General features: G+C 35.7%; 62 protein-coding genes, 1 other RNA gene, 2 pseudogenes, 1 riboswitch and 1 other annotated feature (1 of these 67 running past the window's edge). Of the genes and pseudogenes, 4 read left to right on the forward strand and 61 right to left on the reverse strand.

The genetic code is table 11. The features are described from left to right. Positions 1 to 171: 171 nt before the first annotated feature. The 4 genes and pseudogenes from EKM79_RS02485 to murI form a co-directional block, all read right to left on the reverse strand. Positions 172 to 504 (reverse strand): YtxH domain-containing protein, encoded by a 333-nt coding sequence (locus tag EKM79_RS02485; RefSeq protein WP_125565565.1) that lies wholly within the window; start codon positions 502 to 504, stop codon positions 172 to 174. Positions 505 to 506: 2 nt separating this feature from the next. Further along, on the reverse strand, positions 507 to 914 hold the full coding sequence (locus tag EKM79_RS02490) for a DUF948 domain-containing protein (protein WP_125565567.1): 408 nt from the start codon (positions 912 to 914) through the stop codon (positions 507 to 509). A gap of 75 nt (positions 915 to 989) precedes the next feature. Further along, positions 990 to 1,586 (reverse strand): annotated as a pseudogene (locus EKM79_RS02495) (XTP/dITP diphosphatase); the annotation flags it as partial. Then, positions 1,586 to 2,398: a glutamate racemase gene (gene murI, locus EKM79_RS02500; protein ID WP_125565572.1), complete on the reverse strand. Its 813-nt coding sequence runs from the start codon at positions 2,396 to 2,398 to the stop codon at positions 1,586 to 1,588. The pseudogene EKM79_RS02495 and the gene murI, both read right to left, overlap by 1 nt. Positions 2,399 to 2,523: 125 nt before the next feature. On the opposite strand from murI, the gene EKM79_RS02505 reads away from it, so the two are divergent. Continuing rightward, positions 2,524 to 3,021 (forward strand): DUF2507 domain-containing protein, encoded by a 498-nt coding sequence (locus EKM79_RS02505; RefSeq protein ID WP_125565574.1) that lies wholly within the window; start codon positions 2,524 to 2,526, stop codon positions 3,019 to 3,021. A gap of 74 nt (positions 3,022 to 3,095) precedes the next feature. Here EKM79_RS02505 and trxA read toward each other — a convergent pair whose 3' ends face one another. The 23 genes and pseudogenes from trxA to groES all read right to left on the reverse strand — a co-directional run bounded on the left by trxA (position 3,096) and on the right by groES (position 29,533). Continuing rightward, positions 3,096 to 3,407 carry a thioredoxin gene (gene trxA / locus EKM79_RS02510; RefSeq protein ID WP_125565576.1) on the reverse strand — a complete coding sequence of 104 codons (312 nt, stop codon included), beginning with the start codon at positions 3,405 to 3,407 and terminating at the stop codon, positions 3,096 to 3,098. A 77-nt stretch (positions 3,408 to 3,484) separates the two neighbouring features. Continuing rightward, positions 3,485 to 5,839: an endonuclease MutS2 gene (locus tag EKM79_RS02515; protein ID WP_125565578.1), complete on the reverse strand. Its 2,355-nt coding sequence runs from the start codon at positions 5,837 to 5,839 to the stop codon at positions 3,485 to 3,487. A gap of 68 nt (positions 5,840 to 5,907) precedes the next feature. Then, entirely contained in the window at positions 5,908 to 6,441 is a 534-nt protein-coding gene (locus tag EKM79_RS02520) for a CvpA family protein (protein WP_125565580.1), read from the reverse strand. Positions 6,442 to 6,511: 70 nt separating this feature from the next. Further along, positions 6,512 to 6,820: a DUF1292 domain-containing protein gene (locus tag EKM79_RS02525; protein WP_125565582.1), complete on the reverse strand. Its 309-nt coding sequence runs from the start codon at positions 6,818 to 6,820 to the stop codon at positions 6,512 to 6,514. A gap of 31 nt (positions 6,821 to 6,851) precedes the next feature. After that, the gene (gene ruvX / locus EKM79_RS02530) at positions 6,852 to 7,286 is read right to left on the reverse strand and encodes a Holliday junction resolvase RuvX (protein ID WP_125565584.1); all 435 of its coding nucleotides are present in this window, start codon (positions 7,284 to 7,286) and stop codon (positions 6,852 to 6,854) included. After that, positions 7,286 to 7,543, reverse strand: coding sequence for an IreB family regulatory phosphoprotein (locus tag EKM79_RS02535; RefSeq protein ID WP_076613517.1), 258 nt, complete (start codon positions 7,541 to 7,543; stop codon positions 7,286 to 7,288). Before EKM79_RS02535 ends, ruvX begins: the two co-directional genes overlap by 1 nt. Positions 7,544 to 7,606: 63 nt before the next feature. Then, entirely contained in the window at positions 7,607 to 10,246 is a 2,640-nt protein-coding gene (gene alaS / locus EKM79_RS02540; RefSeq protein WP_125565586.1) for an alanine--tRNA ligase, read from the reverse strand. 235 nt (positions 10,247 to 10,481) lie between these two features. Next, entirely contained in the window at positions 10,482 to 11,822 is a 1,341-nt protein-coding gene (locus EKM79_RS02545; protein WP_125565588.1) for a DEAD/DEAH box helicase, read from the reverse strand. Continuing rightward, entirely contained in the window at positions 11,823 to 12,779 is a 957-nt protein-coding gene (locus EKM79_RS02550; protein WP_125565590.1) for a DHH family phosphoesterase, read from the reverse strand. It lies immediately after the preceding gene. After that, complete coding sequence (dinB, locus tag EKM79_RS02555; RefSeq protein ID WP_125565591.1) at positions 12,776 to 13,906, reverse strand: DNA polymerase IV; 1,131 nt, start codon at positions 13,904 to 13,906, stop codon at positions 12,776 to 12,778. The genes EKM79_RS02550 and dinB overlap by 4 nt, the downstream gene beginning before the upstream one ends. A gap of 18 nt (positions 13,907 to 13,924) precedes the next feature. Continuing rightward, positions 13,925 to 15,367, reverse strand: coding sequence for a glucose-6-phosphate dehydrogenase (gene zwf, locus EKM79_RS02560; protein WP_125565593.1), 1,443 nt, complete (start codon positions 15,365 to 15,367; stop codon positions 13,925 to 13,927). Between the two features lie 174 nt (positions 15,368 to 15,541). Then, on the reverse strand, positions 15,542 to 16,051 hold the full coding sequence (gene yajC / locus EKM79_RS02565) for a preprotein translocase subunit YajC (RefSeq protein WP_125565595.1): 510 nt from the start codon (positions 16,049 to 16,051) through the stop codon (positions 15,542 to 15,544). Between the two features lie 91 nt (positions 16,052 to 16,142). After that, positions 16,143 to 17,285: a tRNA guanosine(34) transglycosylase Tgt gene (tgt, locus tag EKM79_RS02570; RefSeq protein ID WP_125565597.1), complete on the reverse strand. Its 1,143-nt coding sequence runs from the start codon at positions 17,283 to 17,285 to the stop codon at positions 16,143 to 16,145. A 59-nt stretch (positions 17,286 to 17,344) separates the two neighbouring features. Then, positions 17,345 to 18,379, reverse strand: coding sequence for a tRNA preQ1(34) S-adenosylmethionine ribosyltransferase-isomerase QueA (gene queA / locus EKM79_RS02575; RefSeq protein WP_125565599.1), 1,035 nt, complete (start codon positions 18,377 to 18,379; stop codon positions 17,345 to 17,347). A 127-nt stretch (positions 18,380 to 18,506) separates the two neighbouring features. Then, positions 18,507 to 19,526, reverse strand: a complete 1,020-nt coding sequence (gene ruvB / locus EKM79_RS02580) for a Holliday junction branch migration DNA helicase RuvB (RefSeq protein WP_125565601.1) — start codon at positions 19,524 to 19,526, stop codon at positions 18,507 to 18,509. Positions 19,527 to 19,541: 15 nt separating this feature from the next. Next, on the reverse strand, positions 19,542 to 20,132 hold the full coding sequence (ruvA, locus tag EKM79_RS02585) for a Holliday junction branch migration protein RuvA (protein WP_125565603.1): 591 nt from the start codon (positions 20,130 to 20,132) through the stop codon (positions 19,542 to 19,544). Between the two features lie 2 nt (positions 20,133 to 20,134). Then, entirely contained in the window at positions 20,135 to 22,069 is a 1,935-nt protein-coding gene (gene mutL, locus EKM79_RS02590; protein ID WP_125565752.1) for a DNA mismatch repair endonuclease MutL, read from the reverse strand. Positions 22,070 to 22,084: 15 nt separating this feature from the next. Beyond that, positions 22,085 to 24,721 carry a DNA mismatch repair protein MutS gene (mutS, locus tag EKM79_RS02595; protein ID WP_125565605.1) on the reverse strand — a complete coding sequence of 879 codons (2,637 nt, stop codon included), beginning with the start codon at positions 24,719 to 24,721 and terminating at the stop codon, positions 22,085 to 22,087. A 28-nt stretch (positions 24,722 to 24,749) separates the two neighbouring features. Beyond that, a complete protein-coding gene (locus tag EKM79_RS02600) occupies positions 24,750 to 25,556 on the reverse strand; it encodes a TIGR00282 family metallophosphoesterase (RefSeq protein WP_125565607.1) in 807 nt (268 codons plus the stop codon). 128 nt (positions 25,557 to 25,684) lie between these two features. Next, positions 25,685 to 26,360 (reverse strand): annotated as a pseudogene (locus tag EKM79_RS02605) (DUF554 domain-containing protein). 75 nt (positions 26,361 to 26,435) lie between these two features. After that, positions 26,436 to 27,245: a MerR family transcriptional regulator gene (locus tag EKM79_RS02610; RefSeq protein WP_125565609.1), complete on the reverse strand. Its 810-nt coding sequence runs from the start codon at positions 27,243 to 27,245 to the stop codon at positions 26,436 to 26,438. A 314-nt stretch (positions 27,246 to 27,559) separates the two neighbouring features. Next, positions 27,560 to 29,194, reverse strand: coding sequence for a chaperonin GroEL (groL, locus tag EKM79_RS02615; protein ID WP_125565611.1), 1,635 nt, complete (start codon positions 29,192 to 29,194; stop codon positions 27,560 to 27,562). Positions 29,195 to 29,245: 51 nt separating this feature from the next. Then, a complete protein-coding gene (gene groES / locus EKM79_RS02620; protein ID WP_025023713.1) occupies positions 29,246 to 29,533 on the reverse strand; it encodes a co-chaperone GroES in 288 nt (95 codons plus the stop codon). Positions 29,534 to 29,666: 133 nt separating this feature from the next. On the opposite strand from groES, the gene EKM79_RS02625 reads away from it, so the two are divergent. Beyond that, positions 29,667 to 30,293, forward strand: coding sequence for a CPBP family intramembrane glutamic endopeptidase (locus EKM79_RS02625; protein ID WP_246005602.1), 627 nt, complete (start codon positions 29,667 to 29,669; stop codon positions 30,291 to 30,293). A 51-nt stretch (positions 30,294 to 30,344) separates the two neighbouring features. On the opposite strand, the gene EKM79_RS02630 is transcribed toward EKM79_RS02625, so the two are convergent. The 3 genes from EKM79_RS02630 to EKM79_RS02640 all read right to left on the reverse strand — a co-directional run bounded on the left by EKM79_RS02630 (position 30,345) and on the right by EKM79_RS02640 (position 33,475). Then, positions 30,345 to 31,625 (reverse strand): cation:dicarboxylate symporter family transporter, encoded by a 1,281-nt coding sequence (locus EKM79_RS02630; protein WP_125565613.1) that lies wholly within the window; start codon positions 31,623 to 31,625, stop codon positions 30,345 to 30,347. A 191-nt stretch (positions 31,626 to 31,816) separates the two neighbouring features. Next, positions 31,817 to 32,785: a mannose-6-phosphate isomerase, class I gene (gene manA, locus EKM79_RS02635; RefSeq protein WP_125565615.1), complete on the reverse strand. Its 969-nt coding sequence runs from the start codon at positions 32,783 to 32,785 to the stop codon at positions 31,817 to 31,819. 30 nt (positions 32,786 to 32,815) lie between these two features. Beyond that, positions 32,816 to 33,475, reverse strand: a complete 660-nt coding sequence (locus tag EKM79_RS02640) for a redox-sensing transcriptional repressor Rex (RefSeq protein ID WP_125565617.1) — start codon at positions 33,473 to 33,475, stop codon at positions 32,816 to 32,818. 140 nt (positions 33,476 to 33,615) lie between these two features. On the opposite strand from EKM79_RS02640, the gene EKM79_RS02645 reads away from it, so the two are divergent. After that, complete coding sequence (locus tag EKM79_RS02645) at positions 33,616 to 35,532, forward strand: ABC-F family ATP-binding cassette domain-containing protein (RefSeq protein WP_125565619.1); 1,917 nt, start codon at positions 33,616 to 33,618, stop codon at positions 35,530 to 35,532. Between the two features lie 69 nt (positions 35,533 to 35,601). Then, positions 35,602 to 36,459, forward strand: a complete 858-nt coding sequence (locus tag EKM79_RS02650; RefSeq protein WP_125565621.1) for a DUF368 domain-containing protein — start codon at positions 35,602 to 35,604, stop codon at positions 36,457 to 36,459. A gap of 96 nt (positions 36,460 to 36,555) precedes the next feature. Here EKM79_RS02650 and EKM79_RS02655 read toward each other — a convergent pair whose 3' ends face one another. From EKM79_RS02655 to gltX, 31 genes are all read right to left on the reverse strand, one after another. After that, the gene (locus EKM79_RS02655; protein ID WP_125565623.1) at positions 36,556 to 37,338 is read right to left on the reverse strand and encodes an ABC transporter permease; all 783 of its coding nucleotides are present in this window, start codon (positions 37,336 to 37,338) and stop codon (positions 36,556 to 36,558) included. A gap of 1 nt (position 37,339) precedes the next feature. Continuing rightward, entirely contained in the window at positions 37,340 to 38,248 is a 909-nt protein-coding gene (locus tag EKM79_RS02660; protein ID WP_125565625.1) for an ABC transporter ATP-binding protein, read from the reverse strand. A gap of 371 nt (positions 38,249 to 38,619) precedes the next feature. Next, on the reverse strand, positions 38,620 to 39,636 hold the full coding sequence (tsaD, locus tag EKM79_RS02665; RefSeq protein WP_425454019.1) for a tRNA (adenosine(37)-N6)-threonylcarbamoyltransferase complex transferase subunit TsaD: 1,017 nt from the start codon (positions 39,634 to 39,636) through the stop codon (positions 38,620 to 38,622). A 9-nt stretch (positions 39,637 to 39,645) separates the two neighbouring features. Beyond that, positions 39,646 to 40,197: a ribosomal protein S18-alanine N-acetyltransferase gene (rimI, locus tag EKM79_RS02670; protein ID WP_246005603.1), complete on the reverse strand. Its 552-nt coding sequence runs from the start codon at positions 40,195 to 40,197 to the stop codon at positions 39,646 to 39,648. Beyond that, positions 40,166 to 40,888 (reverse strand): tRNA (adenosine(37)-N6)-threonylcarbamoyltransferase complex dimerization subunit type 1 TsaB, encoded by a 723-nt coding sequence (gene tsaB / locus EKM79_RS02675; RefSeq protein ID WP_125565631.1) that lies wholly within the window; start codon positions 40,886 to 40,888, stop codon positions 40,166 to 40,168. Before tsaB ends, rimI begins: the two co-directional genes overlap by 32 nt. Positions 40,889 to 41,326: 438 nt before the next feature. Next, complete coding sequence (locus tag EKM79_RS02680; protein ID WP_125565633.1) at positions 41,327 to 41,851, reverse strand: folate family ECF transporter S component; 525 nt, start codon at positions 41,849 to 41,851, stop codon at positions 41,327 to 41,329. A gap of 69 nt (positions 41,852 to 41,920) precedes the next feature. Continuing rightward, positions 41,921 to 42,017: riboswitch (THF riboswitch) on the reverse strand. 83 nt (positions 42,018 to 42,100) lie between these two features. Beyond that, positions 42,101 to 42,838 carry an acyl-[acyl-carrier-protein] thioesterase gene (locus EKM79_RS02685; protein ID WP_246005604.1) on the reverse strand — a complete coding sequence of 246 codons (738 nt, stop codon included), beginning with the start codon at positions 42,836 to 42,838 and terminating at the stop codon, positions 42,101 to 42,103. A gap of 1 nt (position 42,839) precedes the next feature. Continuing rightward, the gene (rsmI, locus tag EKM79_RS02690; RefSeq protein WP_125565636.1) at positions 42,840 to 43,712 is read right to left on the reverse strand and encodes a 16S rRNA (cytidine(1402)-2'-O)-methyltransferase; all 873 of its coding nucleotides are present in this window, start codon (positions 43,710 to 43,712) and stop codon (positions 42,840 to 42,842) included. 17 nt (positions 43,713 to 43,729) lie between these two features. Next, a complete protein-coding gene (locus EKM79_RS02695; RefSeq protein WP_125565638.1) occupies positions 43,730 to 44,080 on the reverse strand; it encodes an initiation control protein YabA in 351 nt (116 codons plus the stop codon). Between the two features lie 11 nt (positions 44,081 to 44,091). Then, positions 44,092 to 45,045 (reverse strand): DNA polymerase III subunit delta', encoded by a 954-nt coding sequence (locus tag EKM79_RS02700; RefSeq protein ID WP_125565640.1) that lies wholly within the window; start codon positions 45,043 to 45,045, stop codon positions 44,092 to 44,094. Between the two features lie 2 nt (positions 45,046 to 45,047). After that, positions 45,048 to 45,371, reverse strand: a complete 324-nt coding sequence (locus EKM79_RS02705) for a cyclic-di-AMP receptor (protein ID WP_125565643.1) — start codon at positions 45,369 to 45,371, stop codon at positions 45,048 to 45,050. A gap of 1 nt (position 45,372) precedes the next feature. Then, positions 45,373 to 46,023: a dTMP kinase gene (gene tmk / locus EKM79_RS02710; protein ID WP_125565645.1), complete on the reverse strand. Its 651-nt coding sequence runs from the start codon at positions 46,021 to 46,023 to the stop codon at positions 45,373 to 45,375. Between the two features lie 148 nt (positions 46,024 to 46,171). After that, positions 46,172 to 46,459, reverse strand: a complete 288-nt coding sequence (locus EKM79_RS02715; protein ID WP_125565647.1) for a YaaL family protein — start codon at positions 46,457 to 46,459, stop codon at positions 46,172 to 46,174. A gap of 1 nt (position 46,460) precedes the next feature. Then, positions 46,461 to 47,060: a recombination mediator RecR gene (recR, locus tag EKM79_RS02720; RefSeq protein ID WP_125565649.1), complete on the reverse strand. Its 600-nt coding sequence runs from the start codon at positions 47,058 to 47,060 to the stop codon at positions 46,461 to 46,463. Positions 47,061 to 47,063: 3 nt separating this feature from the next. After that, a complete protein-coding gene (locus tag EKM79_RS02725) occupies positions 47,064 to 47,372 on the reverse strand; it encodes a YbaB/EbfC family nucleoid-associated protein (RefSeq protein WP_342769515.1) in 309 nt (102 codons plus the stop codon). 55 nt (positions 47,373 to 47,427) lie between these two features. Then, positions 47,428 to 49,161: a DNA polymerase III subunit gamma/tau gene (gene dnaX / locus EKM79_RS02730; protein ID WP_125565653.1), complete on the reverse strand. Its 1,734-nt coding sequence runs from the start codon at positions 49,159 to 49,161 to the stop codon at positions 47,428 to 47,430. Positions 49,162 to 49,289: 128 nt separating this feature from the next. After that, an RNA gene (gene ffs, locus EKM79_RS02735) (signal recognition particle sRNA small type) lies at positions 49,290 to 49,372 on the reverse strand. Positions 49,373 to 49,415: 43 nt separating this feature from the next. Next, on the reverse strand, positions 49,416 to 49,892 hold the full coding sequence (locus EKM79_RS02740) for a nucleoside deaminase (RefSeq protein WP_164505983.1): 477 nt from the start codon (positions 49,890 to 49,892) through the stop codon (positions 49,416 to 49,418). A 4-nt stretch (positions 49,893 to 49,896) separates the two neighbouring features. Further along, positions 49,897 to 50,499 (reverse strand): class I SAM-dependent methyltransferase, encoded by a 603-nt coding sequence (locus EKM79_RS02745; protein WP_125565655.1) that lies wholly within the window; start codon positions 50,497 to 50,499, stop codon positions 49,897 to 49,899. 89 nt (positions 50,500 to 50,588) lie between these two features. Beyond that, complete coding sequence (gene rplL, locus EKM79_RS02750; RefSeq protein ID WP_125565657.1) at positions 50,589 to 50,957, reverse strand: 50S ribosomal protein L7/L12; 369 nt, start codon at positions 50,955 to 50,957, stop codon at positions 50,589 to 50,591. Between the two features lie 33 nt (positions 50,958 to 50,990). Then, positions 50,991 to 51,497, reverse strand: a complete 507-nt coding sequence (gene rplJ, locus EKM79_RS02755; RefSeq protein WP_125565659.1) for a 50S ribosomal protein L10 — start codon at positions 51,495 to 51,497, stop codon at positions 50,991 to 50,993. Between the two features lie 46 nt (positions 51,498 to 51,543). Further along, positions 51,544 to 51,661 (reverse strand) — a sequence feature (ribosomal protein L10 leader region). 30 nt (positions 51,662 to 51,691) lie between these two features. Then, positions 51,692 to 52,372 carry a 50S ribosomal protein L1 gene (gene rplA, locus EKM79_RS02760; RefSeq protein ID WP_125565661.1) on the reverse strand — a complete coding sequence of 227 codons (681 nt, stop codon included), beginning with the start codon at positions 52,370 to 52,372 and terminating at the stop codon, positions 51,692 to 51,694. Between the two features lie 90 nt (positions 52,373 to 52,462). After that, positions 52,463 to 52,888 carry a 50S ribosomal protein L11 gene (gene rplK / locus EKM79_RS02765; RefSeq protein WP_125565663.1) on the reverse strand — a complete coding sequence of 142 codons (426 nt, stop codon included), beginning with the start codon at positions 52,886 to 52,888 and terminating at the stop codon, positions 52,463 to 52,465. Positions 52,889 to 53,013: 125 nt separating this feature from the next. Further along, a complete protein-coding gene (gene nusG, locus EKM79_RS02770) occupies positions 53,014 to 53,553 on the reverse strand; it encodes a transcription termination/antitermination protein NusG (RefSeq protein ID WP_125565665.1) in 540 nt (179 codons plus the stop codon). Positions 53,554 to 53,649: 96 nt separating this feature from the next. Continuing rightward, positions 53,650 to 53,838, reverse strand: a complete 189-nt coding sequence (gene secE / locus EKM79_RS02775) for a preprotein translocase subunit SecE (RefSeq protein ID WP_125565667.1) — start codon at positions 53,836 to 53,838, stop codon at positions 53,650 to 53,652. Positions 53,839 to 53,851: 13 nt separating this feature from the next. Then, positions 53,852 to 54,001 carry a 50S ribosomal protein L33 gene (rpmG, locus tag EKM79_RS02780; protein ID WP_076613567.1) on the reverse strand — a complete coding sequence of 50 codons (150 nt, stop codon included), beginning with the start codon at positions 53,999 to 54,001 and terminating at the stop codon, positions 53,852 to 53,854. A gap of 84 nt (positions 54,002 to 54,085) precedes the next feature. After that, positions 54,086 to 54,640 carry a sigma factor gene (locus tag EKM79_RS02785; RefSeq protein ID WP_164505984.1) on the reverse strand — a complete coding sequence of 185 codons (555 nt, stop codon included), beginning with the start codon at positions 54,638 to 54,640 and terminating at the stop codon, positions 54,086 to 54,088. 193 nt (positions 54,641 to 54,833) lie between these two features. Further along, positions 54,834 to 55,622 carry a 23S rRNA (guanosine(2251)-2'-O)-methyltransferase RlmB gene (rlmB, locus tag EKM79_RS02790; RefSeq protein ID WP_125565671.1) on the reverse strand — a complete coding sequence of 263 codons (789 nt, stop codon included), beginning with the start codon at positions 55,620 to 55,622 and terminating at the stop codon, positions 54,834 to 54,836. After that, complete coding sequence (locus EKM79_RS02795) at positions 55,603 to 56,016, reverse strand: Mini-ribonuclease 3 (protein ID WP_125565673.1); 414 nt, start codon at positions 56,014 to 56,016, stop codon at positions 55,603 to 55,605. The genes rlmB and EKM79_RS02795 overlap by 20 nt, the downstream gene beginning before the upstream one ends. After that, entirely contained in the window at positions 56,009 to 57,412 is a 1,404-nt protein-coding gene (gene cysS / locus EKM79_RS02800) for a cysteine--tRNA ligase (RefSeq protein WP_125565675.1), read from the reverse strand. The genes EKM79_RS02795 and cysS overlap by 8 nt, the downstream gene beginning before the upstream one ends. An 81-nt stretch (positions 57,413 to 57,493) precedes the next feature. Next, positions 57,494 to 57,671, reverse strand: partial view of a glutamate--tRNA ligase gene (gene gltX / locus EKM79_RS02805; protein ID WP_125565677.1) — the final stretch only. 1,319 nt of this gene lie beyond the right edge of the window; the window shows 178 of its 1,497 coding nt (coding positions 1,320-1,497); the start codon falls outside the window, past its right edge — the gene reads right to left on this strand; it ends in the stop codon at positions 57,494 to 57,496.

Consider the following 57,671-nt stretch of genomic DNA (forward strand, 5'->3'; position numbering starts at 1 on the left):
AAAACATCCTCTCGCTCTGTTTATTTTGGTTGGTAGCCGATAAACAGTATACCGAAAGGGTGTTTTTTTAGCTAAAGACTTTACTAACCCCCACAAGTAAAACTTGTGGTTTATTTATCACAATAATGTAATAGTAAAAGCCATCAGACGGCTGTCTGATGGCTTTTATTATTACTCATCTGAATCATTATCATCAGTTTTTGATTTAGTCGAATTTGTTTCCAAATCACCTTCGTCAAAAACGATGTCCGAAGAATCTTCATCTTCACGAATTTTATCTGCTGTGGCAAGCATCTGATCTTTTAGTGCATCTGTCTTTTCGGTAAAGTTATTCACCAAATCATTATTACCGGCAAAACCAACACCGCCATTATTAAAATCACCGCGAATGGTTTTAATATTCTCCAATACAGCCTGTCCAGATTCACTAGTTAAGTATTTCGAGGCTGCATAACCTGCGGCACTACCCAAAACTATTCCAAGTAAAAATTGATGATTTTTCATAGTTATCTCTTCTTTCTTGGCATAAACTTGGCAATCGTTTTAACAAGTGTTGCTGCATTACCGACTGTCATAATATTTTGTAATCCAAATCCTGAACTTGGCTTCTCAGCAGTAGCATTTGCTGATTTTTTACCCAAATTCTCAACTGTATCAAATAATGGATTCAACTTGCCAGATTTACTGTTAACATCGTCCATCAAAGTATTAGTTTTATCAACCAATTGATTAGTTTGTTGCATGATATCATCAGTATTCTTTGAAAGCACCGCAACCATCTTAGTTGTTTCCTTAACTGTATCTTGTAACTCATTCAATAGCTTTGCTGTTGAAATAAGTGTTTTAGCTAAATACAATACCAAAACTACAAAAGCCAAAGCAGCTATAAGTCCTGCAATTTGTCCCAATGTCATAATGTAATCCTCCTGTATACGCTCTCTATGATCTCGTACTTTATACTAGCATTATAACAATTTTACGGCAATTAATTACCAATTAATCCAATTTTGCCATTCATTCTCGAGCTTTCTAATAGCACGTCCTCGGTGACTGATTTGATTCTTTTCGTCCATTGAAATTTGTCCCATAGTTTTTTTCATCTCTGGTAAATAAAACAATGGATCATAACCAAATCCATCATCACCTTCTGGTAAAGTTGCAATGAGGCCTTTAACCTCACCTTCAACGACCAAATCTTCATCATTCTTTGGATTAGAAAAAACTAGAGTAGTTACAAACCTTGCGGTTCTTTTTTCTAAGGGAATGCCACCTAATTCTGACAATAGTTTTGCATTATTTGCTGCATCATTGTGGTCTCCAGCATAGCGGGCCGAATATATACCTGGTTGGCCAAACAGTGCATCCACTTCCAACCCAGAATCATCTGCAATTGTAGGTAAATTAAATTTTTCCATAACGGCATGTGCCTTTAGTTTGGCATTCTCTTCAAAAGTTGAGCCAGTTTCTCTGACATCTGGAAAATCAGGAAAATCCAACAAAGTTTTTAATTCAAATTCAGATTCATCAAATATCTTTTTAAATTCTTTTGCTTTATTAGGATTCTTTGTAGCAATGATTATTTCTTTCATTTATTATCTCCCAAATTAACTAAACTTATTTCATCAACGGGTATATTCAACCAATCTTTGGCCAGTCGTTTAAATTCCTTGATCCCACCAGTAGCATGTAATTTGATACTGCCATTTTTATTATTATCAGTTAATAAATAATTAGCTTCCAAATAATCTTTCACATAAGATACAGTTTCAACACCTGAATCAACGAGATTGATTTTGTTTCCCAATACTTCGCGGATCTGAGGTTTCAACATTGGAAAATGTGTACATCCCAACACTAGAGTATCGTACTTTGGATCTTTGTAGGGTGCCAAAGTCTCGGCAATATTTTTTTTGGCATCATCTGAATCTGCTTCATCATTTTCTACAAAAGAAACAAATTTTTGTGCGGCAATGCCTAAAACTTTAATCTCCGGATCATTAGCTTCAATTGCCTTACTGTAACTTTTAGAATTAATAGTAGCCTCTGTGCCAATAACTCCTACATACTTCGTTTTCGTACTCAAACTGGCTGCAACAGCACCCGGTTGAATTACACCAAACATAGGAATGGAGAATTCATTTTTTAATGTCGGCAATGCATTAGCTGTTGCTGTATTACAAGCATAAATGATAACTTTAACATCTTGCGAAATAAGATATTTTACCAATTCACGTGTATATTCAGTAATTTGTTCTTTAGTTTTAACGCCATAAGGCATTCTAGCTTCATCGCCAATGAACACAATATCTTCATTGGGCATTTGTTTGATGACTTCTTTAGTGACCGTTAGACCACCTAATCCTGAGTCTAATAAGCCGATTGGTCTTTTATCACTCATAATGCACCCTCTAATTTTTTTATTTCTTAATTTAATTAAAATTCTTATGCTTGGTGTTATACAATAGCTTAAAAACCTAATAGTCTAATGATATAATAAATTGTCTAGAAAAAGGAGTAAAAATAATGGCCGCAAAAACTAAGAATGCTTCAAAAAATAATGAAGAAGAGTTAACTGACATCCCTGACGTTTTGAAACCTGGAAAAAATGGTGAGAATGCAGATGAGTTAACTGAAAGTTATTTTGCCGTTTCAGTACTCCGCGATTTCGTTCTCCCTGATCTGTTGGACAAAGACACTGTGGAACTACTTTACTGGGCTGGAAAAAATCTAAGTAGACAATTAATTCTTGATATGACAAGCCTACCTGAATTATTCTCAAAAGCTGGTTTGGGAAAATTGGAAATTACTAAGCAAACTAAAAACAGTTACCAATATACTTTGACTGGTCCTGAAGTAGAACAACGTTTTAATCTTAACAATGACAATCCAGAATTCTCACTCGAAACCGGAATAATTACTGAAACTGTCGAAAAGACTATTGAGGCTTTCTGTTTGGGAACATATACCGTTAACAGCAAAGCAAAAAGTGTTTCAATTAAGGTTCAAATTGATCGAAACTAAAGTTTACAACAAAAAAGATGCTTAGGCAAAACCGCCTAAGCATCTTTTTTTATGCAACTTATTTAACTAAAAATTTAATCTGTATAACCATCAAGAATTTTAGCTAATTGAGCTTTGCTATGGAATCCAGTTAACTTCTCAACAACTTCGCCATCTTTTTTGATAACTAATGTTGGAATAGCCATAATTCCGAATGATTCTGGTGTCTTTGGATTAGCATCAACATCCATCTTTGTAAACTTAACAGCGTCATTTTCTTCTGACAATTGTTCAATTACTGGAGATTGCATACGACAAGGACCACACCAAGTTGCCCAAAAGTCTGTAATTACAACGCCATCTTTTGTTTCTTCCTCAAAATCCTTATCTGTTAGTTCATCAACCATAAAATCACTCCTCTTTATACTCTGTCCATAAAATATTAACACTTCCATACATTACAAGGAAATATTTTGTATTGAGATTACAAATCAACGATTGTGGCACCTGAACCACCAGAACTAGCCGGAGCATATCCAAATGATTTAACTCGTGGGTTTCGTTGCAAATATTTTGTAACACCTTTTCTGATAACGCCGGTACCAAATCCATGAACGATTGTAACTTGATTATAACCAGCTAGTAAAGCCGAATCAATATACTGATCTAATTCTGTCATTGCTTCTTCATATCTCTTACCACGAAGATCCAACTTGCTGGATAATCCCGAACTTTTAGTTCTCTTAACCATTGTTGGTTTCTTTTCAGATTCCTCAGGATTAGCATCTGTCTTTTCAAGATCATCACCAGAAAACTTCATCTTTAAAATACCAAGTTGAACTTCATATTGATCATTCTTGTCTTTTCTAACAATCGTACCAATTTGACCATATGTAAGTGCCTTGACCTCATCACCAACTTTAAGAGCTTGCTTACGCTTATTACGTCTAAGAACTTTATTCTTCTTCACTGCTTCATCTTGATGAAGATTCTTAAGTCCAGTTTTAGCTGAAATAATTTGGTCTTCTTTAACTGTCACTCCAGCTTGCTCCAGTTTACGAAGGCGGTCAATAATCTTGTCGGATTCCTTACGAGATTTAGATACAATCTGATTTGCTCTAACTTTAGCAGCTTGAAGCTCTGATTCCTTAGAGTTGTCTAACTCAAGACGCTTCTGCTCATAATCTTCTTCAATTTGCTTATTGTGAGTTAATTGTGAATTCAAATCTTCATTTTTCTTTTCGAACTCTTTACGACGATTTTCGAGATCCTTAATCATATTATTAAGATCCTGACTTTCACCACTCATCAAGCTTTGCCCACGATTGACAACATCCTTATTCATTCCCAATCTGGCAGCAATATTAAACGCATTACTTGAACCGGGAATACCAATCATTAAGCGATAAGTTGGCTTCAATGATTTCTCATCAAATTCCATACTTGCATTGATTGTCTCAGTCGTATTGTATGCATATACTTTCAATTCAGGATAATGAGTCGTTGCCATAATTACACAATGCGATTTAGACAATTTTTCCAAAATAGCAATTGCTATTGCTGCACCTTCTTGAGGATCAGTACCAGCACCTAACTCATCAATCAATACCAAACTACGTTCTGACACCTTATGCATAATATTAATAATGTTATCCATATGAGATGAGAATGTACTTAAATTCTGCTCAATAGATTGTTCATCACCAATATCAACAAATATCTCATCAAATACGGCAATCTGACTTTCCTCATGTGCAGGGATAAATAATCCCGCTTGAGCCATTGCTTGAATCAATCCTAAGGTCTTCATAGTAATAGTTTTACCACCAGTATTTGGACCAGTAATAAGCATGGTTTTGTAATCATCACCAATTATAATATCATTGGCAATAACACGATCAGGATCAATCAGTGGATGCTTTGCCTCTTTCAAATCAACTACATGATTCTCAGAAATAAGTGGTTCAGTACCCTTAATTTGATTTGCATATTTAGCTTTAGCATTAATTAAATCAAATTCTCCAAGAACCTCATTATTTTTAACAATATTATCTATCTCGGGACGTACTAGATCTGATAACTGGTTCAAAACACGAATCTCTTCGAGTTTTTCAGAAGTTTGTGCATCGTGTAAACGATTATTAAGCCCTACAATAGCTTCTGGTTCAATATAAAGAGTTTGTCCACTGGCACTTTGGTCGTGCACTACACCGCCAAATTTAGAACGATACTCAGTTTTTACAGGAACAACAAACCTATCATCACGCAATGTGACAATTGACTCGGTTAGATACTTAGTTCCTTTACCACGAGTATATCGTTCCATGGAACTTCTAATTTCATCATTTAATCGACTTATTTGTTCACGAATATACTTCAAGTCATCAGAAGCTGTATCTAATACTCGACCAGTATCATCAACTGATTTAGTAATTCTAGCCGTTAAACTTGGATTATCAATTAACTTTTCATTTAGATCATATAGTTGACGAAGATCAACTTCATCATCTTTTAATTTTTCAAAGAACTCTTTTAACTCACCAGTATTCTTTAGTACTTCACCAATTGAAGCTAATTCAGTTCCATTTAAATTACCATCTTTTTTTAGCCTATTTGCTTGATCATGCAAATCAGCTAATTTTCTAACTGGAATCTCACCCTTTAACCGAACAATATCCATCCCATCTTTTGTTTGATCAATCAAACGCTGTACGATTGACTCGACAGACATGGGCATAAGTTTTTTTAGAAGAGTATTCCCACGTGATGTAATTAGAAATCTGCCAATTTCAGCTTTGATTTTGTCAAATTCTAATACATTTAATGCTTTATTATTCATATCTACTCCCTTATACGTATAAAAGAAGGCTGAAACAAATTAAATTGTTTCAGCCCAATTATTAATTTTTATATCCATAATTCAGTCAACATTGCAGTTAAGACCGGTGTACTTCGAATCATTGTTGAAGCTACAAATGAGTGTTGTAAAGCATTCTGGATTCCGCTTACTGGAATCATCGCAAACATTAAAAGAATCATAAATACTGCCACATAAGTGACAAGTAACCCTAAGATTCCTCCACTCAATAGATTAACATCATTAAACATTGGATAATAAGTTAGACGTTTAAAATAAAGTCCAGCAAATCTTACAATTATCCATCCAATAAAACACACGAAGATAAAAGCAAAGGCACGATAAAATGCATCATCCAATTCCATTCCTACTTTAGTTGAGAAGAAAGCAAACTCACTTCCCAAACTAGCAGAAGGATAAGGAACAATCATCTCAAATTTTGGTCCTAATGCTTTGAAGGACAACAAAGCGATTCCAAAGAAAATCGCATATCCAACTGTAAAAAATGCTTGCATAGCTAGTCCACGTCGGGCACCAACGTAAAAACCATAGACTAAAAATAAAATAAGTAACAGACTCAGCATTATATCCCCTTAATAAAAAGTTCCAAAAACCATGGATCAATAAATAAATCGATCCATGGTTTTTACTAAACTATTGATCTTGACCGTCATCTGACGTGAAAGTATTCAAAACTTCTTGAACCATGTCCCATTCTTCTGGGTCTTCAATAGGAAGAAGATCACCAGCAGTAACATCACCATTTTCATCTGGCTCAAATGAGTAAGCTTGAAGTTCTACTTCATCAGAATCTTCATCTGCTTTAGGATATAGGAAGACATAAGACTTACCGTAATCCTCTGAATCAAATGTAAAAAGAATCTTATATACTTCTTCATTACCTTGATCGTCACTTAATGTAACTTCATCCAAATCTTTTGGTGATTCTGGATTTTCATTCATAAATATCACCTCAAACAGGTTTATAACCTGACTATTCTTTTGTTAATTTACCTTTTGCATCGAGATAATTTTGTAAAATCATCTCTGCAGCAATTTTATCGATAACTTTCTTTCTTTTACTGCGTGAAACATTTGCTTCATCAACTAACATTCTTTCTGCTTGAACAGTTGTTAGTCGCTCGTCAATAAAATCAATTGGTAAGTTAAATTTATCTACTACCATTTCTCCATATTCACGAGATTTCTCTGCTCTAGGTCCTTCGGTGTTATTCATATTTTTAGGTAATCCTAAGACAACACCAGTTGCCTGTTTTTCCTTAATGATTTCACCTAGTCTATCCAAACCAAATTCTTCTTTGTCTTCATTGATTCGAATAATTTCAACACCTTGGGCAGTCCACCCCAGCAAGTCACTTACGGCTACGCCAACGGTTCTGGAGCCAACGTCTAATCCCAATAAACGCATTATTTATCCTGGTTGAGATAACTCTTAACTAGTTCTTCGATTATCTCATCTCGTTCATGTTTTAAAATCAGGTTTCTAGCGTCATTATGACGTGGAATATAGGCAGGGTCACCAGACAATAGATATCCAACAATTTGGTTAATTGGATTATATCCCTTTTCTTCTAGTGATTGGTAAACACTTTGCAATGTTTCTTTGACGTCCTTGCCTTTGTTTTCATTAAAATCAAAACTCATTGTTTTATCAAGTGAACTCATGGCAAACCTCCATATAGCAAAAATTTAAGTGACCAGAAAGATTCATTACAATTATAGCCCACTTTAATAAGATTTAATAACATCTTTGGCTAATTGTAACGCATTTGTAAGACCAGCAGGATTTTTTCCACCAGCTTGAGCCATATCCGGACGACCGCCACCGCCACCTTGAATCTCTTTAGCAATCTTCTTAATGACGTCCCCAGCTTTAACTCCACGGCTTTGTGCGCCCTTATTTACGGCTACAACAAGACTAGCTTTTTTATCGGCACTACCACCTAATACTAAAATATCAGAACTTTGATCATTCTTCCATTTATCAGCTAATTGTCTTAATGCTGCCATATCTGCTGGAATTACATTAGCAATAACTTTGAAATCATTGATTTCTTCAACATTATTAAAGATTTCAGCTGACTTCTGACTTGTAAGTTTTAACTTCAAGTTTTGGTTATCACGGGTTAATGCTTTATTCTCATCAACTAATTGTGATGCACGTGATGGTACATCTTTTAGTTGATTAACTTTCATGTTTCTGGCTGTTTCTTGTAACAATTGTAGTTGGCTGCTTAGATATTCAAAGGCTTCCTCACCAGTAACAGCTTCAACTCTTCGAATACCTGATCCAATTGCAGATTCTGAAGTAATCTTGAACAATCCTAATTCTGAAGTATTACGTGCATGTGTACCACCACAGAATTCAACTGAATAATCATCAATCTCAACGACACGTACGATATCACCGTACTTCTCGCTAAACATTGCGATTGCTCCCTTTCTCTTCTTAGCCTCTTCAATTGGTAATACTTCTGTCTTAACAGGAATGGCATCCCAAATTTTTTCATTTACAATCTTTTCAAGTTTACTAATTTGATCTGAAGTTAGTGCTTGATTACTATTAAAATCAAATCTTAAGTAACCTGGCTCCACTAATGAACCAGCTTGATGTGTTCTATCTCCAACTACTTCACGCAATGCTTGATCCAATAAATGGGTCGCAGTGTGATTGTGACGAACTTTTTCACGGAATTCCCCGTCAATCTTAAGATCATACTCAGCATTCTTGTTTAATGCACTTGAAACTGTAACAATATGAATATTTTGACCGTTTGGCGCATGTTGGACATCAGTAACTTCAGCAACTTGGTTACCATTCATATCATAGATACCACCAATATCAGCTACTTGTCCACCCATTTCAGCGTAAAATGGCGTCTTGTCAAAAATTAATTGTGCCTGACCTTCACTAACAGATTCCACTTCTGAGTCATTTACAACAATATCCTTCAATGTAGCCTTGATTTCGTTGTTATCATAACCAACAAACTCACTTGGTGTCTTAATTTCCATTAAAGTTTCATCCTGCATACCCATTGATTGTAAAGTTCCACGAGCTGAACGTGCACGTTGCTTTTGCTCTTCCATATTTTCTTTGAAGCCATTTTCATCTACTTCAAGACCTTCGTCATGAGCGTACTCACGTGTCATCTCTAATGGGAAACCATAAGTATCATAAAGTTTAAAGGCATCAGCACCGTCAATTACCTTTTCATTACTCTTACGAAGAGAATCAATTATACCATTTAATAATGATAAACCATCGTTTAATGTTTCAGAAAAACGTTTCTCTTCTAATTCAATCGTCTTAGCAATAAATTCTTTTTGTTGACTAACTTCAGGATAATAACTTTCCATGATTTGACCAACAATTGGAACTAGTTTGTATAGGAATGGTCCGTCAATACCAAGCTTCTTACCGTTTAGAACCGCACGTCTGATTAAACGACGAATAACATATCCTCGACCTTCATTTGAAGGCAATGCTCCGTCACCCACGGCAAATGAAACGGTTCTAGCATGGTCAGCAATAATCTTGAATGAAATGTCATCTTCCTTGCTAGTTCCATATTTACGACCATCACTCAATGTCTCAACATGATCAATGATAGGTTTAAATAAATCTGTTTCAAAGTTAGTCTTAGTACCTTGAAGAATCGAAACTAATCGTTCTAGTCCCATACCCGTATCAATATTCTTATGTGGTTGTTCTACATACTTACCACTTGGTAAATGATTTAATTCTGAGAAAACAATGTTCCATACTTCAAGGTATCTTTCATTTTCTCCACCAGGATAATTTTCTGGATCGTCTTCAGCCAAATTATTGAAACTTTGACCACGATCATAGAATATTTCTGAATCAGGTCCACAAGGTCCTTCACCAATATCCCAGAAGTTATCCTCAATTTTTAAAATGTGATCTTGGGCAATTCCGACTTCTGCCCAAAGTTTTTGAGTTTCAATATCTTTAGGGTAAGTTGTTATATATAGTAAATCCTTATCCATATCCAACCATTCTGGACTTGTTAAGAATTCAAAGGCCCAAGGAATTACTTCCTTCTTGAAGTAATCACCAACTGAAAAGTTACCAAGCATTTCAAAGAATGTTTGATGACGTGCAGTTTTTCCGACATTTTCAATATCGTTCGTACGAATACACTTTTGAGCATTAGTGATACGTGGATTCTTGGGAATCACTGTACCATCAAAATACTTCTTCAATGTAGCAACACCAGAGTTGACCCATAGTAAAGTGGGATCATTAACTGGTACTAGTGATGCACTGGGTTCAATTGTATGACCCTTTGTTTGAAAGAAGTCCAAAAACATCTTTCTAATTTCAGCACTTGATAAATTTTTCATTTTTTCTCCCCTTAAAAAAGAGAAAATCGTTGCATAACCAAGGACGCCACTGCGCGGTACCACCTTGTTTGCAACGATTTTCGTTAGCCTCTCAACAATTAATTATTTACATTTTAATTGGTAGCACCTAACAACCAATAACCTAGGCATTCACACCGGCAGCCTTCTCTGATAGGTTTGGTAGTTAGATATATCCAAAGAAAATATTAACTACCGATTGAAAAAAAGTCAACTACTAACTTCCACGACGCTTGTCTCTTTGCGCCTTCATAGCCTGACGATTCTTAATTCGGTTCTTTTGACGTTTATCAGTTGATATAGCTTGTCTAATCTTCTTTTTGTATCCAGGTTTCCTCTTTGTTTTTTGTTTTTTAACGAATCCAACTAATTTTGGATCAAGTTTTTCTTGTGTAGCATGACGTTGAGTTCTACGATCTCTGTCATATGCTTCAACAATTTCACCATTCTTCAAATCTTTTGGTAAAAACTTGATACCCATGTGTTCCAATTCAGCAATCTTATTCTCTTCACCAGGATTATACAAAGTAATGGCAATTCCTGACATCTTGTTACGGCCAGTCCTACCTACACGATGAATAAAGAAATCTAAATCATCAGGTATCTCGGCGTTGATAACATGAGATACACCATTAATATCAATTCCACGTGCTGCCAAATCAGTAGCAACGACAAATTGAAATTCCATATTTTCAACTTGCTTCATTACACGTTTTCTTTCACGTGGAGTTAAGCCACCATGAATTCTAGCAACTTTTAATCCCTTAGATTTTAAATAGTTATATATTTCATCAACTGACTTTTTAGTATTAGCAAATATAAGTGCTAGATAAGGTGAACCCAAGGTCATTAATTGATAAATCATTTCTTTTTTATCACGACCATGCGCAAACATTAACCAGTTCTCAACGTTCTTTGCAATAACATTAGAATTCTTAATTTCAACTCGTTGAGGACCCTTCATATACTTCTTCAAGAAAGGTTCTAATCGTTGTGGAATAGTAGCTGAGAACACCATCATTTCGTGATTCTCAGGCATTTTGCTAGCAATATGGTCAATATCATCTAAGAATCCCATATCCAAAGTCATATCTGCTTCATCAACTACAAAACGTTGAACATCATCAACATGTAAGTCATTCTCACGAATCATATCCCATAATCTACCAGGAGTACCAATAGCAATCTGAGGTTGATGTGCTTCCAGCTTTCTCTTTTGACGATCTCGATCAGCACCACCAACATAAATAAAAGCATTATACTCTTCAGGATAGTTCTTAAGGATAGCCTGTGTATCCTCATAAATTTGATAAGCTAACTCTCTACTAGGAGTAGCAATCAACGCCTGAACGGTTTGATCCTTAGTAATTGAATTCAAGATTGGTAATAAGAAAGCATGAGTCTTACCAGAACCAGTTTCTGATTGAACAATAATGTCTTTCTTCTTATTAATAAGTGAGATTACCGCTTCTTGAACCGGAGTAGGTTCATCAAAGTGAATCTCTTTAAGCGACTTATTAATCGCATCATTAAAATTATATTGTGAAAATTTAGTCATCTATTCACCCTTCGATTTGAAATCTTTAACGATTTCAATCAGTTCCTTAAACATTTGGTTTACTTCATCCAAATCCTTAGCATTTGCACCACTAGCTAATGGATGTCCGCCGCCATCGTGTTCCTTAGCTAATTCATTAATTACTGGACCTTGAGAACGCAAATGCATCCTAAAAGTACCATCGTCCTTTTGAACAGCTTCTAACCAAGACATCACCTCGTGCAAACGTCCTGGTGTGGAAACAACTGAGTTAGCTTTTTCTTGGTTTATACCCAACTTCTTCATTAGATCCAAGTCGATCACAGCAACCGCAGCACCTGATTCATCGACCTTTAATCGGTTAAATAATTCACCTTGTAATTTGGCCTGTGCCAAAGTGATTTCATTCATACTTTGATTAATTCCAGAAAAATCAATACCTAGACCAATAAGCTCAGCAGCAATATTCATTGTATGCTCTGTTGTAGATGGATACATAAAGCGACCAGTATCACCTACTATACCAGCATATAAATAATACGCAACAGATTTAGTCAAAGTTAGTTCATCAGTCGAATCAATTAAGTCAGCAATAATTTCTGAACATGAACTTGCATCGTCATTAACAAATAATTGATCCCCATAGGCTTCGTCATTTGGATGATGATCTATCTTAATTAAAAAGTCACCATTATTAAAACGGTCATCATCAACACGTGGTGTATTCGCCGTATCAACTGCAATAACTAGAGCTCCTTCATAGTCATCATCAGTAACTTCATCCATTGTGGACAACCACTTAAGACCCTCTGCATTATGACCACCGATCAATATTTTTTTATCTGGATATGCTGTGCGCAAGGCCGTAGCAAGTCCTGTTTGTGATCCCAGCGCATCCGGATCTGGATTTTGATGGCGCAAGATAACAATCTTATCATACTTTTTAATTGTTTCGACAATATCTGAAAAACTATTCATTGATTTCCCTCCGTATTAAACAAGTTTAAAGAAACTTCCTCATAAGATAATGGATCTAAATTGGTAATTGTAATACCAAGCAACCTTATCTTTTGATCACTTATGTCTAATTTATCATAAATCTCTTTAGCAATACGATATATTTCCCTTTTGTCCTGAACATAATCCTGAAATGTCATACGTTTAGTCACCGTCTCGAAATCTGAATTACGCAACTTTAGAACAACTGTTTTACCATGTTGACGTTTTTTCTTTAAATCTTTACTAACTAAGTCAGCCAAAAACTTTAGTTCTTTTTCAATTTGTTCATTCAAAACTAAATTTTGATTATAAGTTCTCTCACGACCTATTGACTTACGGGCACGATGTCCTTCAACCGGGGCATCATCAATGCCATGAACTCTTCTGAACATCACATAACCCATTTTACCAAATGTATTAATAAAGACGTCTTGATCTAGTTTTTGCAAATCTCCACCAGTATAAATATTCATATCATGAAGTTTCTTTTGCATAGCCTTACCGATACCGTTGAATTTTTCAATCGGAATTGGCTTCAAAAAATCCTCAGCATACTGTCCTAAAATTATCGTGCGTCCAAATGGTTTACGATAGTCTGAAGCCATTTTTGCTAAAAACTTATTATAAGATATTCCCACTGAACAAGTTAGATGCGTTTCTCGAACAATTTTTTGCTGAATATAATTAGCCACTTTTAGAACATTGGGTTCATTCAATTTATTTTTTGTTACATCAAGATATGCTTCATCCAATGCAACTGATTGGTAATTATCAGTTACCTCAGCAAAAATACTATGAATATAATCTGAGGTCTTTCGGTAAAGTTCAAAATTAGGTGGAACTATTAACAATTTTTCACGTGGTATCAATTCTATCGCTTGTTGAGCGGGCATTGCAGAATGTGCCCCATATTTACGAGCGTTGTAATTTGCAGTAGTAACAACTCCATGATGATGATTCTTACGTGGATCTGGAGCCACAATCAAACATTTCTTTTTGTACTGTGGATGTTCACGTTCTTCCACAGAAGCGAAAAAAGCATCCATGTCAACATGGATGACTTTTCGATTTTCTTCAATTCTAATTGGTATTTTTAAAAATCCGATAGCTAAACACCACCTAGCCTAGTCGTCCCAAACCCATGAGTTTCCATCGCGTTCAAGCAATGTATCAGCAGCTTCTGGTCCCATTGTGTCACTGAGATAATTAGGGAAATCAGGCTTTTCTGAATCCCATTGTTTTCTAATGACATCAATATACTTCCAAGTACTCTGTAATTCATCCCACAACGTGAAGTGTACGTGATCACCCGCTAAAATATCAATAATTAAACTTTCGTAAGCTTCACGAGCATTATCAAAATAATTCTCATTTTCTGGAAACTTAATGAATTCTTGATTTGCTTCAAGATAGTCGATTCCATTGATTAAGATACTATGACCATCCTCTGGTTCAATTAAGAAACTAACGGTCGTATTAGGTTTAATACCTAAATTAGAAACTTTATCATTGAAAACAACATCAATTCTGGAAGATTTAGCAGGCATACGTTTTCCAGAGCGAACATAGAACGGAACCCCATTCCAACGTGCGTCGTTAAATCCAATCTTACCTGCAACATACGTCTCAATTTCAGAGTCTTCAGCAACATTATCCTCATCACGATAGGCTTTTTGTTCGCCCAACTTATCAGTATCATATTGTCCACGAACAAAGTCTTTGTCAACTTCTTCGGGTTGTAATAATTTCAAACTGGCAAATAAATCAGTTTTAACCTTATGAACCGCATCAGCACTCAATTCCTCAGGCTTATCCATAGCAATAGAACCAATAATTTGCATAATATGATTTTGAATCATATCACGCAATGCTCCTGAAGTCTCATAATATCCACCACGATCTTCGACTCCAAGTGACTCACCTAAAGTCACTTGAATATTAGATACATATTCACTAGTCAAAGCTTCTTCAAACTTAGGGTTCTTCACGCGAATATTAGAAATTTCTTGAATCATTTTTTTGCCTAAATAATGATCGATTCGATAAACTTCATCTTCTGGGAATACTCGCGATAATGAATCATTTAACTCAGTAGCACTAGCAAGATCACGACCAAATGGCTTCTCAATAACTAAACGATTATAACCGCCCTCAGTCTTCAATCCCTCTGACTTAATATGTTCAGCTACTGTACCAAAGAATCTAGGTGCAATTGCCATATAGTAAACACGATTATGACCTGCATCAAATTGATCATCTAATTTAGCAGCTAATTCCTTCAATGCAATGTAATGCTCTGAATCATTAACATTGTGTGATTGATAGAAGAAATGCTTGGCAAATTCTTCCATTGCATTCTTATCATCATCAATATCCTCAAGCGAAGTTATTACTGTTTCGCGGAAATACTCGTCACTCCATGGACGACGAGCAGTTCCAATCACAGCAAAATGATCTTTTAACATTCCTGCTTTATATATGCGATATAGTGCAGGATAGAGTTTTCTGTGAGCTAAATCACCAGAACCCCCAAATATAATAAAAATTGCTGATTTTTCTGTAGCCATTTTCCAAACCCCTTTAGATAGCGTCATTAGTTATATTTTACAACATGTACAATTAAACATCTGTAATATTGTCTTTTTAGTTTTCGTTTTTTCATACGGAATTAATAGTAAACCTTAGAGCATACTTTAAGGCAAGAAAAAAGATTGAAATCTTTAAATTTCAATCTTAAATAACTATTTTTCTTCAGTTTTTTCGTCTGATTCAGCTTTTTCAGTTGTATCAGTAGTTTCAGCCTTTTTTGGTTCTTCACTAGTTTCAGCTTTAACTTCACTAGTAGTATCATCAGATTTTTGTTCTGTTTCGGCTCCTTCTTTAGGAGCTTCTTCAGATTTCTTTTCTTCTTTTGCTTCTGGCTTATTATTATCTTCTGAGACTTTAACTTTGTCGTTTTTTGATGTTGCTTTACGAATAAAGTTCAAATCAAATGTTAAATAAATACCATCACAGTCAACAACAACTTCTTTGTTGTCACGATCGATTGATGCAATGCTTCCTTTAATACCACCAAGTGTAACAACTCTGTCTCCTTTGCCCATTTGATTAAGCATTTCTTGACGTTTTTGTTGTTGCTTCTTTTGTGGACGAATAGAAATAAAGTACATACCAACGAACATGATCACGATAAATACTAAGAAAATCGTTGATGATCCACCTGCTGCAGCGCCTAATGTTAAATAATTCAAATTTTCCACCTCTTAATAGTTTTACATACTTATATGTTATCAAAGATTTATAAGTCTAACCACATACATTACCCTTTTATTAAAAATAATATTAGAAATTTCGGGCATTTTCTTTGTTTAAACCATATTCTTCAAACACATGTTCTCTAAACTCTAACAAATTGTCATCGCGAATTGCCTGACGAACACCCTTCATTAAGTTCAACAAGTAATAAAGATTATGATAACTAGTTAGATGTGTACCAAATAATTCATTCGCATTAATTAAATGACGAATGTAAGCACGGCTGTAATTACGACATACGTAACAATCACAATTCTCATCTAAAGGACGGAAGTCACGTGCATACTTTGCATTTTTAATAACTAAGCGACCCTTAGTAGTCATACATGTACCATTTCTAGCAATTCTAGTTGGCAGAACACAATCAAACATATCGATACCACGAATAACTCCGTCGACTAATGCATCAGTAGAACCAACACCCATCAAATATCTTGGCTTATTCTCTGGCAACAGTGGGGCAGTAAAGTCTAGGACATGATTCATTTCCTCTTTAGACTCTCCAACAGACAATCCACCAATTGAATAACCTGGGAAATCCATACTTACCAAATCAGCTGCACTTTGTTTACGTAAATCTTCAAACCCAGCACCTTGAACAATACCAAATAATGCCTGCCAATCAGGATTACGATGTGCTTTAAGACCACGTTCAGCCCAGCGACTTGTACGTTCGACCGACTTCTTTATATAATCATAACTTTCAAAGAATGGTGGACATTCATCCAAACTCATCATAATATCTGGTCCCAAATAATTCTCAATCTTAATTGCCTTTTCAGGTGACAAGAATTCTCTGCGTCCATTCAAATGATTCCTAAAATGTACTCCAGCTTCAGTAATATCACGAGTATTAGCTAGTGAGAACACTTGAAATCCACCGGAATCAGTAAGAATACCCTTGTCCCAATTCATAAACTTATGCAGGCCACCGGCCTCTTTTACGATATCCTCACCAGGGCGGAGCCATAAGTGATACGTATTGGCTAAAATAATACTAGCACCAATCTTCTCTAAATCTTCTGGTGCCATGTTTTTAACAGAAGCTTCAGTACCAACTGGCATGAACATAGGTGTTTCGAACGTACCATGTGGTGTCTCTAATTTTCCAAGACGAGCACCTGTATGCTTCTCTTTTTTGATTAACGTATATTTAACAGCTGGTTCCATGTATTCCCCTCTCTAAACCGGTTATACTTTTTTATATTCAAAAAATTTTTTACTAAATTCTACTTAATAAACATTGCATCGCCAAAACTAAAGAAACGATATTTCTCTTCAATAGCATGTTGATATGCATTCAAGATATTCTCTCTACCAGTAAACGCTGCAACTAACATTACTAGCGTTGACTTAGGTAAATGGAAGTTAGTAATAAATTCATCAACTACTTTCCACTCGTATCCAGGTTTAATAAAAATATCTGTCCAACCGCTATCAGCCTTGATCTCACCGTTAAATTTAGTTCCGATAGTTTCCAAAGTTCTAATCGAAGTTGTACCAGTGGCAACGATTTTGCCACCATTTTTACGTACATCATTCAATGTCTTAGCTGATTCCTCATCCAAGCGATAAAATTCTGAATGCATTACATGCTTACTAATATCTGATTCTGTTACTGGTCTAAATGTTCCTAGTCCAACATGGAGAGTTAAATAAACTAGCTTAATACCTTTTTCTTGAACCTTCTCAAGCAAGTCTTTTGTCCAGTGAAGACCGGCAGTCGGTGCAGCCGCGGAACCATTTTCTTTGGCATAAACAGTTTGATAACGATCAGGATCATCAAGTTTTTCCTTTATATATGGAGGCAATGGCATTTCACCTAGTTTTTCTAAGATTTCTAAGAAAATACCCTCATAATGAAATTCAATAATCTTCCCACCATGTTCTAGTTCTTCCAAAACTGTAGCTTCCAATTGGCCATCACCAAATTGAACTTTAGTTCCAACCTTAGCACGACGAGCAGGTTTCATAAGAACTTCCCACTTATCACCTTCAATGTTATTCAACAACAATACTTCTTCATGACCATCAGTATCTTCTTTTGTACCATATAGACGAGCTGGTAAAACACGGGAATTGTTCATAACTAATGCATCCCCAGGATTAAGGTAATCCAAAATATCATAAAAATGCTTATCTTGATATTCACCAGTTTCATGATCCAAAACCAACAAACGTGAGTGATCACGATCTTTAATTGGTGTTTGAGCAATTAGTTCTTCTGGTAAATTGTAGTCGAAATCTTCAGTTGTTAATGTCATTCTTTACTCACTCTCTCTTTTCAAACGAGTTACACAATGCAACTTTCTCCGCCTACTGATTACATTTATATGAATAGAACATCATATAAATGTAATCGAGTAGTGCTCGAAAGTTAACCGCATTGTTTCACTCTCTCTTTTCAGGGTACGTATATCCTAAATGTTCATATCCTTTTTTAGTTACAATACGACCTCTTGCAGTACGCTTCAAAAATCCTTTTTGCATCAAATAAGGTTCATATACTGACTCAATTGTTTCTTGATCTTCACCAATATTAGCGGCAATAACTTTAATACCTAATGGACCACCACCGTATAGTTCAATCATCATTGATAAAATACGACGATCTAATCTGTCCAATCCAGCATCATCAACTTGTAACTGATTTAATGCTGATTCAGCAATATCATAGTCTATCATATCTTTGCCTGCTACTTGGGCAAAATCACGAACACGCTTTAATAATCTATTGGCAATTCTAGGAGTCCCACGTGAGCGGCGTGCTATTTCATGGGCACCTTCCTCATCAACATTTATCTTTAAAACTCCAGCGGTTCTAAAAACGATCTTGGATAATTCCTCTTCAGAATAATACTCCATATGAATATCAATTCCAAATCGATCACGAAGTGGTGCCGATAACTTACCCGATGTAGTCGTTGCTCCAATCAATGTGTAAGGAACTAACTCATGGTGTAATGATCTAGACTCGGTCCCTTGACCAACAATGATATCAATATAAAAATCCTCCATTGCTGAATAAAGAACTTCTTCAATTGCTCGAGGCATACGATGTATTTCATCAATGAACAATACATCACCTGGTTCTAATTCATCTAAAACTGCAACCAAATCTCCAGACTTTTCAATCGAAGGTCCAGTAGTTGTATGAATATTTACTCCCATTTCATTGGCAATAATCATAGCTAAAGTTGTTTTACCAAGCCCCGGAGGTCCATAAAGTAACACATGATCTAGTGTTTGTTGACGTTGTTTGGCAGCTTTAATATAAACTTCCAATTCTTTTTTTGCTTTTTCTTGTCCCAAATATTGATCAAATGTCTTAGGACGTATAGTTTGTTCGGCCATATCTTCCGCCTCATCTAAAGCATCAGCATCAGTTAAACGATCATTATCATTTTCCATTGACTAACCTCCTTATTACTTCGTTAATAATCTAAGTCCAGCACGTAAATATGCATCTGCTGTATCTAAGTTTTCTTTTTGTAGTTTTGGTTTAATTCGCCCAATATCTCTAGCGGTATAGCCTAATGATTCTAACGCTAACATTCCATCTTCTAATTCTTGATTGCCTGAACTCAATGGCGTTGGATCTTCTCCAAGAACCATTTGTCCCTGAGCTGACATTTTACCACCGAGATCAAGAATAATTTGTTGCGCCGTTTTCTTACCGATCTTAGGAAATCTAGTCAAAAACTTAACATCATTATTCTCAATAGCTGTAATCAATCCATTCAAATCTTGTCCAGCTAAGATAGCCAATGCACTCTTAGGTCCAATACCTGAAACGCTAATCAAATGTAGGAAAATTCGTTTTTCATTAATATCATAGAAACCATACAATGCCTGCTCATTGTCACGAACAATTTGTTCAACATAAACTTTGGCATTCTCATTTTGTTGATAACGATAAGGATTAGCAACTTGAACTTTGTATCCAACACCATTTACATCTACTACGACATATGTTGGATCAATATACGTAATTACTCCATTTAAATATTCAAACATATTTATTCACTCTCTCTAGTGTCATGAGGATCTTGAATTCGCTTGAACATTTTCTCAAGATCTTTGTTACTAAATTCTACCAATACTGGTCGTCCATGTGGACAATTATATGGATTTTCTGCTTTAGTCAAATTCTTTAATAATGAAATTGCCTGTACTTCATCCAAATGATGATTGGCTTTGATTGCCCTCTTACAACTCATCATAATTGCATTTTTTTCACGAAACGCAGCTACACTGATCTTTGAATCATTCAAAACGTAATCAATCATCTCGCGAATAGTCGACTCTTCCTGACCTGGAACAAACCAAGTGGGATGTGTATTAACGACAAAACTATTCTGACCGAAGTCTTCTAAGTATAGACCTATACTCTCAAGTATGTCCTTCTTATCACGTATCAAAATACTTTCGGAATTTGGATAATCCAATACAATAGTAACTAATAATCTTTGTTGATCATTTGAAACCTTACCAATTTCTTTACGATAATACTCATAGTTAACGCGCTCTTGAGCAGCATGCTGATCAACCAAATAAAAGCCATCTGGACTTTCAGCAACCAAATAGGTTCCGTGAATTTGCCCAATATACCTTAAATCTGGAAATCCAGAATCACTGCCTGACTGTTCATCATTTGAATCTTCAGCCATTACCTTAACTTCTTTTTCCTGCTTCATCCGATTATCCCACGATTTAAGATGTTCTGGATCATCAAATATAGGAGTACTCAATAATTGCTTATCTGGCTTTTCCACCTGTGGATTAGTTTCAACTTCAGCTTTTTTTGCTTCCGGCAAACTACCAGGAAGTTTTGTTGGCAATGGTTCAGAGATTTTATTCATCAATGATAAGTCATCAAAACTTATTTGTTCAGATTTATAACTGATTTTCGGTTTCTGATCAGTCGTTGTTTTACGATTTAAATTTTTCACAGCATCAGGAATCAAATTCTGTGTAGATAATTTATCCTTAATACCCTCACTGATTAAATCAGCAATATGACCTTCATTGGTTAATCGAACTTCCTGTTTAGTTGGGTGAACATTAATATCAACCAAACTTGGATCTAATCCAATATCTATCACCGCAATCGGAAATCTACCAACCATCAATTTAGAGCCATAACCACGAATCACGGCATTAGCTAGTTGATAATTCCTAATGTATCGTCCATTCAATATTAATGAAATGTACGAACGATTTGAACGAGTTGTGTCAGGTTTAGAAAAGTATCCTTTAATAGTGTAGTCTTCATCAGAATTCTCAAATTCCATCATATGACTGGCAATGGTTCTCCCATAAATACCAGCTATAGTTTGCTGCAAATTACTATTACCTGAGGTCCAGACAATATCTTTTCCTTCATGGATAAGTCTAAAGGATATCTCTGGATGTCCCATTGCTAAGCGATCCACAATATCTACTATCTTATTAAGTTCTGTGTGCAAAGATTTAACATACTTCAATCTTGCTGGTGTATTAAAAAATAAATCCTCAACTGTAATAGTTGTTCCAACCGAACGAGCGTGTGTTTCTTTGTTCAACAAAGTATTACCGGCAAATTCAGCCCTAACAGCAGATTTTCCATCTGTACTTGTAACAACCGTTAACTTAGAAACTGAGGCTATACTTGCCAGAGCTTCACCACGAAATCCCAAAGTTTTGACATTAAATAAATCATGATCGGTAGAAATCTTACTGGTGGTGTGAGGTTGAAAGGCAATTTCCACATCATCAGCCGCTATACCAATTCCATTATCATTGATTTCAATTGATTTAAGACCAGCTTGCTTAACAGTTATCAAAACCTGCGTTGCTTGAGCATCAATAGAGTTTTCAACTAACTCTTTAACAACTGACGCTGGACGTTCAATAACTTCACCAGCGGCAATTTGATTGCTCAATTCAACCGGCAGTTCATGAATCAACCCCAACTTTTCCACCTTCTTTTATTTAAGTTCTTTTTGCCACTTGTATAACAGATTGATAGCATCAATCGGTGTGACACTCATTAAATCTTGATTTTGTAATTCATCAACAACTTTTTTCTCGCCCTTATTCAACTTAGCTTTTGGCTTTACATCCAACTCTGGGAAAAGCGAAAGTTGTGAATCTGATGTCGGTTCACTTATTTTCTCAGTCTCACTAGATTCTTCAACTAACTTAGGCTTCACTTCTTCTTTTACATTGTCTTCAACTTTAATGCCCTTTGGTGCTGTGTCTTCTAGACTACTCAAGATAGTATCAGCTCGACTTAATACTTCATCCGGCAATCCAGCTAATTTAGCTACATGAATACCATATGACTTATCCGCAGGTCCGGGTAAAACCTTGTGCAAAAACACTAATGTTCCGTTCTCTTCTGAAGCATCTACATGGACATTTTTAACCCCTGGCAATTGACCTTCAAGTTCCGTCAACTCGTGATAATGAGTCGAGAACATCGTCATAGCTTTAACATTCTTGTCAATATACTCAATGATTGCCTGAGCAAGTGCCATACCATCATAAGTAGCAGTACCTCTTCCAATTTCATCGAAGATTATCAAACTATTCTTAGTAGCATTCTTCAAGGCATCATTAGCCTCACGCATTTCGACCATGAATGTACTATCTCCAGAAATCAAATCATCTGCCGCACCAATCCGCGTAAAGATATGATCAAAGATTGGCATTCTAGCGGACTCGGCTGGAACAAAGCATCCCATTTGCGCCATGATGACCGTCAGTGCCATTTGACGCATATAGGTACTCTTACCTGACATATTGGGACCAGTTATCAACAGGATATCGGTTTTACTGTCGAAAGTTACGTTATTTGGAATATAACTATTGTTGCTAAGGACTTTTTCCACAACTGGATGACGTCCATTAATTATTTTTAAATCATGCTCATCAATAAATTCTGGTGCAACGTAATGATAAGTCTCACTGACAACTGCAAAACTCTGCAAGACATCCAATTGTGACAAGATATTAGCCAAAGATTGAAGGCGCCTAATTTGCTCTTTAACTGATTTTCTTATATCAGCAAACAGTTGATGTTCCAACGCTTGTGATTTATCCTCAGCCTCTAAAATTAATGTTTCTTTTTCTTTTAATTCAGGTGTGATGTACCTTTCAGCATTGGTTAAAGTTTGCTTTCTTTGATAACGACCTTCTGGAACCTTATCAATATTTGATTTAGTAACTTCAATATAGTAACCAAAGACCTTGTTATAGCCAATCTTTAAGTTGCTAATGCCAGTTACTTCTTGCTCTTGAGCACGCAATTCTGCTATCCATTTTTTACCATTTTTAGATGCATCAATGTACTTATCAAGTTGCTCATTATAACCTTCCTTAATAAGTCCACCACCAGTAGTAGAGATTGGTGGTTCATCTACAATTGCTTCTTCAATTAGTTTACGAACATCACTAACATCGTCAATTTGTTCAATATAAGCATCTAAGTCGTAATCACCAATATCCAAAAGTATTTCTTTGATCTTTGGAACTTGTTCAAGGGATGTCTTCAATTGAATCAAGTCACGACCATTTACAGTACCGTATGCAACACGTCCTGCTAAACGTTCCAAATCGTAAACTTTTGTTAAATAGTCCTGAAATGATGAACGCTGGAAATAATTATCCAAAAAAACTTGGACAATGTGTTGACGTTTTTCTAGTTCATTTTGATTTAACAATGGCCTTGCCAACCACTGTTTTAATAAACGTCCACCCATTGCGGTCTTGGTTTCATCAAGCAACCACAAAAGTGTTCCTGATTTTTTATTAGTTCGCAAATTTTTGAACAATTCCAAATTACTCTGAGCTGTATGATCCATTGATAAATAAGCTGTTGTCTTATATGTTTCAGCAGCTTTTAAATGATCCAACGAACGCATTTGTGTTTCCATTAAATAACTAATCAGCGTTTTAACAGTATTCACTTGTAATTCTTCAGTTATCTGGCTGTAATCAAATGCAAAGTTATCATCAATACCGTCAATAGTGGATACTAAGATTCCAATTCTTTTAATCGGATCCAAATATTTTTGTGGAAAATTAGTATCAACGACTGTTTCCTTAGTATTCAAATTTTGCAGTTCATTAATCAAGTCCATTGAGTTATCCACCGATGTCACCTTGACTTCACCAGTTGATAAATCAGCATAGGCTAATCCAAAGCGATTTTTTTGGTGACTAATCGCCGTAATATAGTTATTCTCAGTAGCTTGATTAGCCGACTCATCCATAATCGTACCAGGTGTGACAACACGTGTAATTCCACGCTTTACCATGCCCTCTGCAAGTTTTGGATCTTCCAGCTGATCACAAATGGCGACCTTGTATCCTTTATCCACAAGTGTATCAATATACCCTTGAATAGCACGATGAGGAACTCCACACATTGGTATATCCTCATCTGCTTTTTTGTTTCTTGATGTCAATGTCAGTTCTAGTATTTGAGAACCCTTAATTGCATCGTCATAGAACATTTCATAGAAGTCACCAACGCGATACAACAAAAAAGCATCTGGATATTCTTTCTTCATATCCAGATATTGCTGCATCATAGGTGTTTCTTTAGTTTTTTGTGGCATGAATTTCCTCCACCAGTTTGTAATTAAATTAAAAAGTTAAAAAGCTCTGATTATCAGGACTTATAACATAATTTTTGATACTGCGTGCATAATTTGTTTGATCATTAATATCAATTACACAGAAGCCAATTTGCATACGTCCGTCTTCATCAACATCAAATTTCGTAGGACGTTGAGTTAAGAACCGAGTAATTATAGGCTCATCTTTAACACCCAAAATACCATCGTAAGATCCAGTCATTCCAACATCAGTTAAATAAGCTGTCTTTTTATCAAAGATACGAGCGTCATTAGTTTGAACATGCGTATGAGTACCAACGACAGCCGCAACTTTACCAGTTAAATATTTAGCGGTAGCAATCTTTTCACTAGTAGTTTCAGCATGAAAATCAACAAACTTAATTGCATCCTTATCCAGTGTTGGTAACAACTTGTCAAAGGCCAAAAATGGATTATCTAATGGCTGCATTAATGCGGTTCCTTGCATATTTATAATATAGACCTTTTTTTGATTGACCTTTTTTTCGATAACTCCACGTCCTGGAACATTATCACCAGAGAAGTTATATGGACGTAAGATATTTTTCTTGGGATCATCTATAAAATCTAACACTTCTCGCTTATCCCAAATATGATTTCCGCCAGAAACAACCTCTGCCCCAGCCACTTGAATCCTTTGGTAGTCGTCAACTTTGATTCCTTTACCACCATTGGCATTTTCACCATTCACAATCGTCAACTGTGGTTTAACCTTCTGCTTAATTTTAGGCAAATAAGTCTCCACAGTTTTTAGCCCTATGTTGCCGACGACATCTCCAACGAAAAGTATTTTCATTATATAGAATTCCCCCATCTTTACCTATGATATTGTATCAATATTGATCCAATTAAAAAAGAGAGTGTACTTATCCAAAGAAAAAACACTTCTAAGTTTTTTAGAAGTGTCAGAAATCAATATTATACCTAAAATAATTGTAATAATGGAACAACGATTATTGGAATCAACAAAGACGGTAATAAATTCAAAACGCTGATTTTTTTTATCTCTAACAATCCTAATCCAGATGCCAAAATCAAAATACCACCAACAATAGTCAATTCATTAATCATACTAGTATTAATAGAACCTTGCAGCAAAAAGGCAATCGCATAAATACTTCCTTGCCACGCAAAAACAGCAATGGCAGCCAGTGCGATACCTAATCCAAACGTTGATGCTAATACTATAGAAGTAATTCCGTCCAATCCCATTAGTAAATAAGAACGTATAATCATGTTTCAATGCAGCCTCAATTGGTCCCAAGATTGATAATGATCCTATGCAGTACAAAAGTATCGCTGTTGCTAATCCCTCTGCTAAATCTCCACCTGAAAATTTACCGACTAGACTATCAAATCTTGCTTGCAAGTTTACCCATTGTCCAAACAATCCTCCAACTGCTAAGCTCACTATGAACAAAACTGGATACTTGCTATTAGGCATATGCGCAACCACAGCATTGATACCAATCACCATAGCTGCCAGGCCCAATCCCTGTGTAAGAATTTTTTGAAACTCTGGTTTGATTCCTTTATGCAAAAACCGGCCAATAATGCTGCCAACTAGAATCATTGTTACATTAAAAAAAGTTCCGATCATAGTGCCATTTCCCCTCATATAAAAAATTCGATAGTTTAAATATAAACTCTCTAGTAACTGGAGGGTCAATATAATTTATCTTACTGGTACTCTTATCTCAGTTACGTATTTAGAATAATCATTGGTTATACCATAATCAATTAGAGCTGTTTCAACAGCATCACCAGTGATCGTCAATAAATGATCTTCACAGAATTGAATCAATTGTTTATAAGAATCTGCCGCATTTTCATGTGTTCCATGGAATCTAATTCTCAAATAGGAACCCTCAGGTAAAATTGCCGTTGCTTCACCTTCATCCCCAGCTTCTAAGATCAAAAGTATGCCGTTGTATCGATCAAATGAATTATTCATCAAATTATTATAGCTCATAGACAATGCAATTTTTCCTAGAAATATTAATTTATCCATATCATATCGTTGCCTCATAGCTGTAAGAGGTAACTCAATATCCTCACCAAGTTGATAATCTTGGCGTAAATTAATTACAGGTATTTTAGGCAAATTTACTAATTCAACTTTATTAAGAATCGCTTTTTCAGCACTTTCAACTTGCGCTAATCTTGTGCTAATTCGTTTATTGACTGATTGTAGTGTCTGTATTTGTTGATCAACTCTTATTTGTTGTTCTCTTAACAGCTTTTCTAGTGTTGAAATATCTCTCGCATCAAAAAAATTCTTGATGGATTCAATGGATAAATTCAACGCTCGAAAATACTTAATAACATTCAATCGTTCAAATTGTTCTGTGGAGTAATAACGATAATTAGTCTCTGAGTCAACTTTTGCTGGCTTTAATAAGCCAATCTCATCGTAATAACGTAATGTTGGCACTTTGATATTGAATAGTTTCGACAGTTGACCAATTGTAAATAGTTGATTCATGTTATTAACACCACCTTATCTTTCAATTTTATCATAGACAAAAAAATGGTCATTCCTACGTTGGTGTAAGAATGACCATTTTGGTTTTGTTTTTAAGTTATTGTCTAAGTAACTTTTATAGTAGTTTGTTTAAGTTTTTGGAGATTGGGTGTTTGAAGCGGATTGTGCAAAGTGATTTATTTTCATTTCGAAACGAGTTACACAAAACAACTTCTTCCGCTTACTACGGATAAGCGATGCGTCACTCCGTGACACCTCTCTTATCCTAGGTAATGCTCGGAAGTTAAACGTTTTGTTCCACTCTCTGATTTTTTCTACATCATTCCGCCCATACCACCGGCAGCTGGGTTAGCACCTGCGGCTGGTTGTGCATCTTTTGGTTCTGGCTTGTCAGCAACAACTGCTTCTGTTGTCAAAATTAATGCAGCAACACTGGCAGCATTTTGTAGTGCTGAACGTGAAACCTTAGTAGGGTCGATAATTCCGGCATCAACCATGTTTTCCCACTTGTCAGTTGCAGCATTGTAACCAACTTCTGGTTTTTGATCCTTCATGTGCTCAACGATAACCGAACCTTCAAGACCGGCATTTTCAGCGATTTGACGTACAGGTTCTTCAAGAGCTCTAACAACGATATTGATACCTGTTTGAACGTCGCCTTCACCTTTAACAGCCTTAACTGTATCAATGATGTTCAAGAATGCTGTACCACCACCAGCTACGTAGCCTTCTTCAACAGCAGCACGTGTAGCATTAAGAGCATCTTCAATTCTGTATTTACGTTCCTTTAATTCTGTTTCAGTAGCAGCACCGACTTTAACAACGGCAACACCACCAGATAATTTAGCTAAACGTTCTTGTAACTTATCACGATCGAAGTCTGATGTTGTATCAGCAATTTGTTTCTTAATTGTCTCAACACGTTCATCAATAGCTTCTTTTTGTCCAGCACCTTCAACAATTGTTGTGCTATCCTTTGTAACTGTTACCTTACCGGCTTGTCCTAATTGATCCATAGTTGTATCTTTTAGTTCAAGTCCAAGATCTGAAGTAATTACTGTACCACCAGTTAATGTGGCAATATCTTGTAATTGTTCCTTACGACGATCACCAAATCCAGGGGCCTTAACAGCAACAACATTGAATGTTCCACGAATCTTGTTCAATACAAGTGTTGGTAATGCTTCACCATCAATATCGTCAGCAACGATCAATAATGACTTACCTTGTTGAACAATTTGTTGTAGCAATGGCAAGATATCTTGGATATTTGAAATCTTCTTATCTGTAATCAACAAGTATGGATTATCTAAGTCAGCTTCCATCTTGTCGTTATCAGTAACCATGTATTGTGAAATATATCCACGATCAAATTGCATACCTTCAACAACATCAAGTGTTGTATCAATACCCTTTGATTCCTCAATTGTGATAACACCATCGTTACCAACTTTTTCCATGGCATCAGCAATCAACTTACCTGTTTCTTCACTTGCTGATGAAACTGAAGCAACTTGAGCAATATCTGACTTACCAGCTACCTTGTGTGAAATCTTGTGTAGTTGATCTACAGCAGCTTCTGTAGCCTTTTCGATACCAGTTCTGATACCAACAGGGTTAGCACCAGCAGTAACGTTCTTCATACCTTCTTTGATGATAGCTTGAGCCAATACTGTGGCTGTAGTTGTACCATCACCAGCAATATCATTTGTCTTTGAAGCAACTTCAGAAACAAGCTTTGCACCCATGTTTTCAAAGTGGTCTTCTAATTCAATACTCTTTGCAATAGTAACACCATCATTTGTGATTTCTGGTGAACCATAATTCTTTTCAAGAACAACATTTCTACCCTTAGGTCCGATAGTTGTTTTAACTGTGTCAGCTAGTTTATTGACACCATCTAACATTTTTGAACGTGCATCTTCTGAAAACTTAATTTCTTTTGCCATACTTCCACACTCCAATATTTTTTTGGTAATTTAACTTCTCAATTTAAATTATTATTTTTCAACGATTGCCATGATATCTTTTTCGTGTAAGATTAAATAATCAGTATCATCAAACTTAACATTTGAGCCAGCATACTTATCGAAAAGTACTTTATCGCCAACCTTAATGTGCATTGGTAATGTCTTTCCATCTTCTGTTATTGAGCCTTCACCCACAGCTACAACTTCGGCTGTTTGTGGCTTTTCTTTAGCGTTGTTAGCAAGAACAATGCCACCTACTGTCTTCTCTTCTTCTTTATCGACTGTTACAATAACTCTGTCTCCAAGTGGTTTTAACAATTTGAATGCCTCCGATGATTAATATTTATTTTTAATTTAGCACTCCAAGTTCTGTTGTGCTAATCACATGTTTTATATTAACATTTTATTGTGAACATGCAAGTATTTACCTTTAGAAAAAATAGGAGAAATTATGAAATATTCAACAAATCAATTTTTAACTTTAGCTACATACGTAGTATTACTCTTTATTGGTTCGATATTATCCATGGTTAAAGTAACCGGATCAGCCTACTTTATAACTTTAACTTTAGCCGCAATTTTAGCGACGGGTATTATGATTTATTTAACACAAAAGAGTTCACCAAATGAACTTGAAGAAAAGACCGACTTAAATAATAAATTACAATGGATAATTATTGGTACTGTTGGTGCTTTAATTCTTCAAATTGGCCTAGGATTCGTTGACCAACAAATTTTCCATACTAGCACAACCTCAGCGAATACTTTGCAGCTGCTGACATTGGTCCACGCATATCCATACTACTTTGCCTATGTATTAATTTGTGCACCGATTATGGAAGAAATAGTCTTCAGACGTGTATTCTTTGCTAATCTTATTAAACCAACTAATATCTACTGGGCAGCTGCCATTTCGGCCGTGTTCTTCGCATTTATGCATCAAGATACAAGATTCATCGTTTACGTAGCAATGGGGTTATGGTTCTCATTTATTTATTACAAATCTAAAAACATCTATGTCAGTGCTGGTAGTCATCTAGTTATGAACACTTTAGTCGTTATGATCAGTATGAGATAAAAAAAGTTGAGATTTCCAATTACGGAATCTCAACTTTTTTTGATTTTATATTTACATGCCACGCTTATAGTTGGCGACATATTTCTTTCGTTTATCATCATCAAACTCATCTTCACTTTTAGCAATAATAATTGTAGCGAGTGAGTTACCAACAACGTTAACAGCTGTACGTCCCATATCAACTAAACGGTCAATACCAGCAATAAATGTCAATCCTTGCATAGGAACACCTATCGTTGAAACGGTTGCTAGTAGAACAACAAATGAAGCTCCCGGAACACCAGCCATTCCCTTTGATGTCAGCATCAAAACAACTATCAATGTAATTTGTTGTCCGATTGACAGGTTAATATGATAAGCCTGTGCCAAGAACAAAGCTGCTAATGATTGATAAATAGCTGAACCATCAAGGTTAAATGTATATCCTGTAGGAATTACGAATGAAACAATACCCTTACTTGCTCCATACTTTTGCATTTTATCCATCATCTTTGGCAAGGCAGCTTCTGAACTAGCTGTAGTAAATGCTAAGACAAACTCATTTTCGATAATTCTAAATAATTCAAAGAAATCAACATGGAACATTCTTCCAACAAGATACATGATAACAAATACAAAGAATGCCATGGTTGCATAGGCGATAACAATGAATAGTGCTAATGGCTTCAATGAATCAAATCCCATTTCAGCAACTGTTACACCAATCAAAGCACAGACACCAATTGGTGCAGTACGCATAACCCAATTAGTTACTTTGAACATTACATTAGCAACGGCGTTTAATAAGTCAGTAATAATCTTACCTTCCTTACCAAGAGATGCCGTTCCTAATCCAAATAGGACTGAGAAAAAGATAACAGGCAACATATCGCCTTTACCCATTGCGGCAAAAATATTAGTAGGAATAATACCCATCAACACTGACCAAATACCAGAATGTTCGGCAGCTGAAGCTGAAGCAGTATATTGTGAAATACTTGATCCCTTCAACTCATTAATATTAATGTATGAACCTGGATGTGTAATATTAGCAACAACAATACCAATAATAATAGCTAAAGTCGTCATTACTTCAAAGTAAACCAAAGTCTTTAGACCTATACGACCTAGCTTTTTAATATCACCCATATTAGCTATTCCGACTGTTAAACATGAAATAACAATCGGTAAAACGATCATTTGAATCAAAGAAATGAACATTGTACCAATGTTCTGCATGACCGTAATAGCACCCTTATTGTGATAGAAAATTTGTCCCAAAACTATACCTAGAACTAGACCGATAATTATTTGCCAGCCCAAACTAAGCCGAAAAAACTTTTGCTTTTGCAATTTAATGCCCCCTTAGAACGTCGGTTTTTATTATAGCAGACTTTTTACAAATTTAATCAAATTAGAATAATATTAATAATTTTATATACAAAAAACTTTTTTTGTAAACAATAAAAGCGCCTCATTACTTACAATTAATAACTATAAGTAACAAGGTGCTTTATTTAATATTCTAACTAAAACATGTTCTATTATTCTTCCCCAGACTCTGAAGCAATAATATCTAAATCACCTTCGATAGTCCATGAATCGACTGTGGCTGGCATGATCAAATGATCACCCTTCTTCAAATCATATTCTTTACCATCAACAGTAACTTGACCGTTACCACTTAAAACTGAGATTAATGTGTACTTACCAATATCATGTTTCAATGTAACTGGTTCTTTGATTTCCCAACGGTATACTGAGAAATATGGTGATATTGGTGGTTTCACGAAGGTTGTAAATTTATTTTTTCCTTCTGTCTTGCTTTGAATATCTAGCTTTGGATCTTTATTTGGAACTGTAATTGTATCTTCAGATTGTTTGATATGTAGTTCACGTTTCTTGCCTGTACTCTTATCAACACGATCATAATCATATAAGCGATAAGTAGTATCTGAACTTTGTTGCGTCTCTAGAACCATAATTCCCTTATTCAAGGCATGAACAGTTCCACTTGGAACATAATAGAATTCACCAGGCTTAACAGGAACTTTTCTTAATAAGTGATCCCAGTCGCCTGATTCAATCATCTTATCAAGTTCTTCTCTAGTCTTTGCGTGATGTCCATAAACCAAATATGAATCTGGTTCTGCATCAATAATGTACCAACATTCAGTCTTACCTAGTTCATGTTCATGCTTCCAAGCATAGTCATTATCAGGATGTACCTGCACAGAGAGACTAGCATTGGCATCCAAAATTTTTGTTAATAATGGAAATACTCTACCCTTAGGGTTACCAAATAATTCAGCGTGATTGCTCCATAGTTCTGCAACAGATTGACCTGCAAATTCACCATTCTTCACTTCTGAACGACCATGAGGATGTCCGGAGATAGCCCAACATTCGCCGATATCACCATCAGGAATATCATAGCCAAATTTTGTTTCTAATCCACGTCCACCCCAGATTTTCTTATGAAAAACAGGTTTCAAAAATAATGGTTCACTCATGCAAATAATCCTCCAATATTTTTATATCGATTATTGATCTTCGTTCTTTTCCTCTTCAAGTGACTTATCGCGATCCAAGAAGAAGATCAATGTCTGCAATTCGTTAGCTAAATCAACATAATGTACACGAATTGAGCTAGGAACATTAATAATTACAGGTGTAAAGTTAAGAATCCCTTTAACTCCTGCATCTGCTAACAAATCAGCTGTCGTTTGAGCAGCATTAGATGAAACAGTCAAAATGCAGACATCAATCTGTTGCAAATTAAGCTGTTCTTTCAATTCATTAACGTGATAAACAGGAACACCACTCTTAACTGTTCCAACAATTGACTCATCAATGTCAAAAGCTGCGGCAATTCTTACATTATTAGTACGAGAAAAGTTATAATTTAATAAGGCATTACCCAAATTGCCAACACCGACTAAGGCGACGTTGGTTCTCTTATCTTGATTCAAGAGTTTTTTGAAGAAGGCAACTAGCTCATTAACATCATAACCGTATCCTCTCTTACCAAGTGCACCCAGATATGAGAAGTCACGTCTGATAGTTGCACTATCGATTTTTACTCCCTCAGACAATTCACCTGAAGAGATTTTCTTGGTACCTTCATCCTTTAAAAATTGAAAGTATCGGTAATAAATTGGTAAACGTTTTATAGTTGCGTTTGGTACTGTTGTTTTTGTCATATTATCCCACCGTTATGTGCGTAGTTTCACTAACTATTATAGTAATTAAAAACAGACAAAAACGCAACAGGTTACGGCTAGAAAAGGCAGAAAATTCTAATTAATGATAAAATTGTGAATATACAAAGGAGTTTATTAACTTGATTTTATTACAAGCCCAAAGCATAACTAAGAATTTTGGAACAAAAAAACTTTTTTCAAACGTAAGTTTTGAAGTCCAAGACAACAGCAGAATCGGACTCGTTGGTCGAAATGGTGTGGGTAAATCTACCCTACTCAAAATAATTTCAGATCAAGAGAGTTACAACAGCGGCAATATTGCCCTAAAAAAAGATACAAATATCGGATACTTAGCTCAGGATTCTGGATTAAATAGCGATAATAAGATATTTGATGAAATGGAAAAGGTCTTCGAATATCTCAAAAAACAAGAGAAGCAAATGCATGAACTAGAAGGGAAATTAGCTGATAATACCGTTAGTGATTATGATCAAATCTTAAAACAATACGACCAATTGCAAAATACCTTTCGTCAAGAAAACGGTTATGGTTATCAATCTGAAATTAGAAGTGTCTTAAAAGGATTCGGCTTCGACGAAGATGTTTGGCAAGAAAAAATATCCACATTATCAGGTGGTGAGAGATCACGTCTGGCAATGGCTAAGATGCTTCTCGAACATCATGATATATTATTACTTGATGAACCTACTAACCATCTGGATATTGACACCGTTGAATGGCTAGAAGGTTATTTGAAGAACTATCGTGGTGCCCTAGTAATCATCTCCCACGATCAGTATTTCTTGGATAAGGTAGTAACAGAAATTGTTGAGATAAATCACCATTCATCAAAACATTATTCTGGTAATTACACTTTTTATTTAAAAGAGAAAAAACGTAATCAAGATGTTGAATGGAAACATTACGAAGAACAACAAGCCGAGATCAAAAAGACTGAAGAATACATTCAAAAAAATATTGTTCGTGCTTCAACTACTAAAATGGCTCAAAGCCGTCGTAAGAAGCTTGAAAAAATGGACGTTATGGATCGACCTGATTCTGATCAAGGATCTGTTCATTTCTCATTTCAAATTGACAAAGAAAGTGGTAATGACGTTCTTTTAATTAAAGATGCCGCAATTGGCTATGAAAAAGATCAAATTATGTCTAAGCCAATTAACCTTGATGTTAAAAAGGGAGAACGTGTTGGTATCATCGGTCCTAATGGTATCGGTAAATCTACCCTACTCAAAACTATTCTTGGTCAAATTCCAATTTTAGAAGGTACTTATCAATTTGGTGCCAATGTTCAAATTGGATATTATGATCAGAACTTGAATAATCTAGATCCACAAAAAGATGTCCTCCACGAAATATGGGATCGTTATCCGTTATTAGATGAGCAAGTAATTCGTAATACATTAGGTTCATTCTTATTCAGTGGTGACGATGTATTGAAGCCAGTTGCTGGATTATCTGGTGGCGAAAAGGCTCGTTTAACATTGACTAAGTTATCAATGGAACACGACAACTTCCTAGTAATGGACGAACCTACTAACCACTTGGACATCGACAGCAAGGAAGTCCTAGAAGATGCCTTGAATTCATTTGCTGGTACTGTCTTATTCGTATCACATGACCGTTATTTATTGAATACATTAGCCGATAGAATCGTTGATATTGGATCAAGTGGTAGCAAAATTTATCTAGGTGACTATGACTATTACTTAGAAAAAACTACTGAAGATAAAGAAAAATCTGAAGAAATAAGTGAAACACACAACGTCAGTGAGAAAAAAGTTCAGTATCAACAATCTAAAGAGCAACAAAAGCAAGAGCGGAAATTACGCCGTCAAGTTGAAGATTTAGAAGACAAAATTTCTAAGATCGATAAACGTAACGAAGAAATACAAGCTGAAATGACCAAAGAAGAAAACCTTTCTTCATATACAAAACTAGCTGATTTCCAAAAAGAGTTAGATGATAATAAAGCAAAACAAAGCGACTTAGAAGATCAATGGACCGAATTATCTATGGAACTGGAAGACATGGAATAGTCAAATAATTGTCTTAAGGTTAGAATTTTGCTATTCTGAGGCTTAATAATAAAGCGAGTCGAGAAAACTATGCAAAACAAAAAACAAGAGAACTTTTTTATTCGATTTTTTAAGGGTGTCATAATTGCACTTGGATTTATTTTACCTGGAGTATCTGGTGGAGTTCTTGCCGCAATATTAGGAATTTATGAAAGACTTCTCCACTTTATGGCTCATATCCGTGAAAACTTCAAAGTGGACTTCATGTACTTCCTACCTGTTGGAATCGGTGGAGTCGTTGGAATTGGATTGCTTTCTAAGCCATTAGAATTCTTACTTGAGCACTATCAAGTTATCGTTCTTTGGGGATTTGCTGGTGCAATTATCGGCACTCTACCGTCACTGATACGAGCTTCTACCTCACGTAGTAGACGTGATATGGTGGATGTTATGTGGTTCTTCTTCATGTTGATTTTTGGAGGATTGTTCTTATTCTTCATGAGTAAAATATTTGGAACGATCCCAGCTAACTTTATTGGATTCACTATTGCCGGTATGTTGATAGCACTGGGCGTTTTAGTACCCGGACTTAGCCCATCTAATCTGTTACTAATACTTGGACTGTATACACCAATGCTGACAGGATTTAAGAATTTCGATATCGTTGGCGTATTCTTGCCCATCGCTATTGGTGGGATGGTCGCTATGGTATTGTTCTCAAAGGGAATGGAATACTTAATTGAACATCATCATTCACGTGTTTATCATTTTATTCTGGGAATCGTACTAGCAAGTACAATATTGATTTTGATTCCTAATCCATATTCAGCTGAGACCATTTCCTACGCTGGAGTTACTGGAATTACAATTGTTTTGAGTATTATTGCATTTGTACTTGGGACCCTTTTGGGACTTTGGATGAGTGGATTAGAAGAAAAATATAAATAAGTTTTAATAAACAAAATACCGTTCTGGTCTTTGCACTTCATTGTGCTTGGACTGGAGCGGTATTTTTGATTTATTTTTGAAATTTTAACATTCTATTTACAACTTAACGGAAAACATCTTATATCTACGATATGACAAAAGACTAAATAAGATAATCAATCCAATCAACCACACAAATGATTGTAAAGAATTAGATGAAGTGAATGAAAAATTATTGTTCAATAAATCTCTCGTTATACCTACTAGAGCTGTCATTGGCTGATTTTCAGCAAACCACCTTACTGGTTTGATCATTCCATCCATAGGTATGAACGCAGAACTTACAAACAACAGCATCAGAATTATATATGAGAATCCGCCAGCTGACTCTACACTATTTGCTTTCAGAGAAAAAGGAATTGCAATCAATGTGATTGTAAATGCAAATAAGAGCGAGACTGCTACAAACAATGCAAAATTACCCACAGATAAATCTGGGCGATATCCCATTACAAATCCAGCAATTAGTACTACCGATTCACTTATAATCATAAAAATTACTGATGCCAGCACATGTGACCCAAGTATTACCCAACGTTTGATTGGTAATGAATGCAGACGTTTTAAAAATCCTTTGGTCTTATCCAAATTGATACGAACGGCAGTGTAAGCCGACCCCATAGCCATGGCCACCAACAGAAAACCTGGTAGAGCATATTTTAAATATTCTCCAGTCGAGGCATTAACGCCATCCATCGCAATATTGCCACCTAAAACATATACAAAAAACATTAACATAAACAACGGCATTAGAATTACCGTAATAACCGTATCAATATTAGTTAAGTTTTGCTTCAAAATTCTTTTAGTTAAAACCATTAATTGTTTGATTGATTGCATTTTAATTACCCTCACTATCAATTTTTGTGACATTAAAAAATACTTCTTCTAAACTATTCTCCTGTGGAACTACGCTGTGAATAGATACATTCTCATTGACCAATATCTTTATACAAATATCAGTATTTCTTTCATCAACAACAAAACTAGTCCCCTTATTGTTTTTAGAAATAATCATTTCTTCAGGAAGATTTACCAAATTTACATTAGGCGAATCAACATTGATTTGAACAAACCGTCTGGCATTCTTCTTAATTTCATCTGGAGTCCCATACAATACAATTTTTCCATCATTCAAAAATCCCATATGATCTGATAATTTGTCGGCTTCATCAAGATATTGCGTAGTCAAAAACACCGTTTTTCCAGAATCACGAATTTCTTTAATAATATTCCATAGTTCAACTCTATTTTTAGGATCAACACCGGTTGTGGGTTCATCTAAGAAGATAATTTCTGGATTTCCCAGCAATGACATTGCAATATCCAAACGACGTTTCATACCACCTGAATATTTACCGACTTTTTTATTCAAGAAACTTGTCAGATTCAATCTTTCAGAAATTTGTTTAATTTCAGTCTTAGCATTTTTTAATAATCTAAGTTCAGCAATTATTAACAAATTCTGATATCCAGTGAACTCGTCATCTAAAGTAACGGTTTGAGAATTTAAACTAATATTCTCACGAATTAAACCAGCATCACTCATTATCGGATGACCCATAATTTGTACCTCTCCATCATCAGCTAAGCTGATTGTCGTCAAAATATTGATAAGTGTCGACTTACCAGAACCATTTTCACCCAGTAAGGTAAAAATTTCTCCTCGTTTCACTGCAAGATTCATATCTTTCAATACTGAATGATTCCCAAAACTTTTTCTTACGTGTTTAACAGTAATTGCATCCATTTTATTACCCTCTATTAATTTTACTTATTTATTTCTAATACATAATAATACACACTACTGTACTGTGTCAATTACTATGTGTGAAATAATAATGTGTAAAAAAAGCATCACAACATACGCTACGATTTAAGCCTCCAAACTTAAAAAAGCAATATATTGTTGTGATGTTCTTAACAGGACTATCTTAAATCTAGACGAAAAGAGATTGTTACAGATTTAGAAACTTAGATCATTTCTTTGTCAGAATTCAATTAATTCACGAATAAAAAAGAAGCACATCATTCGATGTACTTCCAGTGTAATTTGGATCCATTAACACTATTTGGCGTAGACCCTAAAAAATCTCAATATATTAGCTCTTTAATTTTTATCTAAAAATCTAAACTCGGATCAGAATTCAAACTCAAATCAGCAAAATCACCTTGATCAAATTGAATTTGTGCAATTGCACCAATCATAGCAGCATTGTCACCACAAAGTCTTAATGGCGGGAACACTAATTCCATATCTAAATTACGCTTCTCAATTTCTTCTTTTAGTCTCTTACGTAAACCTTGGTTTGCGGCAACCCCACCAGCAACGACCAATTGATTAACCGGATGTTGTTTCAAAGCACGGAATGTCTTATTACTTAAGATATCCAACACCGCACCTTGGAAACTAGCGGCCAAATCATCTTTGTTTAAGCTTTCATGAACTTGATCCGCATGATGAACACGGTTGATAAATGCACTCTTTAGACCACTGAAACTAAAATCTAGGTTGTCTTCTTGAACCATAGCACGTGGAAAATCAAATACATCATTGCCGACTGCAGCCATTTGATCAACTTGCTTACCAGCTGGATAATTAATTCCCAAAACACGTCCAATCTTATCGTAAGCCTCACCGACAGCGTCATCGCGAGTATCTCCAAGTGTATGGAATTCCCCAGGCGCTGTGACTAATACTAATTCAGTGTGGCCACCTGACACTAGTAATGCCATAAATGGATATTGCAAATCAGTAACAAAGTTAGCCGAATAAATATGACCTGCCAAATGATTTACTTTGATTAAAGGCAAATTGTGAGCAAAGGCAACAGTCTTAGCAGCCATGATTCCAATCAGCAATGAACCAACCAATCCTGGTCCATACGTAACAGCCACGGCATCAATATCATCATAAGTCACATTAGCTTCATCCATTGCAAGTTCAATACAATGGGTGATTTCCTCAACGTGATGACGACTTGCAACTTCTGGTACAACTCCACCAAATCTCTGATGACTCTTAATTTGTGTCGCAATTATATTTGATAGTATTTCCTTGCCATTCTTGATTACAGCTACACTTGTTTCATCACAACTGCTCTCAAACGACAATATCAATGTATCTTTTTTCAAAATTTCTTCCACCTACAGATCCACCACCATCTCTAATGCATCATGGTGATTTCTAAAGTAATACTTCTCATGAATGGTTCTAGTTTTAAACCCAAATGCTCGATAAAGACTAATTGCGGATTCATTTTCAATATCCGCTTCAAGTGAAAGGGATGAAAATTCATATTTACGACAATATTCGAACACTTGGTTCAAGAACAAGTGACCAATTCCCAGATGTTGCAATCCTGGCATTACCGCTATATTTGTAATATGAGCTTCATTTTTATTTTTCAACGATACTCCAATAAACGCCACACAAGCATTATTTTCTACTAGTGACAAATACAAAGCATTTCTATTTCTTAATTCCATATCAACAATATCGGTCGGCCAAGGGACTGGCTTAGAATAAACCTTCTCTTGGATAACCATAAAATCACCAGTATCACTGGGATCTGACTTTCTCAATGTAAATTTTCTACCATCTATATTAACCGATTGCTGCTCAAAGGAATATTTTTCTACATGTCCTGTTGGCCAAATTGTCTCTTTAAACTTCCTCAACATAGGAAATATTGCCATCGTCCTTATGACCTTTTTCATACCAATCATGTTCAGCCTGTGTTAAGCGCAAATAAGTAGGAACAAAACTATCGATGTCCTTCACAGGCTCAGCAGCCTCAGCTAATTTAGCTAGCTTAGTAGCATCTGGAAGACTATCTTCTTCAGACATAATTTCGGCATCAGGATATTTTTCTCTTATTAAATCGGTTAATCTTTGAGTGGCATTAATGAATTCAAGCTTATCTTCATCATATTTTTGTAACAATGCTAATAATTTGGTCATAGTAATATGTTGATCCTCAACAATATTAACCACTTCCCCTTGCTTATTCAAATAAACTCCAGAATAAGCATTATCATTTCTAGCATCCATTAAAGGAACGCACAGCTTACCATCCCCACCATTAGCGGCAAGTAACTGTAAGCTAGATATTCCAACTAAGGGCTTGTTCAAAGTAAATGCCAAAGTCTTAGCAACAGTCACAGCAATTCTAACCCCAGTATAAGAACCTGGTCCATCTGCAACAGCGATTCTATCGATATCATCGATTGAAAGATTGGCATCTGCCAAAGAACTTTGGATATCGGGCAAGAGTGTAACACTATGAGTCTTCTTTTCAGTCGACTCAATATGTGCGAGAACCTTATCATCCTCAACAACCGCAACACTTAGCGGCTTATTTGATGTATCAAAAGCTAAAATTTTCATATAATCCCCTCAATCTTAATAGGAATATTTTACCACATAATATTAATAATACAGAGAGTGGAGAAAATCGGGAACTTCCGAGTATTACCTAGGTTAGTGAGATTGCCACGAAGTGGTGAGGTCACTAATCGTAGTAAACGGAAGAAGTTGATTTTCGTAACTCGTTTCAATCAGAGAGTGGAGAAAGACGGGAGATTTTGAGCATTGCCTAAGATAACTGAGGTGCCAACACAGTTGGTGCATTAGTTATCTGTAGCAAGCGCAGAAATCTGTCTTTCGCAACTCGTTTCAATCAGAGAGTGGAGAAAGACGGGAGATTTTGAGCATTGCCTAAGATAACTGAGGTGCCGCATTAGTTGTCTGTAGCAAGCACAGAAATCTGTCTTTCGTAAAACTACCGATCCGTACAAATAATTTTACAAATAAAAAAATCGACCACTAACGGCCGATTCTATTAAATCTAGAATTACTGATCCACTTAAGAACCAAGTATAACAATCCTGTTTGATAAACTAGACTAAATAATTCTTTAAGAACTCTAGGAACCAACAATGTCCAATATGGTAAATTAGTCATCATTTGAATCCACAATGTATTCAATCCAGTATTAACTATTACTGTAATCAATAATACCGCTACAAAAGTTCTAAGGATCGTTACTTTATGATTGTAAAGCACAAATCCATATATAAGACCTGCAACTAAAGCTGAAAATGTAAAGCCCCAGAAAAATCCACCGGGTGCTGGCATTATCACGTTACTGATAATATCAGCAATTACATTAGCAATGGCAGCCTTATATGGTCCGAAATAGTATCCCATTAGTCCTATTGCTATGAAGCTGAAGCCAACCTTCAAGGTATTACTACCAATTGACAGTTTGCTCAAAACCATCTCCATTGCAATTAATAAAGCCATCCACGTCATTTCGTGGACATTGATAACTCGACTGTTCGTATTCATTCACGACATCTCCTTGTAGGAGCTGCCACAACATATAACTAGAGGCTAACGAATTAACTAACTATATAAAGTGGCGAATGCGGAAACAAAATCGCAAGCTAGAGCTCTTCGTCCGGTGTTCACATTCCGTTCCGCCGGCACTTTACGCTTTGAATCCTACCCCAAAAATATTTTACTTAAACATATTACCACAAGTTAATACCCCTACCTAAAGATTATGCTTACAACCTTTTTCATAAAAAAATACAATTATTTTTCTTCCCACGTGATCCTAGCAATCGCATTTAATTCACCATTACTCTTAATCCAATGAGTTGTTGTCAAATTATCTTCATCTACTTTAGCAAAAATTTCAGGTTCACTATGGATATTCAGTTCCTTATCATATTTAATATCCATACTCTTAGCACGGTGTTTCTCGACAAAATCTATTCCAAGAGAATCTACCATCCAATCAAAATAATAAGAGTTATTAACATGACGGTTAACATCAATATTGTAATAACCAATATGTTGATTTGTCTTAATATCATAGTCTTCCGGAGCACGTAACCGAGCAAATCGTTTGATCTTAGTAATTTCTTCAGCACCAAACATATCGGTCAACTGTTCAGCAGCACTAACCATCTTACGTGCCTTAACGTCAATAATAACAAAAGCACTAGACAACTCTACCATACGATTACCATCTGAATCATCGATCCAAAAATCACGATAAAAGAAATATTTATTGTAGCTAGTAGCACGAGTACTTACTTTTAGTTTTTGCCCTAAAGTAGGCATCTTTTTTATATCCATATGATATTGGACTACAACCCAGCCCAAACCGCGTTGTACCATCTCTGAACTATCTGAATCGGATTCATGCAATTGCTTTTCTGATATCAATAACATTGCATCAATCAATGATGATAAACGCATATCACCAGTTAAATTTGCAAAATAAAATGGAAATTCTATTTCCTGTGAGTAAATTTGTTCCGCCACTTTATTCTTCCTTTCCAATACCATGATATAAGTTATAAACAATTTGCTTACGCAAATCATTCTGACTAGCTACTTCTTTAATCGCCTTATTAGGTTTTTCTCCTGATTGAATCAACAAATCGATTGAATTAATTATCTCAGAGTCAGACATATCTTCAACTTCTTCAGTTGTCTTTCCAGACAAAACCAAAACATACTCACCTTTAGGATCATGTTCTTGATAGTATTCAATTACTTGATCGATTGTTCCACGTAAAAATGCCTCATGAATCTTAGTTAATTCACGTGCCAACGTTATCTTTCTGTCACCACCAAAATATTTTTTTAAATCTTCAACAGTTTTTGCAACTCTATATGGTGATTCATAAATAATGGATGTTTCTTTACGTTGAGAAAGATCTTCCAAAGCTTCCGTTCTTTCTTTTCCTTTACGCGGCAAGAATCCATAAAAATAAAATGGTTGTGGTTCAATACCTGACGCAATTAAAGCCGTCGTTGATGCACTTGCTCCAGGTAGAGGAACAACAGCTATTTCCGCTTCAATAGCAGCTTTAACCAATTCTTTACCAGGATCACTGATTGAAGGCGTACCAGCATCGCTGACCTGTGCAATGTTAATTCCAGAATTCATCTTCTCAATCAACTCGGGTATTCGTTGTGCAGTATTGTGTTCATGGAAACTAATCAAATCAGTTGTAATATCAAAATGATTCAATAAGTTCTTAGTATTTCTAGTATCTTCTGCAGCAACTAAATCCGCATCTTGTAAAGTTTTGACTGCTCGAAAGGTCATGTCATCTAAGTTACCAATTGGCGTTGGCACTAAAAAAAGGCAGCCCTTCGAATTATTAACAAAACTCCTTTGTTCAATCATTCAAAATGCTCCCTTACTTATTTTTTATTTGGTTTACTATGATTTCCGTAAATTACCCCTAAACAGAAGACACATTCTTCATTTTCTTTACGGTGAGAACCATAAAATTGCTGGCAAACATGAAATCCCTTATGATAAAGCTTCTCTAGGTTCAATCGTGAAGTAGGCAATTCACTCTCATTGAAACTCTTATCTTCATAACCAAGCTTTTCTAATTGCTTGCGAAGATTGTGGTTCTCCATCTTAAGTTCTTCTTTTTCTTCCAAATCTTTTGATAGTCGTTCCTTGAGAGCATCAATTTGGCTACTCAAACTACCTAATTGATTAGAGATAGATTCAAACTCGTCATACAAATCTTTTTCTGCCATTGTTTCACCTACTAACTCACAAATTTTAATGACAAATCCTCTAAAATTGCTTGAAATGCAACGTTGCTTTTCCACATTTCTTCAGCTTTAAATAATTCATCTGAAAAACTAACAATCTGTTGAATACTTTTATTTGAAAGAACATCTTCTCTTATAAGAAGAGATTTATTTAAATTGTACCTAATTGATAATATATCACTAAATATCTGATTCATCATATCGAAAATCAAATGTTGATGGTCTTTATTCTCAACTAAAGGCATTATATCAGTCTGTATATCTATAAAACTATTTATTTTTTTCTGATTACATTCTTTCATCCATACAGTTAACGCTGATGTCATCTTTTGATAACTTTCACCAGTCGTAGCTTGTAAAAATTTAATATCAGAAATTTTTAACGCTATTTTTGCCTGATCTGGTTTGTATCCCAGTTCTACTAAACTATCAATTTCATCTTCATTACTTTTATTCGACAAATGAAATATTTGAACACGTGAACGAATCGTCTGCAACATTTGCTTAGCAGAATCTGCTAACAAAATCATCATTAAATTACCCTCGGGTTCTTCAATAGTTTTTAGCAGATTATTACTTGCAGCATTAGTCATTTTTTCAGCTTCATCAATAATCAAAATTCGGCGATTACCTTGAGTAGCCGTCATATTTGCTTCTTTTTTGAAGTACTTAATATCATCAACACCAATACTTTGCTTGTCTGTTCTAACTTCCAATACATCTGGATTATCACCTAGCGCAATAGTTTGACATTTTTGACAAGTTTGATCTGGCATACCATCTTGTAGATTATCACAAAACTGACTTTGAGCTAACCAAATGGCCACTTGTTGTCTGACTTTAGAAGAAGCATTATCAATTAAATAAGCGTGTGACAACATATTAGATTTAATAATTTTTTGAAATTCATGCAGTACCCTGGTTTGCTCTTCTAGTAGATTTTCCATTTTTAAAATCTTACAAATTTATCCACAGGAAGGATAAAACAAGTAGCTCCTCCAACTTGAACTTCTATTGGATCATTAATTCCCGCAGCTTCTGGTAATGCAAAAGTTGAAGTAACAAATTGTGTTCTTGTATGACATGTTTTCTTTATTACCTCGAGTGCTGGATCAACCTTATCCTCTTCAACACCAATAATAAATGTCGAGTTACCAGACTTTAAAAATCCACCAGTTGAAGGTAGACGTGTTGCACGAAAGCCCTCCTTTACTAGATGTGTTTGTAGTTGTTGACTATCTTTATCTTGGACGATTGCTAAAATTACTTTCATTTTATTTTCCTCCGTTAAATACATTTGGAAATCTCTTAATAATAACATCTAATGCATCAGAAACGACTTTTTCAGGTGCCTGATTTGCATTAATACTCTTTATTCTATCAGGATTAGCCACTACTAAGTCAAGATAAGAGTCGTGAACACGTTCATGGAAGCTCAATGCTTCTTGTTCCAAACGATCCATTTCTCCCTCATGATCCTTACGAATTCTTGATAACCCAATTTCAGGCAAAATATCAAAATAAATTGTCAAATCTGGTAAAGTACCATCAATAGCAAAGTCGTTTATTTCAGCGACTTCTTTAGCTCCAATTTCACGTCCGCCACCTTGATAAGCAATGGAACTGTCAACAAAACGATCACTCAACAGTATCTTGCCCGCAGACAAAGTCGGTCTAATTACATCGACCACATGTTGTCGACGTGCAGCTGCGTATAATAGTGCTTCAGTTCTATCATCCATTTTTTCATCATGAACAGTCAATATTATTTTTCTGATCTGTTCGGCTATTTCACTACCACCAGGTTCTCGAGATTCGACTATTTCTTTGCTAGTACGTTCTTTTAACAAAGGAATCAGTGCGCTTAAAGCAGTAGTTTTTCCGGCCCCATCTGGACCTTCGAATGATATAAATATCCCTGACATCTGGTATTCTCCCTTTTAATACATTGATTCTATTTTACTTGATATTGGTGTTTGGGTAAACAAGCTATTGGAATGGACTAGTATGAAATCTAATAAAGCCGACAATCTGTTTTAGATTGCCGGCTTTATTCACATTCTTTGTAACTCACTACCAGTGTTTCTCCGCACGGCTAGGTTGTTTTAAAAATGTATCTTCATCTCCAAAAATAATATCAGTCGTATGTTTAGCTTGAGCTTTGCGGCGCCTGGCTTCTAAATATAAAAACTGATACTTTGCTCGATCAATTCTTAATTGTAATCTAGCCTCGTCAGAAACTTCCAATGAATTATTAATTATGTGTTGTGAATTACTGATTTGTTGCTGAATCTGATGAATACTATCCATTAAACGATCATTTTCCATTTTTTCAACACTGGCTTTTTTTCTACCAAACATGTTAAATCTCCCTGCGACCCAGAACAGCACTCTTCAGAGTCATTTCATCGGCATATTCAATGTCTGATCCAACGGCTAATCCATGCGCTAATCTAGTTACTTTTATACCTGCCGGTTTTACTAGTTTGGCTAAGTATTGCGCTGTCGCTTCTCCTTCTGGAGTTGCGTTTGTAGCAATAATCAATTCTTTAACTTTGCTGTTTTCACGTAAACGATTAAGCAGCAGTTTGATATTCAGGTCTTCAGGACCAACACCATCGACCGGAGACAATACCCCTCCTAGAACGTGATACAGTCCATTATAACTATTCATATCATCCAAAGACATTATATCCTTTGGCTGTTCAACAACTAATATTGTTGATTGATCACGATTCTTATCGCTACAGATTGAACAAACTTCATCTGTAGTGATATTTCCACAAATTTTACAAAACCTTAAGTCAGTTTTGGCGGACATCAGATTGTCAGCAAATTCTTGAACTTGACTTTTATCCATGCCCAATGTAAAGAATGCCATTCTTGTCGCTGTTTTACGACCAATTCCTGGCAACATCATATAACTATCAATTAATTTTGAAATCGGCTCTGGATATCTCATTTATTACATCAACCCGTTTGTGTATTTACCTAACTTGGCATCTTTATCCTTGTCGACCTTAGCCATACCATCATTCAATGCATCAATAAGCATGTCTTGTAATGTATCAGGGTCGTCAGGATCAATAATCTTTTCATCGATTTTAATATCTAGTACTTTCTTATCACCATTCATTTTGACAATTGCAAAATCATCAACTGAATGTCCCTCATAATCTGTTTTGCTTAATTGATCTTGAGCAGCTGCAACTTCTTTTTGCATTTTTTGAGCTTGGCGCATAATGTTGGCCATATTTCCGCCCATTCCACCCATATTTGGCATTCCTTTACTCATAACTATCTTCTCCTTTTAAAGTATATTTATTCTACTAATCATCTTTAACTTCAACCACACCGTCATCGCCAAATAACTTAAGGGCTTCATCAACAGTTGGATCAGTTTTCTTTTGTTCTGACTTAGATTCTACATTGTTACTCTTATTAGAATCAATATTATTTGCAATATATTCTTTACGAATTTCAGGCCATTGGGCCTTTGGTACTAAAACAACTTGGCAATCTTTCTTAAGTAACTTCCCAACATTATTAGTAAGCTCATCTAAGAAGCCATCTTGTGCTGTTTCAAACCACATCTCATAATCAAAAGCAACAACAATGCCTTCATTTGATGCGGCAACTGGTTCCGAAATACTCATAATGGAACGTTGCGTTATTGACAACATACTCATTAAATCTGGCCAAATATCCTTTGCCGTATTCAAATCATTTTTTGTAGCATTTTCCAAAACTTGATAAATTGCCGTCTTATTCAAATGCGTACCTTTTTTACTACTTCGTTTAGGCTTACTATTATAGTTTTGACTATTTGAAGCAGGAGTCTGCGACTGATTTGATAATTGTTTAATTTCTTGCTTTAAACTAGCAATCTCATCTCCCAATTGTTCAACCTTACGATTATCAACTGGTGTTTCCACCTCTTCTTGCGAAGATGTAGAAGGTGACAATACTTGCTGTTCTACTTTAGGTTCACTTATCTTAACAGTCAAAATTTCCATATAAACATCAGTTTGATTGGAATTCTTAAGATTCTTCTGTGTAGCACTGACTTGATCAACTATATAGAACAATCTAGTATTATCAAACTTATCAGCAATCGCTAACAATTCATCTGTCATTACTGACTTATCCATTTGTTGGGACAAATCCGAATTAGAATTATACAATATGAGATTTCGACAAACTCGAATAATCATCTCAGTAAATCGCATTGCTGAACGACCACTTGCTAATATCTGATACAAACTAGTCAACGCATCAGCTGGTCTATTCTCGGCAATGGCTGTCATGTAAGAAACAATTTGTTCATTACTTAGAGCACCTGTAACTTCTTGTGCATTCTTCAAAGTCAGCTCGTCATCACCATATGACAACGCCTGATCCAAAATACTTAATGCATCACGCATACCACCCTCAGCAGACGCTGCAATGATATTAAGTGCTTCTTCGTCATATTTAATATTTTTGTCATTCAAAATATAAACCATACGATCAAGAATATCTTGACGCGAAATTCTTCTAAACGTAAAGCTTTGAGTTCTTGAAATAATAGTTGCCGGAATCTTTTGCGGTTCAGTAGTCGCAAGAATAAACATAACATTTTCTGGTGGTTCTTCCAGAGTCTTCAATAGAGCATTGAAAGCACCTTGAGAAAGCATATGAACTTCATCAATAATATAAACTTTATACTTAGCTTCAGTTGGAGCATATTTTACTTTGTCACGAATATCACGGATCTCTTCAACACCATTATTAGAAGCGGCATCAATCTCAATCACATCATTTAAACGATTTTCATTGGCAGCCTTACATATTTCACATTCATTACAAGGCTCCCCATCATGTGGATTTAAGCAGTTAACTGCCTTTGCCAAGATTTTGGCGCAAGAAGTCTTACCGGTACCACGGGGTCCACTGAATAAATAGGCATGACTGGTCATATTACTTGCAACAGCATTACGTAAAGTCTGCGTGATAACGCCTTGACCAATTACATCTGAAAAAGTTTGGGGACGCCAAACTCGATATAGTGCTTGATATGCCATATTTCCTCCTTGCTCTTAACACAGTACTTAAATTTTACCACAAATTTTCACACAAACTTATGAAATTGATTACACATATGCAAATAAAAAAAACTCCTAATCAATTAAGATTAGGAGGCTAATATACATAACAAAAGGCACATGGTACAACTCACTTAGTGCTGCTTTCTTCCGAACCTGACACGATTCACAAGAGCACCATTGCCCTAAGGCCTTTCGGCAATAACTATATTACTATAAATAACGAATTAATGCTACTTTTTACGACGAATTTCTCTAAAGAAATTGCGTAATAAATCGCCAGTTTCCTTTTCTTTAACATGTTCCAACACTTCAGGCTGGTGATTATAGCGCGTTTCTGTTAATAAGTTAACGATAGATCCGACTGATCCCGATTTAGGATCGCTGGCACCAAAAATAACTTCTTCAATCCTACTATTAATAATAGCTCCCGCACACATTGGACAAGGTTCAAGAGTTACAAACAAGCTTGTATGCTCTAATCTCCAACTGCCAACCGCTTTGCAAGCCTGTTCAATAGCTATAATCTCCGCGTGTTTAATTGCGTCTTGCGTCTCTTCACGTTCATTAGAACCACGACCAATTATCTTTCCCGTCTGATTATCTACAATTACACAGCCTATCGGGACTTCGGCACGATCCTGTGCTTTTAACGCCTCCACAATAGCCTGATCCATATAATCGTTAATTTGTTCATTAGAAAAAATCATATAACTAACCCAACTTACTTCTTAAAATGTAATAGCCCTTTTCACGTGTAACGATTTCGACATTGCCATATGTTGAATCCATTAACTTCTTAGCTGAAGGCGCACCTTGTTTCTTTTGAATAACAATCCACAATTCACCATTATCAGCTAAATGATCCTTTGCACCGCTAATGATACCAGATACAACATTCTTTCCTGCTCTAATAGGTGGATTAGAAACTACCAATGCATACTTCTCTGTAATATTGTCATAAATATTAGATTCAAAAATATTAACGTTCTTAATATGATTCGTTTCTGCATTTTTTTTTGCTAAATCTATCGCACGTAAATTAACATCTGTCATATCTGCTTTACGATTCACCTGTTCTTTAGCAAGTGAAAGTCCAATGGGACCATATCCACAGCCTACATCAAGCATATTGCCATCTGGAATTTCGTCAAAGTTAATTGCATCAATCAAGACGCGTGAACCAAAATCAACAGTTTGGCGAGAAAAAACTCCGGCATCAGAGGTAAATGTTAAATTGTTATTTCGCAAAGTAAAATTAAAGTCTTTTAATTCATGCTCTAAATCATCTGAGTTCTCAAAATATTGGTTAGCCATATTTGTTCCTTTCTAAAAAACGAAAATGAGGGTAAAAAAAAATCCTCTTACGAGGATTAATTTTATCATAATAAACTTATAAAAGGTTATTACTTCAATGTAACTGTTGCGCCAACAGCTTCAAGTTTTGACTTCATGTCTTCAGCGTCAGCCTTAGCAACGCCTTCCTTGATAACCTTAGGAGCACCATCAACAAGGTCCTTTGAGTCCTTCAAGCCAAGTCCTGTGATACTACGAACTTCCTTGATAACCTTAACCTTTTCTTGACCTGCTTCTGTAAGTTCAACGTCAAATGAGTCTTTTTCAGCAGCAGCGTCGCCACCAGCAGCAGCACCAGCAGCAACTGGAGCAGCAGCTGTAACGTCAAATTCTTCTTCGATAGCCTTAACAAGGTCGTTAAGTTCTAGAATTGAAGCATCTTTTAAATCATCGATAATCTTTTGTGTATCTAAAGCCATTTTAATGTCCTCCGAATTATGTTTGTTTTTTAATTAAGCAGCTGGTTCGTCGTCTTTCTTTTCAGCAACAGCTTTAACAGCCAATGCGAAGTCGCGAACTGGAGCTTGTAATACAGATACCAACATAGATAGTAAACCGTCTCTGTTTGGTAGTGTTGCAAGTGCTTGAATTTCTTCTAGAGATGCAGCCTTGCCTTCGATGATTCCACCCTTGATTTCAACGGATTCAACATCTTTAGCATACTTAGCAGCAACTTTAGCAGGTGCAACTGGATCTTCTTCAGAATAAGCGATAGCTGTTGGGCCAACGAAGAATTCTTCTAGACCTTCAAGTCCAGCTTCTTCTGCTGCACGTCTCAAGACAGTGTTCTTGATAACTTGCATAGTAGCACCTTGCTCACGTAATTCAGCACGCATAGCAGTAGCTTGTTCAACAGTAAGACCTAAGTAGTCAACAACAATAACTGACTTAGCGCCCTTAAGGTTAGCAGCAACTTCTTTAACGAGTGCTTCTTTTTGTGCTAGTTTTTCTTGCTTCATTATTACGTTTCACCTCCACAATTTATTTTAGTTAATTCTACAAATTTCGGCTAAAATAAAATCTCTGCGTCCGAAAGACACAGAGATTAATTAACAATCTTCTGGCCTCGGCAGGATATTAAGATTCACATCACCTGAGTCTTCGGTAGAAATCAACTATTGTACATTATCATTATTTTGGTTATTAGTCAACATTAAGCGTTGATTTTTAGACCAGGGCCAAATGTTGATGTCATATTAACACTAACAATATAGTTACCCTTCAATGATGCAGGACGTGCCTTTGCGATAGCTTCGTAGAATGCGTTAAAGTTAGAAGCAATCTTGTCAGTATCGAATGACAACTTACCGATAGGTGCGTGGATCAAACCATTAGGATCTACACGGTAAGTAACTTGTCCAGCTTTAATATCATTAACAGCCTTTGTAACATCCATTGTTACAGTACCTGTCTTAGGGTTAGGCATCAAACCTTTAGGTCCAAGTACACGACCTAAACGTCCAACTTTAGCCATCATTGGTGGTGTTGCAACAGCAACATCAAAGTCCAACCAACCGTCTTGAATCTTTTCAACAAGGTCGTCAGAACCAACGATGTCAGCACCGGCAGCTTCAGCAGCCTTAGCTTGTTCACCTTCAGCGAAGACGATAACCTTTTGTGATTTACCTGTTCCGTTAGGTAGAACAAGGGCACCACGAATTTGTTGATCAGCTTGTTTTGGATCTACATCCAAGTTAATAGCAACTTCAACAGTTGCGTCAAATTTTGCATAATCTACTTTTTTAAGTAAGTCAGCAGCTTCTGTAGCAGTGTAAGTCTTATCCTTATCCACTTGCTTCATAGCTTCAATATATTTTTTTCCATGCTTAGCCATGCTAAGTTCCTCCTTGCTTTGTGGTCTATTGGGGATTTTCCCCTCCCACTTGTTAAGAACACTTTCGTATTCCTGTAAACTGCTTATTGTCTAGTCTTCTACTGTAAAGCCCATACTTCTTGCAGTACCAGCAACCATACGCATTGCAGATTCAACACTTGCAGCGTTTAGGTCTTTCATCTTGGTTTCAGCAATTTCGCGAACTTGGTCGTTTGTGACAGTGGCAACCTTGTTCTTGTTAGGTTCGCCAGAGCCCTTTTCAACACCAGCAGCCTTCTTCAAAAGAACTGCTGCAGGTGGTGTCTTTGTAACGAAGTCGAATGAACGGTCTTCGTATACAGAGATAACAACTGGAATAATCATTCCTTGTTGATCTGCTGTACGAGCATTGAAGTCCTTTGTAAAGGCAACAATGTTAATACCAGCTTGTCCTAAAGCAGGACCAACTGGTGGAGCTGGAGTAGCCTGCCCAGCAGGAATTTGTAATTTTACTACGTTAGCAACTTTTTTAGCCACGGTGCATACCTCCTTAGTCCGTGATGTGGTCATATTGAGAATCTAAATTTTCTCTCCCACATGTACGTTCAAAAAACATACCGTATTATAATAGCACGGATCTAATCCTTTATCAATATAATTTATTATTTTTGAACATCGCTGAAATCAACTTCAGCACTTGTCATACGTCCAAACATATCAACGTCAACTTTAATTTTGTCATGATCTTCGTCAATTTCTGTAACCTTACCTGTCATATTAGCGAAAGGTCCGTTAACGATTGTAACGTTCTCACCAACTTCAAAGTCGTTACCAGCTTTTACACTGATTCCAAGGTCGTCCAGAATATGATCAATTTCTTCTGGTAATAATGGTGCTGGCTTACTTCCTGAACCATGGCTTCCAACGAATCCTGTAACACCAGGTGTATTACGAACAACGAACCATGATTCATCACTCATAACCATCTCAACAAGAACATATCCTGGGAAAGTCTTTTTCATTTCTGTCTTTTGTTTACCATTTTTTGTTTCTGTTTCTTCTTCTTCAGGAACTACTGCACGGAAAATATAATCTTCCATACCCATTGATTGAGCACGTGATTCCAAATTTTCCTTAACTTTATTTTCGTATCCTGAGTAAGTATGTAATACATACCATTGTTTGTCGCCAGCTTCAGCCATAATTTCCTCCAAAAATCAAAATAAAAAAACCTCGAACAAGGTCGAAGTTTTCTTTCGTTACTAAAATAATATCAAATTATCTGTATACTTACAATCTTATTTGCTTCCCATTACGAATTGTTGTAGCAAAGCTACCAATCCCCAATCAACAACAGCAAAGAAAATAGCATACATCAAAGATGTAGCAATAACAGTCCAAGTATCACGTCTGTTTTCCTTTGCAGTAGGCCAAACGACCAATTTCATTTCTTTTTTTACACTACCAAAAAATTTAAATAATTTCATTTAGTCCTCCAGATTAGCGTGTTTCTTTATGCAATGTGTGTTTGCCACAATGCTTACAAAATTTTTTAACTTCAAGGCGTTCTGTGCGATTCGGATTCTCAGAAATTGTGTAATTTCTTGAACCACAAACGCTGCAAGCTAATGCTACTTTTCTTAATCCCATGAGTTTCTCCACATTCTATGCAGTCTGTATCTCATACATTATAGATTCTTAGGATCAAAAAGTCCATGACAAACGTATAACAAATTAAATGTATTCCATAATTTTTAGTCTACACCTATTAGCAGCTCTACCCAGTTGCCTTGTGTCACACATAGCCATTTCACATGCAATATGCATCTTTAATTCACCCAATAAAAATTGTAAAGCTATCAACTCAAGCTTACTCAATTCTTTAACCATCTCTTCAAAATGACTTGAAGTATCTAGTAAATGAACATAATTTCTGACAAATTCATTAGAGTTTTCATCAGTAATCACCTGCTCATAAGAACACGCTAATTGGTTGGCTTGCCTTTTAACTGTATTTTCTCTTCTAACGATATCAATAATATGATTTTTAAATTTTAATTTAAAAAAGCTACCGAATTTTGAACCACTCGTTCCATCAAAAATTTTACAAGTAGCGTAACAAACGATTAAAGCCTCCTGATACCAGTCACTCTGGTCATATAGACCTATTTTATACTGGAAATAAAGATTGTCTATCATCGGTCGATATCGTTCAACCAATGACTCCAATGCTTTGGAATTTTTATCCTCCTTAACTAAGTTTATAAGTGCTAGCTCAAAATTATTCATGCACTGTCTTCTCCCATTCATTAGTTTTATCGAATGGTTTTCCATATTTAAAGCTATCATGTATTCTATGCCGTTTTAAGAGAACATTTGTTTACAAAAACTTCGTTAGTTATTTTTTGTTAATATCTATGAAAACATTATTATACATAAAAAGGATTTCATCAGTTATCAATAGATGAAACCCCTTTCTCTTCTATGCATGTCTTGAAGCAAAAGCTTGATACAACAGTACACCAGTGGCAACACTAGCATTTAAACTTTGAACATGTCCAACCATTGGTATACTCAAGGTTTGATCTACCTGCTTAAGAACTAGTGGAGAAACGCCCTTACCTTCATTACCAATTACTAAGGCAATTGCTCCTTTAGCATTCCAAGTCCGATAGTTATCGCCTTCCATGGCTGTACCAAATACCCAGACATTTTCTTTTTTCAGATCATTAATTGTGTTAACTAAGTTTGTAACACGAACAACAGGAACGTGCTCAATAGCCCCTGTTGATGTCTTAGCAACGACAGAAGTCAATCCGGTAGAACGATGCTTAGGAACGATAATTCCATGTACGCCCACGGCATCAGCTGTTCTCAAGATTGAACCCAAGTTATGTGGATCTTCAATTCTATCCAAGATCAAAATAAATGGATCTTCATTTCTCTTCTTGGCTAGTTTAAAAATATCGTCTAACTCTGCATATTGATAAGGAGCTATATATGCAGCCATCCCTTGATGATTACCACCATTACTAATGTCATCTAATTTGTTCTTAGGAACTTCTTGGACAATTAGTTTACTACGTTTAGCAAGTTCAATAACTTCACCAATATGTTCACTCTTTAGTCCCTTTTGAACTAAGACCTTGTTAACACGCTGACCAGCTGTTGGTGATTTCAATAGTTCAACTACTGAATGATGACCAAAAACTAGTTCTACTTCTTCATTATCATCATGATTGTTTCTATTATTATTTGAATTTTTCTGCATCAGTTTCTCCCGATTCTACTTTGTCAATACACCATTGTGCGAGTTCGGCTACACGATCCTTTTGGCCGCTGACATCCAAATAACCAAATAGTGCTTCAAACCCTGTGGACATGTGATAAGTTACAACACTCGTATTTTTCGCTTTAGTGTACTTTTTAGCATTACGCCCGTTCTTATAAATACGTATTTCATCTTCTGACAGTACACCTTCTTCAATCATTAATGTGATTAACGATGCTTGTGCCTTAGCTGAAACATAATGTGTTGCTTTATTTTGTAACTGGTTAACTTTAGTAATATCTAGGTCTAACAAATGCTCACGAATAAATACTTCATAAACAGCATCTCCAAGATATGCTAAAGTCACTCCATTTAGTTGCTCAATCTTAACCATCTATATGCCACCGTGTTCCTTGAGGAGTATCTTCTAAGATTACTCCCATTTCCTTTAATTTATCACGTAATTCATCACTCGTAGCAAAGTCCTTATCGGCACGAGCCTGATCACGTTTTTCAACCATTGCCTGAATTTCTTCAGATAAGTCTTCCTTTTTACCAAATTGGATACCCAAAACACCGGATAAATTAGCTAACTCATCCAAAATGTACTGAACACTTCCAGCACTAACAGTATCTTTTGAACTGTAATTATTTGCTAACGTTACTAATTCAAAAATTTCAGTAATACCATTTTGTACGTTGAAATCATCATTCATTGCAACTTTAAACTTATCCGAAATCTTGTCAACTTCTGACTTGATATCGTCAGCATCACCATCAGCATTCTCTAATCTGAAATTCAAATTATTATAGGCTGTTTTAATTCTTTCATAATTATCTGCAGCTTTTTGTAAATTAGATTGAGAATATTCTAATGGACGACGATAGTGAGTAGATGACAAGAAAAACCTCAACACTTGTGGGTCTATTGTTTTAACCATGTCATGAACTGTAACGAAGTTACCAAGCGACTTACTCATCTTCTCGTTATTCTCAACTGTAACAAAACCGTTGTGCATCCAATAATTAACAAACTTCTTACCCGTTTTGGCTTCACTTTGGGCAATTTCATTCTCATGATGTGGGAATTCTAGATCTTGTCCACCACCATGAATATCAAACGTATCTCCAAGATATTTTGTAGACATAACTGAACATTCAATATGCCATCCAGGACGTCCTTCACCCCATGGAGAATCCCATTTAATTTCGCCCGGCTTAGCCTTTTTCCACAAAGCAAAATCAATTGGATCTTGCTTCTTATCAAATTCAGTTTCACCAACATGTTCACTGGCACCCTGAACTAATTGATCAATATTTTGATCCGATAACTCACCATAATGCTTGAACTTACGAGCACGATAAAATACATCGCCATCAGATTCATACGCATATCCTTTTGCTATTAGGTCAGATATGAAATTGATAATTTCTTTGATATTTTCAGTTGCACGTGGATTCACAGTTGCACGTTGAACATTTAATTTATCAATATCTTCAAAAAATGCTTTGATGAACTTATCAGCAACTTCTGGAACTGTAATATTTTCACGATTGGCTTCTTTAATCATTTTGTCATCGACATCAGTAAAGTTAGAGACAAATTTTACTTTATAACCTAAATATTCTAAATAACGACGAACTGTATCAAAAGCTACGATTGAGCGAGCATTACCAATATGAATGTAGTTATAAACAGTTGGACCACAGACATACATGTTAACCTCACCGGGAGTTAGTGGTTTAAATTCTTCTTTTTCACGTGTTAACGTATTGAATATTTTTAACATAGATTCTCCTTTCTACAAGAAAAAAGAGACTGAGGCAAAACGAAAGTTTTCCTTCAACCTCTTTTTTAAGATATGTAATTTTTATTTCATTTGATTCAATGTCTTATCAATATTTTCTAAGGCTTTATCTTTACCAATCAATTCGATAGCTTCTGCAATTGCTGGACCGTGCATTGTACGTGTGGCAGCAATTCTTGCAGGCATATAAAGTTTTCTACCCTTAACACCAGTATCAGCACGAACGCCTTGAATAGCAGCC

Source organism: Companilactobacillus insicii (genome assembly GCF_003946015.1).
GTDB classification, from domain to species: domain Bacteria; phylum Bacillota; class Bacilli; order Lactobacillales; family Lactobacillaceae; genus Companilactobacillus; species Companilactobacillus insicii.

Excerpts from the sequence above, each read along its gene's own strand:
- EKM79_RS02785 (WP_164505984.1), bottom strand. The coding sequence starts at position 54,640 with ATGAATAATTTTGAGCTAGCACTTATAAACTTAGTTAAGGAGGATAAA.
- rlmB (WP_125565671.1), bottom strand. The coding sequence starts at position 55,622 with ATGCAGAAAAATTCAAATAATAATAGAAACAATCATGATGATAATGAA.
- rimI (WP_246005603.1), bottom strand. The coding sequence starts at position 40,197 with ATGGCAATATTTCCTATGTTGAGGAAGTTTAAAGAGACAATTTGGCCA.
- recR (WP_125565649.1), bottom strand. The coding sequence starts at position 47,060 with ATGAGATATCCAGAGCCGATTTCAAAATTAATTGATAGTTATATGATG.
- rplL (WP_125565657.1), bottom strand. The coding sequence starts at position 50,957 with ATGGCTTTAGATACACAAAAGATTATCGATGATTTAAAAGATGCTTCA.
- EKM79_RS02655 (WP_125565623.1), bottom strand. The coding sequence starts at position 37,338 with ATGCAATCAATCAAACAATTAATGGTTTTAACTAAAAGAATTTTGAAG.
- EKM79_RS02680 (WP_125565633.1), bottom strand. The coding sequence starts at position 41,851 with ATGAATACGAACAGTCGAGTTATCAATGTCCACGAAATGACGTGGATG.
- EKM79_RS02705 (WP_125565643.1), bottom strand. The coding sequence starts at position 45,371 with ATGAAAGTAATTTTAGCAATCGTCCAAGATAAAGATAGTCAACAACTA.
- EKM79_RS02660 (WP_125565625.1), bottom strand. The coding sequence starts at position 38,248 with ATGGATGCAATTACTGTTAAACACGTAAGAAAAAGTTTTGGGAATCAT.
- mutS (WP_125565605.1), bottom strand. The coding sequence starts at position 24,721 with ATGCCACAAAAAACTAAAGAAACACCTATGATGCAGCAATATCTGGAT.
- EKM79_RS02515 (WP_125565578.1), bottom strand. The coding sequence starts at position 5,839 with ATGAATAATAAAGCATTAAATGTATTAGAATTTGACAAAATCAAAGCT.
- zwf (WP_125565593.1), bottom strand. The coding sequence starts at position 15,367 with ATGGCTACAGAAAAATCAGCAATTTTTATTATATTTGGGGGTTCTGGT.
- EKM79_RS02640 (WP_125565617.1), bottom strand. The coding sequence starts at position 33,475 with ATGACAAAAACAACAGTACCAAACGCAACTATAAAACGTTTACCAATT.
- EKM79_RS02795 (WP_125565673.1), bottom strand. The coding sequence starts at position 56,016 with ATGGTTAAGATTGAGCAACTAAATGGAGTGACTTTAGCATATCTTGGA.
- tgt (WP_125565597.1), bottom strand. The coding sequence starts at position 17,285 with ATGGAACCAGCTGTTAAATATACGTTAATCAAAAAAGAGAAGCATACA.
- ruvA (WP_125565603.1), bottom strand. The coding sequence starts at position 20,132 with ATGTTTGAATATTTAAATGGAGTAATTACGTATATTGATCCAACATAT.
- EKM79_RS02610 (WP_125565609.1), bottom strand. The coding sequence starts at position 27,245 with ATGAATCAACTATTTACAATTGGTCAACTGTCGAAACTATTCAATATC.
- EKM79_RS02525 (WP_125565582.1), bottom strand. The coding sequence starts at position 6,820 with ATGAATGAAAATCCAGAATCACCAAAAGATTTGGATGAAGTTACATTA.
- EKM79_RS02725 (WP_342769515.1), bottom strand. The coding sequence starts at position 47,372 with ATGGGTGGAATGGGCGGAAATATGGCCAACATTATGCGCCAAGCTCAA.
- trxA (WP_125565576.1), bottom strand. The coding sequence starts at position 3,407 with ATGGTTGATGAACTAACAGATAAGGATTTTGAGGAAGAAACAAAAGAT.
- secE (WP_125565667.1), bottom strand. The coding sequence starts at position 53,838 with ATGAAATTATTTAAATTTTTTGGTAGTGTAAAAAAAGAAATGAAATTG.
- rplJ (WP_125565659.1), bottom strand. The coding sequence starts at position 51,497 with ATGAAGCAAGAAAAACTAGCACAAAAAGAAGCACTCGTTAAAGAAGTT.
- tmk (WP_125565645.1), bottom strand. The coding sequence starts at position 46,023 with ATGTCAGGGATATTTATATCATTCGAAGGTCCAGATGGGGCCGGAAAA.
- EKM79_RS02550 (WP_125565590.1), bottom strand. The coding sequence starts at position 12,779 with ATGAATAGTTTTTCAGATATTGTCGAAACAATTAAAAAGTATGATAAG.
- EKM79_RS02715 (WP_125565647.1), bottom strand. The coding sequence starts at position 46,459 with ATGTTTGGTAGAAAAAAAGCCAGTGTTGAAAAAATGGAAAATGATCGT.
- EKM79_RS02600 (WP_125565607.1), bottom strand. The coding sequence starts at position 25,556 with ATGAAAATACTTTTCGTTGGAGATGTCGTCGGCAACATAGGGCTAAAA.
- ruvX (WP_125565584.1), bottom strand. The coding sequence starts at position 7,286 with ATGCGTTTATTGGGATTAGACGTTGGCTCCAGAACCGTTGGCGTAGCC.
- EKM79_RS02625 (WP_246005602.1), top strand. The coding sequence starts at position 29,667 with ATGAAATATTCAACAAATCAATTTTTAACTTTAGCTACATACGTAGTA.
- EKM79_RS02700 (WP_125565640.1), bottom strand. The coding sequence starts at position 45,045 with ATGGAAAATCTACTAGAAGAGCAAACCAGGGTACTGCATGAATTTCAA.
- EKM79_RS02745 (WP_125565655.1), bottom strand. The coding sequence starts at position 50,499 with ATGGCTAACCAATATTTTGAGAACTCAGATGATTTAGAGCATGAATTA.
- cysS (WP_125565675.1), bottom strand. The coding sequence starts at position 57,412 with ATGTTAAAAATATTCAATACGTTAACACGTGAAAAAGAAGAATTTAAA.
- groL (WP_125565611.1), bottom strand. The coding sequence starts at position 29,194 with ATGGCAAAAGAAATTAAGTTTTCAGAAGATGCACGTTCAAAAATGTTA.
- EKM79_RS02535 (WP_076613517.1), bottom strand. The coding sequence starts at position 7,543 with ATGAGTTCACTTGATAAAACAATGAGTTTTGATTTTAATGAAAACAAA.
- dnaX (WP_125565653.1), bottom strand. The coding sequence starts at position 49,161 with ATGGCATATCAAGCACTATATCGAGTTTGGCGTCCCCAAACTTTTTCA.
- tsaB (WP_125565631.1), bottom strand. The coding sequence starts at position 40,888 with ATGAAAATTTTAGCTTTTGATACATCAAATAAGCCGCTAAGTGTTGCG.
- EKM79_RS02695 (WP_125565638.1), bottom strand. The coding sequence starts at position 44,080 with ATGGCAGAAAAAGATTTGTATGACGAGTTTGAATCTATCTCTAATCAA.
- alaS (WP_125565586.1), bottom strand. The coding sequence starts at position 10,246 with ATGAAAAATTTATCAAGTGCTGAAATTAGAAAGATGTTTTTGGACTTC.
- rsmI (WP_125565636.1), bottom strand. The coding sequence starts at position 43,712 with ATGATTGAACAAAGGAGTTTTGTTAATAATTCGAAGGGCTGCCTTTTT.
- EKM79_RS02740 (WP_164505983.1), bottom strand. The coding sequence starts at position 49,892 with ATGATTTTTTCTAATGAACAAATTAACGATTATATGGATCAGGCTATT.
- ruvB (WP_125565601.1), bottom strand. The coding sequence starts at position 19,526 with ATGGAAAATGATAATGATCGTTTAACTGATGCTGATGCTTTAGATGAG.
- rpmG (WP_076613567.1), bottom strand. The coding sequence starts at position 54,001 with ATGGGATTAAGAAAAGTAGCATTAGCTTGCAGCGTTTGTGGTTCAAGA.
- EKM79_RS02490 (WP_125565567.1), bottom strand. The coding sequence starts at position 914 with ATGACATTGGGACAAATTGCAGGACTTATAGCTGCTTTGGCTTTTGTA.
- murI (WP_125565572.1), bottom strand. The coding sequence starts at position 2,398 with ATGAGTGATAAAAGACCAATCGGCTTATTAGACTCAGGATTAGGTGGT.
- EKM79_RS02485 (WP_125565565.1), bottom strand. The coding sequence starts at position 504 with ATGAAAAATCATCAATTTTTACTTGGAATAGTTTTGGGTAGTGCCGCA.
- queA (WP_125565599.1), bottom strand. The coding sequence starts at position 18,379 with ATGACATTAACAACTGAAGATTTCGACTACAATTTACCAGAAGAACTA.
- EKM79_RS02650 (WP_125565621.1), top strand. The coding sequence starts at position 35,602 with ATGCAAAACAAAAAACAAGAGAACTTTTTTATTCGATTTTTTAAGGGT.
- EKM79_RS02520 (WP_125565580.1), bottom strand. The coding sequence starts at position 6,441 with ATGCTGAGTCTGTTACTTATTTTATTTTTAGTCTATGGTTTTTACGTT.
- EKM79_RS02505 (WP_125565574.1), top strand. The coding sequence starts at position 2,524 with ATGGCCGCAAAAACTAAGAATGCTTCAAAAAATAATGAAGAAGAGTTA.
- rplA (WP_125565661.1), bottom strand. The coding sequence starts at position 52,372 with ATGGCTAAGCATGGAAAAAAATATATTGAAGCTATGAAGCAAGTGGAT.
- manA (WP_125565615.1), bottom strand. The coding sequence starts at position 32,785 with ATGAGTGAACCATTATTTTTGAAACCTGTTTTTCATAAGAAAATCTGG.
- EKM79_RS02545 (WP_125565588.1), bottom strand. The coding sequence starts at position 11,822 with ATGACTAAATTTTCACAATATAATTTTAATGATGCGATTAATAAGTCG.
- nusG (WP_125565665.1), bottom strand. The coding sequence starts at position 53,553 with ATGGCTGAAGCTGGCGACAAACAATGGTATGTATTACATACTTACTCA.